The 57,671-nt window shown below is 42.6% G+C and carries 54 protein-coding genes (1 of these 54 running past the window's edge); 24 read left to right on the plus strand and 30 right to left on the minus strand.

Annotated elements, in window-relative coordinates; all coding sequences use genetic code 11:
• Positions 1–114 precede the first annotated feature (114 nt).
• Positions 115–903 carry a M48 family metallopeptidase gene (locus tag R7Q46_RS00005; RefSeq protein ID WP_017634168.1) on the minus strand — a complete coding sequence of 263 codons (789 nt, stop codon included), beginning with the start codon at positions 901–903 and terminating at the stop codon, positions 115–117.
• A 201-nt stretch (positions 904–1,104) separates the two neighbouring features.
• Here R7Q46_RS00005 and R7Q46_RS00010 point away from each other — a divergent pair, with 201 nt between their 5' ends.
• From R7Q46_RS00010 to cutA, 5 genes are all read left to right on the plus strand, one after another.
• The gene (locus R7Q46_RS00010; protein WP_005376340.1) at positions 1,105–1,539 is read left to right on the plus strand and encodes a hotdog fold thioesterase; all 435 of its coding nucleotides are present in this window, start codon (positions 1,105–1,107) and stop codon (positions 1,537–1,539) included.
• Between the two features lie 6 nt (positions 1,540–1,545).
• Complete coding sequence (locus R7Q46_RS00015; RefSeq protein ID WP_005376338.1) at positions 1,546–1,779, plus strand: DUF3389 domain-containing protein; 234 nt, start codon at positions 1,546–1,548, stop codon at positions 1,777–1,779.
• 79 nt (positions 1,780–1,858) lie between these two features.
• Positions 1,859–3,568, plus strand: coding sequence for an SgrR family transcriptional regulator (locus R7Q46_RS00020; RefSeq protein ID WP_033907082.1), 1,710 nt, complete (start codon positions 1,859–1,861; stop codon positions 3,566–3,568).
• Positions 3,552–3,803: a hypothetical protein gene (locus R7Q46_RS00025; RefSeq protein ID WP_005376334.1), complete on the plus strand. Its 252-nt coding sequence runs from the start codon at positions 3,552–3,554 to the stop codon at positions 3,801–3,803. The genes R7Q46_RS00020 and R7Q46_RS00025 overlap by 17 nt, the downstream gene beginning before the upstream one ends.
• A 14-nt stretch (positions 3,804–3,817) precedes the next feature.
• The gene (gene cutA / locus R7Q46_RS00030) at positions 3,818–4,150 is read left to right on the plus strand and encodes a divalent-cation tolerance protein CutA (RefSeq protein WP_005376332.1); all 333 of its coding nucleotides are present in this window, start codon (positions 3,818–3,820) and stop codon (positions 4,148–4,150) included.
• Here cutA and R7Q46_RS00035 read toward each other — a convergent pair.
• The gene (locus tag R7Q46_RS00035; RefSeq protein WP_005376330.1) at positions 4,112–4,708 is read right to left on the minus strand and encodes a DUF2238 domain-containing protein; all 597 of its coding nucleotides are present in this window, start codon (positions 4,706–4,708) and stop codon (positions 4,112–4,114) included. The genes cutA and R7Q46_RS00035 overlap by 39 nt on opposite strands.
• A 242-nt stretch (positions 4,709–4,950) precedes the next feature.
• Here R7Q46_RS00035 and R7Q46_RS00040 point away from each other — a divergent pair, with 242 nt between their 5' ends.
• Entirely contained in the window at positions 4,951–5,790 is an 840-nt protein-coding gene (locus R7Q46_RS00040; RefSeq protein ID WP_005376329.1) for an isopenicillin N synthase family dioxygenase, read from the plus strand.
• Between the two features lie 83 nt (positions 5,791–5,873).
• Positions 5,874–6,494, plus strand: a complete 621-nt coding sequence (locus tag R7Q46_RS00045; protein ID WP_005376328.1) for a DNA-J related domain-containing protein — start codon at positions 5,874–5,876, stop codon at positions 6,492–6,494.
• Between the two features lie 79 nt (positions 6,495–6,573).
• Here the strand turns inward: R7Q46_RS00045 and R7Q46_RS00050 are convergent, their stop codons facing one another.
• The 4 genes from R7Q46_RS00050 to tesA all read right to left on the minus strand — a co-directional run bounded on the left by R7Q46_RS00050 (position 6,574) and on the right by tesA (position 12,276).
• On the minus strand, positions 6,574–8,229 hold the full coding sequence (locus tag R7Q46_RS00050; protein WP_213866349.1) for an ABC-ATPase domain-containing protein: 1,656 nt from the start codon (positions 8,227–8,229) through the stop codon (positions 6,574–6,576).
• A gap of 71 nt (positions 8,230–8,300) precedes the next feature.
• Complete coding sequence (locus R7Q46_RS00055; RefSeq protein ID WP_137282644.1) at positions 8,301–10,211, minus strand: EAL domain-containing protein; 1,911 nt, start codon at positions 10,209–10,211, stop codon at positions 8,301–8,303.
• Between the two features lie 180 nt (positions 10,212–10,391).
• Positions 10,392–11,591 (minus strand): enoyl-ACP reductase FabV, encoded by a 1,200-nt coding sequence (gene fabV, locus R7Q46_RS00060; RefSeq protein ID WP_262647643.1) that lies wholly within the window; start codon positions 11,589–11,591, stop codon positions 10,392–10,394.
• A gap of 82 nt (positions 11,592–11,673) precedes the next feature.
• Positions 11,674–12,276 (minus strand): multifunctional acyl-CoA thioesterase I/protease I/lysophospholipase L1, encoded by a 603-nt coding sequence (tesA, locus tag R7Q46_RS00065; RefSeq protein ID WP_262647642.1) that lies wholly within the window; start codon positions 12,274–12,276, stop codon positions 11,674–11,676.
• Here tesA and R7Q46_RS00070 point away from each other — a divergent pair.
• The 3 genes from R7Q46_RS00070 (at position 12,275) to R7Q46_RS00080 (ending at position 17,215) form a co-directional block, all read left to right on the plus strand.
• Positions 12,275–12,967, plus strand: coding sequence for an ABC transporter ATP-binding protein (locus R7Q46_RS00070; RefSeq protein WP_005376323.1), 693 nt, complete (start codon positions 12,275–12,277; stop codon positions 12,965–12,967). The two genes, tesA and R7Q46_RS00070, sit on opposite strands and share 2 nt — an antisense overlap.
• A complete protein-coding gene (locus R7Q46_RS00075; protein WP_318077189.1) occupies positions 12,967–15,423 on the plus strand; it encodes an ABC transporter permease in 2,457 nt (818 codons plus the stop codon). The genes R7Q46_RS00070 and R7Q46_RS00075 overlap by 1 nt, the downstream gene beginning before the upstream one ends.
• Before the next feature lie 352 nt (positions 15,424–15,775).
• Complete coding sequence (locus R7Q46_RS00080) at positions 15,776–17,215, plus strand: FAD-dependent oxidoreductase (protein WP_064376835.1); 1,440 nt, start codon at positions 15,776–15,778, stop codon at positions 17,213–17,215.
• 28 nt (positions 17,216–17,243) lie between these two features.
• Here R7Q46_RS00080 and R7Q46_RS00085 read toward each other — a convergent pair whose 3' ends face one another.
• The 3 genes from R7Q46_RS00085 to R7Q46_RS00095 are packed head-to-tail and all read right to left on the minus strand — an operon-like array spanning position 17,244 to position 19,614.
• Entirely contained in the window at positions 17,244–18,179 is a 936-nt protein-coding gene (locus R7Q46_RS00085; protein WP_005376316.1) for a biotin-dependent carboxyltransferase family protein, read from the minus strand.
• Positions 18,176–18,859: a 5-oxoprolinase subunit B family protein gene (locus tag R7Q46_RS00090; protein ID WP_064354778.1), complete on the minus strand. Its 684-nt coding sequence runs from the start codon at positions 18,857–18,859 to the stop codon at positions 18,176–18,178. The genes R7Q46_RS00085 and R7Q46_RS00090 overlap by 4 nt, the downstream gene beginning before the upstream one ends.
• Positions 18,859–19,614: a 5-oxoprolinase subunit PxpA gene (locus R7Q46_RS00095; RefSeq protein WP_005386314.1), complete on the minus strand. Its 756-nt coding sequence runs from the start codon at positions 19,612–19,614 to the stop codon at positions 18,859–18,861. Before R7Q46_RS00095 ends, R7Q46_RS00090 begins: the two co-directional genes overlap by 1 nt.
• A 319-nt stretch (positions 19,615–19,933) precedes the next feature.
• On the opposite strand from R7Q46_RS00095, the gene R7Q46_RS00100 reads away from it, so the two are divergent.
• Positions 19,934–21,892 carry a diguanylate cyclase domain-containing protein gene (locus R7Q46_RS00100; RefSeq protein WP_318077190.1) on the plus strand — a complete coding sequence of 653 codons (1,959 nt, stop codon included), beginning with the start codon at positions 19,934–19,936 and terminating at the stop codon, positions 21,890–21,892.
• Between the two features lie 54 nt (positions 21,893–21,946).
• Positions 21,947–22,963 (plus strand): UDP-glucose 4-epimerase GalE, encoded by a 1,017-nt coding sequence (galE, locus tag R7Q46_RS00105; protein ID WP_005376309.1) that lies wholly within the window; start codon positions 21,947–21,949, stop codon positions 22,961–22,963.
• A gap of 335 nt (positions 22,964–23,298) precedes the next feature.
• On the opposite strand, the gene R7Q46_RS00110 is transcribed toward galE, so the two are convergent.
• Positions 23,299–25,437, minus strand: coding sequence for a TonB-dependent hemoglobin/transferrin/lactoferrin family receptor (locus R7Q46_RS00110; RefSeq protein ID WP_005376305.1), 2,139 nt, complete (start codon positions 25,435–25,437; stop codon positions 23,299–23,301).
• A 231-nt stretch (positions 25,438–25,668) separates the two neighbouring features.
• Between R7Q46_RS00110 and R7Q46_RS00115 the strand changes: the two genes are divergently transcribed.
• Entirely contained in the window at positions 25,669–26,556 is an 888-nt protein-coding gene (locus R7Q46_RS00115) for a LysR family transcriptional regulator (protein ID WP_064376837.1), read from the plus strand.
• Between the two features lie 77 nt (positions 26,557–26,633).
• On the opposite strand, the gene R7Q46_RS00120 is transcribed toward R7Q46_RS00115, so the two are convergent.
• A complete protein-coding gene (locus R7Q46_RS00120; RefSeq protein ID WP_053307692.1) occupies positions 26,634–29,267 on the minus strand; it encodes a bifunctional acetate--CoA ligase family protein/GNAT family N-acetyltransferase in 2,634 nt (877 codons plus the stop codon).
• Positions 29,268–29,503: 236 nt separating this feature from the next.
• On the opposite strand from R7Q46_RS00120, the gene R7Q46_RS00125 reads away from it, so the two are divergent.
• The 4 genes from R7Q46_RS00125 (at position 29,504) to yciH (ending at position 32,040) form a co-directional block, all read left to right on the plus strand.
• Positions 29,504–30,073 (plus strand): SPOR domain-containing protein, encoded by a 570-nt coding sequence (locus R7Q46_RS00125; RefSeq protein ID WP_005390018.1) that lies wholly within the window; start codon positions 29,504–29,506, stop codon positions 30,071–30,073.
• 149 nt (positions 30,074–30,222) lie between these two features.
• Positions 30,223–31,212, plus strand: a complete 990-nt coding sequence (locus R7Q46_RS00130) for a D-alanine--D-alanine ligase (RefSeq protein ID WP_033907069.1) — start codon at positions 30,223–30,225, stop codon at positions 31,210–31,212.
• Between the two features lie 128 nt (positions 31,213–31,340).
• A complete protein-coding gene (locus tag R7Q46_RS00135) occupies positions 31,341–31,727 on the plus strand; it encodes a DUF3319 domain-containing protein (protein WP_005376294.1) in 387 nt (128 codons plus the stop codon).
• 1 nt (position 31,728) lies between these two features.
• Positions 31,729–32,040 carry a stress response translation initiation inhibitor YciH gene (gene yciH / locus R7Q46_RS00140; RefSeq protein ID WP_005376292.1) on the plus strand — a complete coding sequence of 104 codons (312 nt, stop codon included), beginning with the start codon at positions 31,729–31,731 and terminating at the stop codon, positions 32,038–32,040.
• A 745-nt stretch (positions 32,041–32,785) separates the two neighbouring features.
• On the opposite strand, the gene R7Q46_RS00145 is transcribed toward yciH, so the two are convergent.
• Positions 32,786–33,136: a hypothetical protein gene (locus tag R7Q46_RS00145; RefSeq protein ID WP_064376838.1), complete on the minus strand. Its 351-nt coding sequence runs from the start codon at positions 33,134–33,136 to the stop codon at positions 32,786–32,788.
• Positions 33,137–33,217: 81 nt separating this feature from the next.
• Here R7Q46_RS00145 and R7Q46_RS00150 point away from each other — a divergent pair, with 81 nt between their 5' ends.
• Positions 33,218–34,057 carry a LysR family transcriptional regulator gene (locus R7Q46_RS00150; protein WP_025998628.1) on the plus strand — a complete coding sequence of 280 codons (840 nt, stop codon included), beginning with the start codon at positions 33,218–33,220 and terminating at the stop codon, positions 34,055–34,057.
• Between the two features lie 296 nt (positions 34,058–34,353).
• Positions 34,354–34,566: a hypothetical protein gene (locus tag R7Q46_RS00155; protein ID WP_005376260.1), complete on the plus strand. Its 213-nt coding sequence runs from the start codon at positions 34,354–34,356 to the stop codon at positions 34,564–34,566.
• Between the two features lie 91 nt (positions 34,567–34,657).
• On the opposite strand, the gene R7Q46_RS00160 is transcribed toward R7Q46_RS00155, so the two are convergent.
• The 10 genes from R7Q46_RS00160 to R7Q46_RS00205 form a co-directional block, all read right to left on the minus strand.
• Positions 34,658–35,047 carry a universal stress protein gene (locus R7Q46_RS00160; RefSeq protein WP_017634770.1) on the minus strand — a complete coding sequence of 130 codons (390 nt, stop codon included), beginning with the start codon at positions 35,045–35,047 and terminating at the stop codon, positions 34,658–34,660.
• 875 nt (positions 35,048–35,922) lie between these two features.
• Positions 35,923–36,084, minus strand: coding sequence for a YoaH family protein (locus R7Q46_RS00165; RefSeq protein ID WP_005376257.1), 162 nt, complete (start codon positions 36,082–36,084; stop codon positions 35,923–35,925).
• Between the two features lie 41 nt (positions 36,085–36,125).
• Positions 36,126–37,247, minus strand: a complete 1,122-nt coding sequence (locus R7Q46_RS00170; protein ID WP_005388052.1) for a conjugal transfer protein TraF — start codon at positions 37,245–37,247, stop codon at positions 36,126–36,128.
• Positions 37,248–37,307: 60 nt separating this feature from the next.
• The gene (locus R7Q46_RS00175) at positions 37,308–38,189 is read right to left on the minus strand and encodes a DUF2861 family protein (protein WP_005388048.1); all 882 of its coding nucleotides are present in this window, start codon (positions 38,187–38,189) and stop codon (positions 37,308–37,310) included.
• Between the two features lie 6 nt (positions 38,190–38,195).
• Positions 38,196–38,858, minus strand: a complete 663-nt coding sequence (vxrB, locus tag R7Q46_RS00180; RefSeq protein ID WP_005376251.1) for a response regulator transcription factor VxrB — start codon at positions 38,856–38,858, stop codon at positions 38,196–38,198.
• On the minus strand, positions 38,833–40,287 hold the full coding sequence (vxrA, locus tag R7Q46_RS00185) for a sensor histidine kinase VxrA (protein ID WP_025767766.1): 1,455 nt from the start codon (positions 40,285–40,287) through the stop codon (positions 38,833–38,835). Before vxrA ends, vxrB begins: the two co-directional genes overlap by 26 nt.
• Positions 40,288–40,442: 155 nt before the next feature.
• A complete protein-coding gene (gene pntB, locus R7Q46_RS00190) occupies positions 40,443–41,819 on the minus strand; it encodes a Re/Si-specific NAD(P)(+) transhydrogenase subunit beta (protein ID WP_138940292.1) in 1,377 nt (458 codons plus the stop codon).
• Between the two features lie 8 nt (positions 41,820–41,827).
• On the minus strand, positions 41,828–43,384 hold the full coding sequence (locus R7Q46_RS00195) for a Re/Si-specific NAD(P)(+) transhydrogenase subunit alpha (protein ID WP_318077191.1): 1,557 nt from the start codon (positions 43,382–43,384) through the stop codon (positions 41,828–41,830).
• 434 nt (positions 43,385–43,818) lie between these two features.
• The gene (locus R7Q46_RS00200) at positions 43,819–44,100 is read right to left on the minus strand and encodes an HlyU family transcriptional regulator (protein ID WP_005376244.1); all 282 of its coding nucleotides are present in this window, start codon (positions 44,098–44,100) and stop codon (positions 43,819–43,821) included.
• Positions 44,101–44,141: 41 nt separating this feature from the next.
• Positions 44,142–44,510 (minus strand): late competence development ComFB family protein, encoded by a 369-nt coding sequence (locus tag R7Q46_RS00205; RefSeq protein WP_005376241.1) that lies wholly within the window; start codon positions 44,508–44,510, stop codon positions 44,142–44,144.
• A gap of 253 nt (positions 44,511–44,763) precedes the next feature.
• Here R7Q46_RS00205 and R7Q46_RS00210 point away from each other — a divergent pair, with 253 nt between their 5' ends.
• Positions 44,764–46,002, plus strand: coding sequence for a sensor domain-containing diguanylate cyclase (locus R7Q46_RS00210; RefSeq protein ID WP_025998618.1), 1,239 nt, complete (start codon positions 44,764–44,766; stop codon positions 46,000–46,002).
• A 251-nt stretch (positions 46,003–46,253) separates the two neighbouring features.
• Here the strand turns inward: R7Q46_RS00210 and R7Q46_RS00215 are convergent, their stop codons facing one another.
• On the minus strand, positions 46,254–47,213 hold the full coding sequence (locus R7Q46_RS00215; protein WP_258474456.1) for a diguanylate cyclase: 960 nt from the start codon (positions 47,211–47,213) through the stop codon (positions 46,254–46,256).
• A 257-nt stretch (positions 47,214–47,470) separates the two neighbouring features.
• Here R7Q46_RS00215 and R7Q46_RS00220 point away from each other — a divergent pair, with 257 nt between their 5' ends.
• Positions 47,471–47,908 (plus strand): DUF3069 domain-containing protein, encoded by a 438-nt coding sequence (locus tag R7Q46_RS00220; protein ID WP_005376232.1) that lies wholly within the window; start codon positions 47,471–47,473, stop codon positions 47,906–47,908.
• 76 nt (positions 47,909–47,984) lie between these two features.
• Here the strand turns inward: R7Q46_RS00220 and modC are convergent, their stop codons facing one another.
• The 4 genes from modC to R7Q46_RS00240 all read right to left on the minus strand — a co-directional run bounded on the left by modC (position 47,985) and on the right by R7Q46_RS00240 (position 52,081).
• Entirely contained in the window at positions 47,985–49,091 is a 1,107-nt protein-coding gene (gene modC, locus R7Q46_RS00225) for a molybdenum ABC transporter ATP-binding protein ModC (protein WP_318077192.1), read from the minus strand.
• Positions 49,088–49,777 (minus strand): molybdate ABC transporter permease subunit, encoded by a 690-nt coding sequence (modB, locus tag R7Q46_RS00230; RefSeq protein WP_225495875.1) that lies wholly within the window; start codon positions 49,775–49,777, stop codon positions 49,088–49,090. Before modB ends, modC begins: the two co-directional genes overlap by 4 nt.
• A gap of 27 nt (positions 49,778–49,804) precedes the next feature.
• Positions 49,805–50,560 (minus strand): molybdate ABC transporter substrate-binding protein, encoded by a 756-nt coding sequence (modA, locus tag R7Q46_RS00235; RefSeq protein WP_318077193.1) that lies wholly within the window; start codon positions 50,558–50,560, stop codon positions 49,805–49,807.
• Between the two features lie 69 nt (positions 50,561–50,629).
• Entirely contained in the window at positions 50,630–52,081 is a 1,452-nt protein-coding gene (locus R7Q46_RS00240; RefSeq protein ID WP_213899945.1) for a cobyric acid synthase, read from the minus strand.
• A gap of 155 nt (positions 52,082–52,236) precedes the next feature.
• Between R7Q46_RS00240 and R7Q46_RS00245 the strand changes: the two genes are divergently transcribed.
• Both R7Q46_RS00245 and R7Q46_RS00250 read left to right on the plus strand, forming a co-directional pair.
• Complete coding sequence (locus R7Q46_RS00245; protein WP_005388037.1) at positions 52,237–52,611, plus strand: YgiW/YdeI family stress tolerance OB fold protein; 375 nt, start codon at positions 52,237–52,239, stop codon at positions 52,609–52,611.
• Positions 52,612–52,766: 155 nt separating this feature from the next.
• On the plus strand, positions 52,767–53,303 hold the full coding sequence (locus R7Q46_RS00250) for a hypothetical protein (RefSeq protein WP_017634623.1): 537 nt from the start codon (positions 52,767–52,769) through the stop codon (positions 53,301–53,303).
• Between the two features lie 123 nt (positions 53,304–53,426).
• On the opposite strand, the gene R7Q46_RS00255 is transcribed toward R7Q46_RS00250, so the two are convergent.
• The 3 genes from R7Q46_RS00255 to R7Q46_RS00265 form a co-directional block, all read right to left on the minus strand.
• A complete protein-coding gene (locus R7Q46_RS00255; RefSeq protein WP_047101086.1) occupies positions 53,427–54,110 on the minus strand; it encodes an ATP-dependent zinc protease in 684 nt (227 codons plus the stop codon).
• A gap of 11 nt (positions 54,111–54,121) precedes the next feature.
• Positions 54,122–55,309 carry an aromatic amino acid transaminase gene (locus R7Q46_RS00260; RefSeq protein ID WP_005376216.1) on the minus strand — a complete coding sequence of 396 codons (1,188 nt, stop codon included), beginning with the start codon at positions 55,307–55,309 and terminating at the stop codon, positions 54,122–54,124.
• A 155-nt stretch (positions 55,310–55,464) separates the two neighbouring features.
• Positions 55,465–56,322 (minus strand): AraC family transcriptional regulator, encoded by an 858-nt coding sequence (locus R7Q46_RS00265; RefSeq protein WP_017634626.1) that lies wholly within the window; start codon positions 56,320–56,322, stop codon positions 55,465–55,467.
• A 120-nt stretch (positions 56,323–56,442) separates the two neighbouring features.
• Between R7Q46_RS00265 and R7Q46_RS00270 the strand changes: the two genes are divergently transcribed.
• On the plus strand, positions 56,443–57,671 hold the 5' portion of the coding sequence (locus R7Q46_RS00270) for an MATE family efflux transporter (protein WP_213871120.1). Its footprint extends 157 nt past the window's final position; only the first 1,229 of its 1,386 coding nucleotides appear in the window; the start codon lies at positions 56,443–56,445; its stop codon lies off the right edge, out of view.

Here is a 57,671-nt window from a genome sequence, read left to right on the forward strand (position 1 = left end):
ATTGGCGCTGGACTAAACAAAGGCCCCCTTTTAGGGGGCTCACACAAAGCCACCTTCTTTAGAAGGTGGTAATTTACTTGGCAAGCTTAAGTAGTAGACGATAGTAGCAATGAATTAGCCACATCTTGGTGCTTTCGCGTTATACGCAGGCAGCTTATTTATGGTTGCTTGTAAATCTTTAATGCGCGTACTGTGCGATGGGTGGGTTGAGAAGAATTCAGGTGGTTGAGAACCACCTGATGCAGCACTCATATTTTTCCATAAATCGACACTTTGACGTGGGTCGAAACCTGCTTTTGCCATGAATTCCAGCCCGACAATATCAGCCTCGGATTCCTGAGTACGACCGTATGGCAAGATAACACCGTATTGAACACCGACACCAAGTGCCGCCATCGTCATTTGTTGATACTGTTTGTACTCGGAAGCGCCAATGGCAACGTTTGCTAGAGACAACCCTGCATTTGCTAACTGACTTTGTGAAAGACGTTCATTACTGTGGTCAGCGAGGACGTGAGCGACTTCGTGACCAATAACTGTTGCCAACTGATCTTGGTTTTTCGCGACATCTAAAAGCCCGGTATACACGCCGATCTTCCCACCTGGTAGAGCAAACGCATTGACTTGTTCACTATCAAAAACAACGACTTCCCAGTCTTTAAATCCAGATTGAGCGGGAATGGTGTCAGTGATGTGTTTGGCAACGCATTGAACGTAGGCATTCGTTTTGCGATCTTTGCTGATTGGGATATCTTTCTTCATTTGTTCGAAAGATTTAGCGCCAAGCGATGACATTTCCTGATCTGAAAACATCAGGATCTGGTTGCGACCCGTCGGTGATGCGCTACACGCTGTTAAACCCGCGATAGTTAAAAGAGCAGAGGCTTTCATCCATACCTTCATAACAGGCTCCATTTAATTTTTTGTTTTGAAGCAATAGTATATACCCAAATAGTAACATGATGCATGGATCAAGTTATTCATCTGATTAATAAAGAAGGTGAGATGTTACGTCTTGAAGTTATGCCCAAGTAGCGTCTATGCTAGCTTCCTAGCACATCGTTACAACCTAACAAACCAGTTTGTGAAACTAAGAGTAAAACAATGAGTATATGGAAAAAGCCCGTAAGCATAGAGATTCTGAATGCCACGTCAAAAAATACCCTGATCGAGCACCTACAAATTAAATATACAGATTTCACTGACGACTCCCTTACAGCAACCATGCCCGTATGCAGCTTTACTCATCAACCTTTAGGAATGCTTCACGGTGGTGCATCAGTCGTGCTCGCAGAAACATTAGGCTCATTGGCTGCAAACTTCTCTGTCGATGAGGGCAGCTACTGCGTCGGTTTAGATATTAACGCGAACCATGTGCGAGCCATGCGAAGTGGTCATGTGATTGGTACGGCAAAACCGCTTCATCTGGGTATTTCAACGCAAGTGTGGCAAATCGATATCACTGATGAGCGAGGCCGTTTAGTGTGTACCAGTCGCTTGACCATCGCTGTGAAACAACACAAAACAAAGTCGGTATAAACTAAGATGGTGATTGAGTTTTCATTAGGAAAAATCATTGCAACCCAGCGTGAAATAGTGATTAAGCTCTCCGGCAGTGCAATGGTAACCTTGCAAGCGCAAACCGATGCAATTCAGTTGCTGGGTAGAGGAGCGAACGTTGTTTTATCTCATGGAGCAGAGTGCAAATGGTCTATCAAGCTGGACAACGAGGAACAACTGGCTGAACTTTCGCGAGAAATTGGTATCGATATTCAATAATTTATAGTGTGATGTTTGCACTTTTTGGAAAAAATGAGGAAACTTAGCTTATCGACAACAAGATAAGAATTTCCTCTTTATGAGTAGCCCTCGTTTACGTGTTCAGTTCGAAACACTGTTTGAAAAATTTTCCGGTCACGATACGGACGTTCAGCTCGAAGACATCACCGAAGCGTTGTTTTGTACACGTCGTAATGCTCGTATTGTTCTAAATAAACTTGAAGAAGAGGGCTGGATTGAGTGGCATCCGGCAGCGGGTCGAGGAAAACTTTCGAAACTCGTTTTTAAACGTAATCGAAGCGACGTCAGCGAAAACCTCGCCAGGCGTTATCTCGATGAAGGGAAAATCGGTCAGGCTCTAGATGCGCTTGATAACGATGCGGCACGATTGACGCAGGTTATCCAAGGTTATTTAGGGCTTCAGCATCGACAGGGCGAGCAGGTCGTGCGTTTGCCTTATTATCGACCATTGTCGATGTTAAACCCGCAGAAACCGATGCGGCGTTCTGAACAGCACATCGCCAGACAAATTTTTAGCGGACTCACTCGCCTTGATGAAAATGAACAACTTCAACCAGATTTAGCCCACACGTGGGAAGCAATTTCTGATACTCATTGGCGTTTTTATCTTCGTCGTGGAGTACGCTTTCATAACGGTGAACCGTTAACAACCAGTTGTGTTCTTGAAAGTGTGCTTGCGTTAAATAGCTTGAACTTGTTTTCTCACATAAAGCGGGTGTCTTCGCCACAAGAGTGGACCGTTGATATTGAGCTCATCCGTCCTGATCGCTACCTGCCTCTGGCTCTGAGTGAGTCGCAAGCAAAAATTTTGCTACCGAGTGCTTTGCGTTCTGAAAGCTTCGATAGACAACCGATAGGGACTGGGCCGTTCCAAGTTAAAATGAATGATGATAAGCGTCTTATTTTGACTGCTTTTGATGGCTACTTTGGTTTTCGCCCTTTACTTGACCAAGTGGAGGTGTGGGTAATCGATGAAGCCTATTCTTCAATGGTTTATCCAAGCCTGTCAAAGCCGAAGATGGATAAACAAGGTTCATCCGATGAAGTAGAGCTGGACCCTGGATGTACATTCCTATTACTAAACAAAAACACCGGGATTGCAAAAGATCCACGTTGGGCAGAGTTCCTCTCGCAAACCCTCAACAGTCACCAGATTTACGCGCATGTTCCACAAGATAAAGTGATGGAACTGGGAGTATTGCAAGCCTTTGGCCTTAAGCCCGGTTGGATTGATCTCAGGCCAGCGGAAGCGGGCAGCGTACCACAGGCTAATAAGGTAATTTCCGTAGCGTATCAGAAAAAGCATCCGATGTTTCCAGTAGTTGCCAAGGCCATCAAGACACTCTTAAAACCGCACGGTATAGAGGTTGAGTTTATTCGTTATGATTCTCAACCGCCCGCACCGGAGGAAGTGGATATCTGGGTGAAAGCTATGGGCATTGCAACGAACCGAAATGACGCGTTGGCGGGCTGGCTCCTGGATTACAGTGATATTGAGAAGTTCAGTTCAGGTTACGATTTTAGTGAATGGGCTAAACTTGTCGATCAATGGCGTGCCGGCATGCACACAGACTTTCCTGCGCGTGAGCTAGGACGACAATTAGTAAAAAGCTGTCAGGTGATTCCTATGTTTCACTGCTGGCTAGGCGTGAATAAAGACCACAGCGGTGCGTTACAAAATGCAAAGTGTAATGCCTTAGGTTGGTTTGATTTTAATAATGTATGGGTCAAACCGGATATAGAAAGTAACCATGGCGAAACCGAATAAAAAACAACCGACGAAAACCGTCGATATCTTTTGCTCTAAATGTAAAACTCAACTATTTAAGTACCGTAAAGGCGGGAAAGGCGCACTGGTTAAATGCTTCAAAGAGCGCATTGTTGACGATTTCACACAAACCCCATGTATTTGCCCCGCTTGCGGACAAGAGTTTGCAAGAGACACTTTAGTAAGAGGAACCCCCGCTTACAAAATGATTGGCGGCAAAGTGACGATGAAATAATAAAGGGCTAGAAAATGAGTATGAAACATGACTATTGCATGGTTTTAAGTACAACCAGTAATGAAAAAAATCGAGATCAGATCATTAAAGGTTTGCTAGATGCTCAATTAGCCGCGTGTATTCAAACGATGCCTATTGAAAGTCACTATGTGTGGAAAGGGGAGATTTGTACTGACAACGAATGGTTGCTGGTGATCAAAACTCGTCGAGAACTTTATGAATTGGTGGAAGAGAAAATAGAAAACCTGCACGAATACGAGGTAGCTCAAATCGTACAGGTTCCAATTGTTGATGGGTTTAACCCTTATTTAGAATGGTTGAGAGAATCGACGTTGAGCCGACATTAAGAATAACGACAACACTGCACCAACGGTATCGCACAACATATCTTTCTGGGCGTCCCATATGTCACCTTGCGAGCCCAGAAAGGCAATTCCCTCATCGCCACCAGCCAACTCCGCATACCACCATTCGATAATCTCATAGCCAGCAGCAAGTGACATGATAGCAAACAAAGCAAACCAGCAAGAGAACGCTTTGTTGAACCGTTTTTTGTTTATCAAGTATTCAGCGATCGGATATGCGTAAAGGCCAATTGAAAAGTGCGCAACGCGATCAAAATTATTTCGCTCTGAACCAATCATGTCGTTAAACCAGTCAAACGGCACTTCGGAGAACGTATATTTCGCACCGATAGTGTGCAAACAGAGCCAGATGAACATTAAAAAGTAAGCCGTATTACTGAACTGATAGCGAATCGAAATCGCCCAAATAGCAACAAGAATACCAATCGCCGGGATAATCTCCGCAAACCAAACTGCGCGTGAGTTAGGTTCCAACGCAGAAAATAAAAACACGATGGCATAAAAAATCGTTAATCCTAAGAGTGTCGAGGTGCTTTTCATAGAGTTACTTGATCCTTCAATTTATCTTACAGTGGGACTCCATAGATTGTGTTAATGATTGCACTTAATTGAACGCTGTGCAATTGATATTTTAATGGGTTTTTTGATCACTGAAAATGTTGATTTATTGGCAAACTGCTCAACATTAAAACGTTTGCGCGTGCAGTTTTCATTAAAGTTTGATTTACAACATGCCCATCCATAGAATCCATGATTCAGTCTAATAAAAAAGAAGTAAAGCCATGAAACTGGAAACTGTCGATTATCTTGCTGACGATGCTGCTCAACAGTTCGTTACCTCTCTACGCGAAACGGGGTTCGGTGTGTTGAAAAACCACCCGATTCCACAAGAGCTTGTAGAGTCAATTTACAAAAACTGGCATGAGTTTTTCTGTTCAGATCAAAAGAATGATTTTCACTTTAACGTAGACACCCAAGATGGCTATTTCCCACCTTCAGTGTCTGAAGTGGCGAAAGGGCACAAAGTGAAAGACATCAAAGAGTACTTTCATGTTTACCCTTGGGGGCAGATCCCAGAGCAGCTTAAAGCTGAAATCTTAGAGTACTACGAGCGTGCCAATGCATTTGCTCAAGAGCTATTAGGTTGGGTTGAAGCGTACGCACCTAAGGACGTTCAAGAGAAGTTCTCTATCGCGTTGTCAGAAATGATCAATAACAGCGACAAAACATTACTACGCGTGCTTCACTACCCACCGATGACAGGCGAAGAAGAGCCCGGCGCTATTCGCGCTGCTGCGCATGAAGACATTAACCTGTTAACGGTTTTGCCTGCTGCTAATGAACCTGGACTGCAAGTAAAGAGTAAAGAGGGTGATTGGATCGATGTACCATGTGACTTCGGGAACTTAATCATCAACATTGGTGATATGCTTCAAGAAGCGTCAGGTGGTTATTTCCCTTCAACGACTCACCGTGTAATCAACCCTACGGGTGGCCGTCAAGAAAAGTCACGTATCTCATTACCGTTGTTCCTGCATCCAAAGCCGGAAGTGGTGTTATCTGAGCGCTACACTGCACATAGCTACCTTATGGAACGTTTACGTGAGCTAGGGGTTATTTAACCTTTACGTGATCTCCTTACAAAGGCCGATGGTGAATGACTATCGGCCTGAATGGGGCCCTAAACTCGTGTCAGAGAGGATGAATGGAAGGACAACGTACTGTCAATAGTATTGAGCCTCATGCAATAGAAAATCCGCTGCTTTGGCCAATGTTAGAAATCCTGAGAAAACAGCCCTCTAATTGGAAAGTGCACACCTTGGCAAGCTCGTTGGGTGAACAAGGTTATATTTCAAAGCTGGACGACTCTCCCGATAAGGATTTATTCAAAAGAAACTTCCTGATCATGAATGCATTATATCAACTGCAAGACACTCTGTATCCGGATAGCTGGCTTCAAGTCGAAGCCATGGATATTCAGCTCATGTCTTCGATGGAAGCTTTGAGGCATAAGATCGATATTCATGATCCTTTGCGTGAGTATTACTTAGATTGGCGCAATTACGAAGCGGACGAAGATGAAGTGCGTCGACTGTTGAATGAATTTTGGACAACTTATCAAAAGTTCATCGGTGGTTCGTCAGTAGCCAGCGTAGATAAGACAAAGGCACTGTCACTATTTGAACTTAACACTGACGCTACGCCTGCGGAAATTAGAAAACAATGGCGAAAACTCGCGCTTCGTTGGCATCCTGATCGAGAAAATGGCGATGCAGAAAGATTTAGAGTTCTTTGTGAAGCGTGGAATGTACTGAGAAACGAATGATTCGCTAAGAATAAAGATAAAGGAAGGCAGCTAACTATAGCTGCCTTTTGATTGAACTGTCTCTGTCAGCGTATCAAAACTAGCATGATGACTTAAACTGAGATTTTCGCATGCGGTTGAGGGCAGCCATAACGTCTAGTGTGCGTGGTTTGGCTAAGTCGCCTTGCTTAGGAAGAGCGGCATGCCACTCACCAGACAGCATTTCTTCAATCTCCTTCGCCGGATGATTACACCAACCTGGGAGTTGAGCAATTTGGAACCATAACCAGCCAATTGTGTTGACTTCATCGGCTGACTCTATCTGTTCCAAAGCGCTAAGATCAGTAAACTCTTTACCAAATCGAAGTGACTCTTTGCCTTTCGCATTCACACGGAACTTGCCGTCAGTGAGAATATTCATCAACGCAACGCGGTTCAGTGCTCGAGGTGGGAAGGTCTGTAAACGTTCTTCTGACTCGTTATGGCGTTGAGTAGGGTGCTGAGCGATAACTTCTTTCGCTTTTTCAGTCACATCAACGGCTTGGTAGTCGTGCATTTGAATGACGGTATCGGCAACGTCTAAGTAGTCGCCCGACCCACCCATAACGATAATGGTAGAGATATCAAGATCATCTCGTAATTGACCAATGCGGTCGACGAGAGGAGTAATTGGCTCATCACCTTTTGCCACCAATGCCTGCATACGCTCATCTCTAATCATGAAGTTGGTAGCAGAAGTATCTTCATCAATCAATAATGTGCTTGAACCCGCTTCAATAGACTCTTGAAGCCAAGCGGCTTGCGACGTTGAGCCTGATGCGTCTTGAGTAGAAAAGTCCGCCGTATCTTTACCCATTGGTAAATGGTTGATGTAGTTCGACAGGTTCAAGTGGTGTACGCATCGGCCATCTTCGGCACGAATCTTCATAGCCTTGTTATCGGCAACAATGTATTCGCGACCATCTCCTGGAATATGATCGTAAATTGAACGCTCTATTGCATTTAATAAGGTAGATTTACCGTGGAAGCCACCACCTACAATCAGTGTGATACCTTTTGGAATTCCTAATCCTGTGACATGGCCCTTGTTTGGCGCATGTAAAGTGACTTGTAGAGATTCAGGGGCTTTAAACTCAACGGCTTCTTTCATTGGAAGGTCGCAATTACCTGCAATTCGAGGAAGAATACTGCCGTTTGCGACAAACGCGACTAAGTTATTGGCCTCTAACTGTTCTCGCAGGGCATCTTGGTCTTCAACAACTTGGCAGTGCTTAATTAAAGCGGCTTTGTCGAGTTCACGCTCTAAAGTTGCTCGACGGATAAACTTAGGCAGGTGGAAAGTCAGTATGTTGTTGGCTTTTTTCCCCAATACTGAACGACCTTCGGCTGGTAAGTTAACTCGAAAACGCAGTTCAATACCTTCTTCAGTAAACAACACCGCGGTGCTATCCAGTACAGTTTGGCCTGTCAGTGAAATTGATACTGAGTTTTCTTGTTTAGCAAACTGTTCAAAACTACGCGCAATAAAATCACGTGCACCTCTTTGAAATGCAGGAGACTCGTCTCTTAGCCACTCAAGACCAGTCAAAGACCATGCGCGAGTCGCACGAAAACGTGACGCCGATGCATAAGGGTCACCCTGTACATGATCGATAAACAAAGTGAAATCAGTGAAGTCGTATTGACCTTTGATTTGCTGATAAGCTCGGTAGTTCTGCTTTTCAATTTTCTTAAGCGTGGCAGTCAACTGATCCATGAAGATATTGGCCTTTTAATAGAAGCGGGCGGCGATTATAGAAACCACCGCCCTCATAGTAAAGAGAATGCTTAGGAAGAGTAGGCGTATTGCCCGCCAGAAAGGCGCTGATTAAACAAACTTTGCTCAAATTCATTACAAGGCATAGGTTTACCATAAAGAAAACCTTGTCCGATATCACAGCCCTCACCAATGAGAAACTGTTCTTGTTGAGGAGATTCAATGCCTTCGATCACGACTTGGAGCTCCAGTTTTTTCGCAATGTGTATGATAGAACAAATTATCGCGCGGTCATCGTCCGACTTTTCCATTTGCTGGACGAAGCTTTTATCAATTTTGATGGCATCAAATGGATATTTCTTTAAATAGCTGAACGAGGCATATCCTGTACCAAAATCGTCAAGTGACAACGTCACGCCTAGTTTGTGCAGTTTATTTAATGTAGTGCGTGCTACGACCTCATCGGCAATTAAAGCGCTCTCGGTCACCTCGAGCTCGAGAAAGTGTGCTGGCAAGTGAAAAGACTCGAGTAAGTGTTGCACTTGTTCCGCAAAATTTACGTTTTGTAATTGAATGGGAGAAACGTTGACGGCCATTTTGAAGTTATCAATTAACTCAGACCATTGTTTTGCTTTGTCTATCGCGGTTCGAAGAACAAAAGAGCCAACTTCAAAGATAAGCCCGTTTTGTTCAGCCATATGTATTAATGCTTCGTTGGATACGTCGCCAAGTATTGGATGCCTCCAGCGTAGTAACGCTTCTGCGCCAATCCACTTGTGGGTTTGAGGGTGTACTTTGGGTTGAAAGTAGAGCATTAGGTCGTCGTTTCTTACCGCTTGCAATAAGTAGCTTTCCAGTTGATTGTGGTTGTTGAGTTCATTTGAATGGCTTTCACAAAAATAACTATACGCTTCGCCAGATTCTTTACACAAAAGCATGGCATAACATGCGTTCTGGAGTAGTTGTTTAGCATTGCTGGTTCGGTGAGCTTGTACAACACCAATGTAAGAGTTTAGGTGAACCTCTGTGTCTTTTACATAAAAACTTCCCATACCAATATCGGTAATATCATTCAGTAGCTGATGCAATTTTATATCGATGTCTGTGCCCCAAACGAGCAATACGAGGTCATTGGAGCTAGGCCTCCCCGTAACAAAATGTCTGGACTCCCGCTTACCAAGACGATACCGAAACTCTTTCAATATTTCGTCGAAAGCTTCAAAGCCATAACGGGTTTGGATACTGCGTGCATTGCTAAAACCAATGTTTATTACGATTAATGATTGCTGACTGTGATCTAACGTTCTGAGTGTGTCGCTGACTATATTTTCGAGTGCTGCTCGGTTTAGGAATCCAGTTCCTTGATCGTGTGTTTTTTGGTAGCTCACCTGCTTTTCAGCGGCTCTGCGACGATCAATCTCTTGCGTTAGGGAATAACTTAACTGCGCCAAATCTGTAGTGCGATTCTCAACTCTATTTTTGAGTTCGTTGTTAAGACGCTGAAGTTTGTGTTGCTGATGCACGATGGAAAGCTGCGCTTCGATTGAATCTTTAAAAGTCCCAAGCAATTGCCGGTAAGTGTCGCAGTATTCATTCTCCTTAGAATCAAGCATGCAAATAGTTCCAAACGTCTCTCCATTTGGCCAGAATAGCGGTAAGCCGCAATAAGAGATCATACCTAGTTTGATATCAGGATTATTTTGCCACTCTTCATCTTCAAGCGCGTTTGGGACAATAAGTTCACTTTTGTGTTTTATGACATGCTCACAATACAAACCGTTGCCAAGCAACTCAGTATCGCCAGTACGATAAGGATTACCTATAGTTTCGCTGGATGTATTTACTTCTATGCGATCTGGATGGATACGCATAATTAATGTGGTGGGTACGTGCGTTATTTGAGCCAGTAAGTTGACGATTTCCTGCCAACTTCTTCGCATAGACTCAGGGATTTCGTAGTCTAATGTTTGCAATCTCCCCATATAGGTCATCCTTTACGTGGTTTCACTTCCTGTGAATTAAAAATGCAGACTGCTCTATTTTGTTCTCGCTTTTTAATTAAGTATAGGGTGGCTAGGGCTCGAAACAAAAAAAAGTCCTGAAAAGTGTTCAGGACTAGGAATAGTTGTCACATATCTCATCCTTGAAACAGGTAACAAGCATCAAGGCTTAAGCGACATTAACGATTCAATAGAAATGTCTTGCGAATAGTCGACATATTCAAAGTTAAAGCCATTGAGCTTCATAAACTCATCTTTAAAACCTTGGTAATCACCAATCTCTTTAAAGTTTTCAGCATTCATCTGTTCTAAAAGAGCGTGGACTTCTTGTTGAACTTGCGGTTCAAGTTCCAAGTCATCTATTCGAATCAAGCGTTCGCCGTCAACTGGCACTTTCTCTTGATCGTATAACTTCGTAGTAAACAGTCGCTGCATTTGTTCAATACAGCGTTCGTGAGTACCTTTTTCCTTCATCACTCGATAAAGCGCTAACAGGTAGGGACTTAGCGCAGGGATGAATACACTGGCTTTCGTCACCAACGCCTTACACACGGTTGCGTAAGCACCGCCGTCAAAGTTGGCGAGTTTGAGGTTTAATGAATGACTGGTTTGGTGTAAATCGATTTTCGCTCGACCTAACGTACCATCGAGATAAATTGGGTGCGTAATGTCAGGGCCCATGTAAGAAAAGGCGATGGTTTTGCAGCCGTTTGCGATAGAGTCGTTATTGATGAGTGTGTCAATCCAGCTTTCCCAGTCTTCGCCGCCCATTACTTTAATGGTGGCATTGGCTTCCTCTTCTGTTGCAGGCGTTAAGGTGGTTTCTATCCACTTATCGTTCTCCAGCATGATAGAAGCGCCAGTGACAGGTTCACCAATAGGTTTAATGACACTGCGCCAAAACTCATCAGATTCAGGTTTAGGTCGAACACCGGTTGCCAAGCTATAGATGACTAAGTCAACTTCACCCTCAAAGTACGTTTCAATGGCTTCAATCACTTGATTGCGCACCGAACCAGAGAATGCATCACCAACAATATTTATTGCGGTACGCCCGGCTTGATTTGCTTCTTGCTTAAAAAAGACGTTGTTATACCAACCCGCACTCCCAACCCCTTTCTCTGAAGGGCCACGCTCAAATGAGACGCCAATGGTATCGGCGTTAGCGCCACCGAACGTTAAGGCGATTCGTGCCGCTAGGCCGAAACCAGAGGAGGCTCCAATAATCAAAACCCGTTTTGGGCCTTTTTTGATCTGTGGGGCGCGTTTTACGTATTCAATTTGCTCTTTAATAGATGCATGACACCCTTTGGGGTGCGCAGAGCGAGCAACAACACCTTGAATTAACGGTTCTATTCGCATGTTGTTATCTATCCTCGATGAGTGGAATTGAAAATAGATTAACGTAAAGTTACGTAAAACTTATTGAGCTAGACCATTAAAATTAGAGATGTTTAATTAATTCTTGAGCAACGAAATCAGCGATCCAAGGTTGTGCATCTGGTTTTGGGTGAAGGCCATCATCCATCATCCACTCTGGTTTGGTGACAACATGCTCTAAGAAGAATGGCATCAAGGCAACTTGTTGATGCTGTGCAAGCTTAGGGTAGATATCGTAAAACATATCGCTATAGCGCTTACCATAATTAGGTGGAACCTGAATTTGCATCATGACAACGTCCGCACCAGAATCTTTTATCATGGTAATCATTTTTGAAAGATTCGACGTAATAAGTTTAGGAGGGAAACCTCTTAGGCCATCGTTGGCACCTAACTCAATAAGTACCATGTCAGGGCTATGCTGAGTTAGCAACTGAGGTAACCGTGCTAAGCCATTGCCGGTTGTATCGCCAGAAATGCTGGCATTAATAACTGTTACATCTTGACCATGTTCTGACAACGCATCAGGGAGTAAGCTAGGCCAACTCTCTTCGATCGGCATCTGATAGCCTGCACTCAAGCTATCACCCAAGACAAGTAGTTTTTCGCTCGCATGTGCAGTAGCGGAAAAACAAAAAAATAGAACTAAGGAAAGTATACGAATCATGCAAACACCTGTACTTAATGCACCTATTGTTCAAGCCAATTTGGTTTCTAAACAAGTCTCTACTAATCAAGAACAATTAACAATCCTCAAAGACGTAAATGTTGACATCCGAAAAGGAGAAAAAATCGCCATCGTCGGAACTTCCGGTGCAGGTAAGTCAACATTGATGACGTTGCTAGCTGGTCTTGATACGCCGACATCAGGCGAAATTACTTTATTAGGTCATGAATTATCAAAACTGGACGATGAAGCACGTGCGAAAATTCGGGCTGACTCTTTAGGTTTCGTTTTCCAAAGTTTCCTGTTAATCCCGAGTTTGAGTGCATTACGTAATGTCACACTTCCTTGTCTTTTACGTGGTGAAGCCGAAGATGAAGCAAGAGCAGCGGAATTATTAGCTGCTGTTGGATTGGAAAAACGTGTCGACCATTTACCAAGCCAGTTATCTGGTGGTGAACAACAGCGAGTTGCGCTAGCGCGTGCATTTATGACACAGCCTGAGCTGTTGTTCGCAGACGAGCCTACCGGCAATCTTGACCATCAAACCGCAGACAAAGTGATTGAGCTGCTATTCGATCTTAATGAACAGCACGGGACAACTCTGATTTTAGTAACACACGATGGTCATCTAGCAAGCCGATGTGACCGTATCTATCGTATGGAGGCGGGTGAGCTTAAGGAGGAGATATAATGTCTGCAGTATCATCAAGTGAAGCAACATCCACAGAGCAAAACAGTACAACACAGCACTCGTCGAATAAAAGTTTGATACGCTGGAGTTTCGGCGAAATAAGGCAGGGGAATCTTTGGCCTATTAGCGTTGCTCTTATTCTCGTGATTGCGAGTATCTTTGCGCTTTCTGCATTAGCAGAACGAATGGAGCAGGTGATCGTCAAGCAGGGGAAGGACGCATTAACGGCAGATGCGGTGTTTGTGTCTGCTAATCCCATTCCGGACACGTTGTTAGCCTCGACTGAAAGCCTTGACCGTTCGATGATGACGCGATTTGCCACTATGGCATTTAGCGATAATGGTATGCAGCTTATTTCTGTAAGGGCGGTGGATGATAATTACCCTTTAATGGGAGAGCTCGTTCTTGAAAATAATCCAGCCGGTCGCGTTAAAGAGAACCAACTCTGGCTTGATGAGCGGATTATGACTCAACTAAGCGTAAAGTCAGGTGACAGTGTCACGATAGGCGATGCCGAGTTTACTGTATCAGGCGCAGTATTGATGGAACCAGGCTTGAGCTTTAATCCATTTCAACAAATGCCTTCTGCATACATTCATCAAAGTGACGTAGATAAAACAGGAGCAATTCAAGTTGGGAGCCGAGTTCAATACCGTCTGTTTTTACAAGCCGATGATAAAACACTAAAGAGCTTACAAGATGATACGCGGCTTTCTCCGAGCGATCGCTGGCGCACGCAAGATACTGCCAGTCGTAGTAATGAGGTTTTTGAACGTACGACGCAGTATCTGTCTTTGACCGTAGCAATTGTCATCATTATGGCGGCGACAACATTGGTTCTTACTTGTCAAAATTACGTGAACAGCCGGACACAAACTATTGCGATGTTGAAAAGTCTTGGTGCGAGCCGCCGATGGATTGAAAAGTGGTTATTTATTCAAGTCACAATCCTTCTCATTAGTGCCAGTGTCGTCGGCCTACTGCTAGGGAGCGGGCTGGAGTATTTATTACGCATTCCACTCAAAGACTTATTACCCGATCCACTCCCTAGTTACGGCGTCACACCATTTTTGGTGGCATTTATCTCAGCAGTCTTGATTACGGTGCCCGCTCTCGGTATACCATTGTTAGGCTTGATTAAAACTCCCGCGTTAGAAGTGCTACAGCAGGGCAAAGCGCAACGTTCTTGGAAGCGAATGTTACTTGTTCTAGTTCCCGTTGTTCCATTGCTTTTACTGTATGCAGACAACACCTTAGTTTGGATCGTGCTCACTGGTATAGCGGTACTGTTTGTGGTACTCGCAGCAGTTAGCGTCATACTCACAAAACTGTTTGCACGTGTTTCAACCCATCCTGCAATGAAGCTTGCGTTGAGTCGTATCAACCGGACGCCAGTAACCAGCGGTCTACAGTTTGGTGCTTTGGCATTATCTTTGATGTTGCTGTCTATCATTTGGCTTGTGCGCAGCGATATTCTCGCGGATTGGGAGAGAACCTTACCTGCAGACGCGCCAAATGTGTTCGCTTTGAACATTGGTGATTATGAGCTCGATAACTACCTAGAAACCCTAGATAAAAATGGAGTTACGCGGTCACAAGCTTATCCAATAATTCGTGGACGACTAACAGAGATTAACGGTCAAAACGTCAAAGAGATTGATTACGAAGGAGAAGGTTCTGACGCGATACGTCGAGAGCTAAACCTGACATGGGGAGATACCCTACCAGAATATAATGATGTGCTTTCGGGTGAATGGACAAACAAAGGGAGTGTATCTGTAGAAGCGGATGTAGCAAATGACTTAGGCATAAAACTCGGTGATACGCTGCGCTTTGTAATAAACAGCCAGAATTACGATGCAGTAGTAGATACCATCCGTTATGTCGAATGGCGTGACATGAAGCCTAACTTTTATTTTATTTTCTCATCTGACGTGATGGCTAATTTACCTGGTTCTTACCTCATCAGTTATAGGATTGAAGAAGGAAATGAAGCGTTGTTGACGTCAATGTCACGTGCTCACCCAACGGTCTCTGTTTTAGATATCCGAACTATGGGCGAGAAAATTCAGGCTTTGATTCAGCAAATCGTATCAGCAATCACCATCCTTGCTCTTTTAGGCGTTGTTGCTGGTCTGCTGCTCATCTTTACGCTACTGAGGTTAAGCTTGTCCCAACGACAACAAGAGATTCGTTTGTATCGCACATTAGGTTCAAGTAAGAAACGGATCAACACAACCCTGTGGGCCGAGTACGGAATTATGGCGTTGATTGCTAGTGGTGTTGCGGTATTCGCTGCGGAAGTTTGTGTGGCCGCAGTCATGACATATGGATTCGATCTCAATGCACAAATTCACCCCGAATTGTGGATAGCTTTACCGCTTGCAACATTTGTTACGTTGGCACTTGTAGTGATGAGTTTGTTGAAAAGATTGTTAACTCCAGTAAACACTTAATCGCAGCGAGTGTTATCAAGTTTGGAACACTCCATGACACTTTTATTTTAGTTATCCACAAAAACAGTGGATAACTTTTGGGATAACTAAATGGGGTAAAAAGTGGGGTGTTTCTGCAGGCTTTGCGCCATGGGTCTTACAGTGAAATTCTTATTCACATAGACACAAAAAAGTGTCTTCTTAACCATGTCGTCAAGTACTTTTTCGCAAATTTTTTCTACTTTAATGCACTTTACAGGCGCTGTTGGATATTTCGCAAACCCATGAACTTTTTGTGATTTTAATCAAGTCCAAACACGAGTAGAATTCACCGTTAGTAAAGAATTTTCCTTATAAAATTTTTAGTGAAGCAATGAAGTCTGAGTTTCCAAGTTATAAAGATAAGCATATCGCTGTTGTTGGTGGCGGTGTAGCAGGTGCAACAGCAGCAATTCATTTTGCGGAGCTGGGTTTTAAAGTTTCCGTAATAGAGAAGGGCGTATCACTAGTAAATGGTCCACCCATTTGTCATTTGCATGCTGGTGGTAATTTATATCGAGAGATTTCCCAGCAACAATGCTTAGACTTGTTAGCACAATCTATCGATACTGTTCGCCTGTATCCGCTTTCACTGAATATTCGTCCGACAATCATCGCGGTTCCTCATTCCGATGGTGGAGACCCATCCACACTAATTCCGCGATTAGAGGTTGTGAAAAGTGCTTATCAGACGCTCGTTGATAAAGATGAGAGTAATAAAGTGCTCGGCGAGCCAAGCGAATACTACAAACTGTATTCAAAAGCGGAGCTAGAAGCTCTCGCGCAACGTACTCAACCAAGTCATCCTACAAACTTCGATGAGTGGTGCATTCCTTTTGCTCAACATGCTGATCTTGAAGCGCTAAAGTATCCGGTTGTCGCAGTTCAAGAATATGGTTGGAGTGTTTTTCGCCTCGCCGCAATTGCCAACTTAACACTAGATACGCTTCCTAATGCTTCGGTCTTCACACAAGCAACGTTTAAGCAAGCCGATTGGATGGGGGAACACTGGCAACTTGGCTATGAACGTGAAGGTATCGATTACCTGATGACATGCGACTACTTGGTTAACGCGTGTGGCTTTGAAACAGGCTCAATTGACAACACAGTTGGTGCCAAGCGAGACAGGTTGGTGGAGTTTAAAGCCGCTTACGTTACGAGGTGGGCAGACTGTCAACAACAATGGCCAGAAGTTATTTTTCATGGCCCGCGTGGAACCGATAAAGGAATGGCTCAATTGACGCCTTATGGCGATGGTTACTTTCAACTTCATGGTATGACAAAAGGAATCACGCTGTTTGAAGATGGTTTAGTGGAGAGCACGAACTCATCTGCTCAACCTGAACTGCCTATGCCTTTACTCTCGAAGATCCGTTACGGCTGGAGAGAAGAAGTGTTAGAAGAGCGAACGAACAACGCCATCAAACACATGGCGCAGTTTATTCCCGACTATCACTCTGCTGTAAAAGGAGGAAAAGCATTGTTTGGCGCTCAGCAAATTCCCGGAACAGACCCAGTACTCAGAGCGGCAGATGTGACTTTTGAAGATAACCACTACGCGAGAATAGAGGTGGTAAAAGCGTCATCGACACTACTCGCAGCGCAAAAAATGCTTCAATTCTGGTTTGACATCGATCCTAACCAAAATGTGGAAACACAGCATCCGGTCGCTGTAAAGTGGTCTGAACAAGAGGTCGAGCAGTACGCGATTAAACTCACTCAAGAGCGAGGCTATCCACAAGCTTTAGCAGTGCGTTATGGTATGCCTGCATAATCGGCTGTGTTTGGGCTCAGTGGTTGTATTAATACCCAAAAAACTGAGCCCATTGGCACCATACTTCTTGCAAGCCTAGCCTATCTCCTTTCACAAAATTGACTTTTTGTCCGGGCTTCGCCTGTGCCAGTCTAGGTAAGTCAATACGGGCTACGCAGCCAAATTTAGGATACCCGCCAATAGTCTGGTGATCGTTGAGCAGCACAATAGGGTTACCATCGCTAGGTACTTGAATTGAACCTAATGCAATTCCCTCTGATAGGACGCCTTCGTAAGGTGGACGAATGTTATTGCCCTCAAGACGGTAGCCCATGCGATTCGAATTGGGGGAGATGATGAATGCTTTGTTGTAAAATGCTTGGCGAGCGTCTTCATCAAAGTCCTCGTTCTGATAGCCTTCAATCACTCTCAGCTTAATGGGTAAGTTGTAATCTGGCTTAAAGCGAAACGTCATTTGCCTTGGTTTACGTTTCGGTAAGTTATGAGGGACAAAGGGAAGAATATCGCCAGCTTTCAAAGCGCCACCATTTGAATCATAACCACCTAGAGATTCTCGCAAGACGGTCGATGCGCTTCCTAAGTGCTGAGCAACATTGAATCCACCTTTAACCGCTAGGTAGGAGCGAAGTCCATTCCTTGCGACTCCGAACTGAAGCTTCTGTCCTTTTTTCAACGTAAAGTCAGACCAATTTGAAATAGGTTCACCATCTATTTTTGCATTTAAATCACCGCCACATATAGCAAGGTGGCAGTTATGCAAGGCAATAAAACAAGCGTTACCCAAAGTAATTTCAATCGCAACGCAATTGACTACGTTACCAAGCAAATGGTTGGCCCAACTGTAAGCATAGTCGTCGACCGGGCCACCTTGAGTCACACCGACATGCGCCAAGCCAAAACGACCAAAGTCTTGAACTAAAGAGAGCGGTCCTGGCTTTTCCACCAGTAATCCACCGTAACTCATAGTACGCCTCCTAAATCGATAAACTCTTGTTTTGAAATAGCATTAAAGGTGACCTTGTCACCCACTTCAAACGGTATAAAAGGAGGAGAGTCGGAGAAGAGCGCAAGCGGGCTTTTACCAATAATGTTCCATCCGCCAGGACTATCTGATGGATAGACGGCCGTTTTAGAGTCTGCGATTCCGACACTTCCGGCCGGCACGTGAGTTCTTGGTGTGGCAAGCCTTGCCATGTGCAATTGAGTATCAACGTCAGAGAGAAATGCAAAGCCTGGAGCAAAGCCAATTGCAGAAACCGCGTACTCGGTTTTCGTATGCAGGGTAATAAGATCGTCTAATGACAGACCTCGCTTTTTAAAACGAGATAGATCTAACGCGGTTTCTTCAGAGTAATATACAGGGATAGTAATGTGATTCGGCTGGGAAAGCTTAAGTGATTGAGTATCAAACTGGCTCACGATTTGTTGCAGCTCATTGACTAAGTTCTTTTCGTTGATTCGAAAAGGTAAGTAATCAATGAGAATAGTTTGATAGGAGGGGACAACGTTCATAACAATTGAAGCGAAAGTTTCTCTTATGCTGCGAGCAAGCTCTCCGACTGCATTTTCAGAAATACTCTCATCAAACTTAATGAAAATACTGCACTCGGAGATCAAAGAGATATTAAATTTCTCTTTATGCATTAATTTCCTCCAGCGTATAGGCTTTGGCGGATCTTTTGGATCAGCGCGATCGACTCTTCATTGTCACCATGAACACAAATTGTATCGGCTTCCAATAATATGTAACCGCCTGAAGCGGTTTTGACACGCCCAGAGTCAGCTAAGGTCCGGACTTGCTCAAGTATCGCGTGCTCGCTTTTTAACACGGCATTGGGCTGTGTTCTAGGAGTCAGTAAGCCGTCATCTTGGTATAAACGATCTGCAAATGCTTCAAATAGCAAGGGAACATCATAATCGTCTGCGATTTCTAAGTATTTTTCGTTTTCCTGTGAAGCTAGGATCATTAACGGTACTTTGAACAGTGCTGCCGCCTTTACTACCGCTCTAAATATCGCATCACTTTTCATCATGTCGTTGTATAGAGCACCATGAGGCTTTATGTAACTGATGTCTGTGTATTGCGCCCGGCATAATGCTTGTAAAGCACCAACCTGATATATAACCATGTTCGTAATTTCATCACCCGTCATGCTTATGCTTCGTCTGCCAAAGCCTTGTAGGTCGGCGTAACCTGGGTGTGCGCCAATATCAACATCGTTGTCATTCGCTAGGGTGATGGTGTCGTGCATGACATTAGGGTCGGAGGCATGAAAACCACACGCGATGTTCGCCATATCAACATGGGGCATCACGTCTTCATCTGCGCCCATACTCCAAGAGCCAAAGCTCTCGCCCATATCACAGTTCAATGTAAGTTGCTGTTTATTCAATGTCATACGTTTTATTTCTACACAAGCAATGGGTTTACGATGCAGGAAAATGCATCTAGGTTCAGTGACTCACTTCATTCTTCTATCATGAAAACGAGGCTTTTTGAGCAGATAGGTGACGAAAAAGATCACGTTAGTCCATAAAGATGTTGCCGTTATTTGAGTTGATCCGAATTTTGAGGTATTTCGTTTCTTTTCCATCCAATTTTTGAGAATTTAAGGTTATTTTGCATTAGCATCGTGTTAATCTTGTCGCCCTTCATGGGTGATAGATTGCATAATGGTTCTTCTGTCATTTTTGTGGTTGTCTGCGACAGGAATATATATGTCATTACGAGCGAAGCTTATTTGGCCTCTTCTGGTCTTTTTAACGGCTATCTTTGTTATCTCAAAAGGTTACACCTCGTATACTGTATACCAATCGTCTAAGCATGAACTGGTCGAGCAGACAAGAAAGTTGATTAACAACGTTTCTTTCTCAATTAAAGATGCGCTGACGACAAAGGACAAGCAAAAAGCTCAAACTATTCTCGCCAACTTTTTAAACCAGCCAAATGTAACGCGGGTCAAACTTTATGACCAAGATGACCAACCATTCGCTGTTATGGAGATAAGTGGGGCACTGGCACCCGTTCCAAGTCAAACCGAAAGAAGTAGGTTGCACGCTCTAGGGTATGCCTTATCAACCAAATTTCTTTATGTTCTAGAGCCGATTATCCATGATGGCTATGTCATTGGTAGCATGAGAGTTACGCTTTCTCATCGCCCAATTGTAGAAGCCATACAATCTTTACTTCAAGATGGCGCTTTACTTCTTCTGTTTCTGATCGCTGGTGGCACTGTTTTTTACATAAGTATCGAGAGGCTTGTTCTCAAGCCCGTGATGGAACTCAACCGCGTAATAGAGAATGTGACACACGGACGAAACACGGAAAATCAAGCTCGCTATTACGCCAAGGATGAAATTGGAGACCTCGCGAGCTATTTCAATCAAATGATGAATAGGTTAACAGTACGTGAGAAGCAGCGGCAACATTCGCTAGACACACTAGAACAAAAGCGCGCATTTTCAGAAGAGGTTATCGAATCTGTTCAGCATGCATTAGTTATTACAGACAATTCCGGACGTGTTATTCATTGTAATACGGCGACCCAGCAAATATTTCAAAAAAAATTAGATGAACTTAAATATGCCAATATTCGTGATCTAATTAAAACTAAAACACCGAATGAGCTGAGTCAGATCCTGAGTCGAGGCCTAGAGTGCGATGATATTCACCTCAAAAATGCAGATAATGAACAGCAGTTGAGCCTAACCAGTCGTCGCCTCTCGACACATGAATACTTACTGTTTTCGATTCAAGATATCACCGAAATTGAAGAAGCCATAAACCGGCAACGTGTTGCGGGACGTGTTTTTGAAAGCAGCCAAGATGGTCTCATTGTTCTTAATCATCGCGGTGTCATTACGATGGCAAACCCTGCCGTCACTAAGTTAGTCGGCTTAGAGGTGGATCAGCTTATTGGGAAGTCATTCATCCAAACGCTAAAGTGGCGCAAGTTACAGGAAATGATGCCTAGTATCATCGAGTCGATAGAAAATTATGGCGTTTGGCAAGGTGAAGTTATCGAGAAGAACCATATTGGTCAGTTTGTACCGATGTTTGCTCGAGTCAATCGTATCGTTAAGTGTGAAGACTATGGTTTCTATGATCTGGTTATTGTTCTTACCGACCTTTCCGGCGCAAAAGAGATGGAACGATTAGAGCATTTAGCTCATCACGATGCTTTAACGGGGTTAGCCAATCGATCTAAGTTCCATTTAGAGTTGGAACAACTAGTACAACGCTCTGGATACTTGCGTGACGAATTTGCAGTTTTGTACCTCGATCTGGATGGATTTAAAGAAGTTAACGATACCTACGGTCATGATGCAGGTGATGAAGTTTTGAAAAAAGTTTCCGAGCGTCTAACATCTGCGACGAGACATAGTGATTTAATCGCAAGACTTTCTGGTGATGAATTTGTCATGTTGGTTAATCCCGCCAATCAAAAAGTGGTCACCCGAATAGCAGAACAGTTGCTCGAGAGCATATGTGCTCCAATTGAGTACAAAGGTCACTTACTCAAAGTTGGCGTTAGTATCGGCGTAAAATTAGTCGGCGTAAATGAGCGCGATGCTACTCGAGTTTTAAAAAGTGCGGATACGGCAATGTATCAAGCAAAGAAAGCCGGGAAAGGCCAAGCAATATTAATGGGATGCGAATTACAAGAGACAGTTTAAATCGTAACGTCAAAGCTTTAAACTAACTCAATTCGCGTCAGAAGGAATAATAAAATGAAAGTACTCGTTACGGGTGGTATGGGCTATATCGGTAGTCATACGTGTATTCAAATGATCGAAGCTGGCATGACGCCAGTGATTCTAGACAACCTGTACAACAGTAAATCTACGGTATTAGATCGAATTGAAAAGGTATGTGGTGTAAAGCCAACCTTCATTAAAGCCGATATCAGAGATAAATTGGCGATGGTAGAAGCACTAAAGTCGCACAATATTGAAGCTGTTATCCATTTTGCAGGTTTAAAGGCCGTCGGTGAGTCTGTAGCAAAACCTTTAGAGTATTACGACAACAACGTTAATGGCACTTTAGTATTGGTTGATGCAATGCGTGAAGCCGGAGTTAAATCGTTGGTATTTAGTTCATCAGCGACTGTATACGGTGATCCTGCTTCTGTACCCATCACAGAGGACTTTCCAACTAGCGCAACTAACCCATATGGGCGCAGCAAATTAATGGTAGAAGAGTGTTTAACCGACTTCCAAAACGCGAACCCTGACTGGAGCATTACACTTCTTCGTTACTTTAACCCGGTAGGTTCACATCCAACAGGCGAGCTAGGTGAAGATCCTCAAGGTATTCCCAACAACTTAATGCCGTTTGTTTCTCAAGTTGCGGTAGGGCGCAGAGAGTTCCTTTCTGTGTTTGGTAGTGATTATCCGACCAAAGATGGCACAGGCGTACGTGATTATATTCATGTAATGGACTTATCCGATGGTCACGTTGCTGCATTAGAAAAAGTAGGTAGCAAAGCTGGCCTTCATATCTATAACCTCGGTACTGGTAACGGCTACAGTGTACTGGACATGGTGAAAGCATTTGAAGCCGCAAGTGGTAAAGATGTCCCATACCAACTTGTTGAGCGTCGTCCAGGTGATATTGCAGAGTGTTGGGCGGATCCATCAAAAGCGATGAATGAGTTAGGTTGGAAAGCAACTCGCACTCTAGAAGAAATGACTGGCGATACATGGCGCTGGCAGTCTACTAACCCTCAAGGTTATCCAGATGCCTAATCTTTAATTTACATAATAGTAACAAAAAGGCGCATGATTGCGTCTTTTTTGATCCAAATCGGAAAAAATCGTAAATTACTGGTTAAAAGGTAGCAAGTATATATAGAGCTGTTAAACTATGCCCGACTCTTAATTTGGGTTATAAATTTTCTCATAGCTATTGGGGTAGTTCATGGAACTCGGTCTGATCATCACTTTCATCATTGCAGCAGCAGTAATGGTGAAAAAAGAGATGGCAAAACAGTAAACTTTCATTTTTCATACTTTTCTTTACATTTTTGAAATGAAAGCCATAAAAAAAGCCAGCATTACGCTGGCTTTTGTGTTTTTAAGGTTTAGAACTCGTATTTAACACTAATGTTATAATTACGCTCAGCTTGCGTTTTGTCTCGACTTAACTCAGTCTTACCGCGAACATCGTTCCAAAGATGGTATTCTTCATTCGTTAGATTCATAACACCAGCACGAATGGTTATATCTTTCATTGGTTTGTAGTACGCCGTTAAGTCAACGACTGTCGCAGACGGCAAAGCAACTTGGTCTTTGATTCCGCCTTTATCACCATCAGAGTTGATATCACTGTTCGATTTCTTAGCCGTGTAGTTTACTTTTAGGCTTGTCCCCCAAAGTGCATTTGGTGAATCGTAATTTACAGCAGCTACGGCATTCCATGGGTTTACACTGTTCAAAGGATTACCATCACCATCTTCACCTTCTGTGTATGCTGCAACAAAGCGAGTTGTCACGCCTGATGGAAGACCAGCAATGGCATGCCAATCAAGACGGTTAGAGAGCTCAACCCCTTTAATGTTTGCTTCACTAATATTGATATTTGTGAATTCAGTTAAACCACCATTGTTTGATGACGTTTGCTCAATAAAGTCACTGTAATCACTGTAGTAGAACGCTACTTCAGTTGCCGACGCTGCAGTGTTATGACGGTAACCAAGCTCATAAGACAAACTCTTTTCAGATCCCAAATTTGGGTTAGGGCGGTTGGTATAGCCATGAGCCGGATTATCGTAGGTGTAGTAAAGCTCGTCGAACGATGGCGCTCGGAACCCTTGGCTCACTTGCGCGAAGATCGTGCCTGGTTGCGATATAGAGTAAGTTGCTCCTAAACGACCAGTTAATGCAGAGTCGCTAAACTTCTCGAATGACTCTTCAGAAGTATTTGAAGGATTAGTAGAAAAGTAATCGTAACGCACACCTGGAGTCAGAATTAGCTTGTCATTAAGAAGTGAAATTTCATCTTGCAAGAATAAACCAAAGCTTTCTTCTTTTGCATCCGGTGTGTATACGTAAACAGTATCTGGCGTGCCAGGATCGGAATTAAACTCGCGATTGGTATTACTGATGTCACTATGTTTGTACGATATTCCGTAAACAATATAGTGATTTTGAATCTCTTTATCTAACTGAGTTTCGAATTCAAATTTGTCTTCAGTATATTCGTAATCTTTTTTCTGTTGGTTGTCACCACTAGGCGGTACGTAAGGTGGGTAACCTGGGCTGGCTTCGATAAAGCGATTAGACACGCCGTTTTCTTCTTTACCAATCCATGTAAGCTTGGACGTGATCGTATCCGAGATAGCTGCATCTGCAAACCAAATGTGCTTGAGCCCAATGCGATTTTGCTTGGTTGTGTCTTCAGCGTTGAAGTTTTTGTAACTTTTATGTGCGATCTCTGAGTCAGTCTCGTTGTAAATAACTTCTCCCAAGAACTCCAAGCGATGAGCGTCATTCAATTGAGATTGAAGTTTTACCAATAGATCGTTTTTGTAATAATCTTGGTTGTCCACAGAATAGTTATCGTAAGGCGCCTTAGAGAAATTTTGTAGCTCTGCACCATCACGGCGTGTAAAGGCTATAAGTGCTTCTGTATTACCGAAACGCTTTGCTAAAGCTACATGCTCACTAAAAGAGTTATCTTCCGATGAATAAGAGAGTTTAGCTTGACCACCAAAGTCTTTACCATCTTTGAGGAAATCCTTCGGATCTTTTGTTTCGAATGCGACAACACCGCCAATTGCATCACTACCATGTAGGCTAGAAGCTGCTCCTTTAACAATTTCGACACTCTTTAGCATATCGGGGTCGACAGTAACGGCACTAGAATTGATAAACGAATATGGTCCACCGCTGAATACACCTGGTTGAGATGCACCGTCTACTAAGATTTTAACTCGTTTACCTTCCATCCCGCGAATGTTAATACTTTGGACGCCTTGGCGTTGAGTGCCATTAACAGTAACACCTGGCGTATACTCGAATAGATCATTCAAGTCCTTTACCATGTTTTCTTCGATGTCTTTCTCTGATACAACAGCAACAGAAGCAGCAACAGTGTTTATGGTTTGGTTGGTACGGGTGGCCGACACAACGACTTCTTCAAACTTAGAAGCTTCTTCCGCATAAGCAGTATGGGAAAGGGCAACTAAAATGGAGGCTGACAAAATTGATTTTTTATACATTGGCTTCAATACCTTAGATCCATAATAGGTAACAACACGCGGATATTAATGGATCTAAATGGTAATTACTATCATTACCATTGTCATTTATTGATTTGTATTGAATCTTCTTCTTAGGCTATGAGCATTCCTAGTCTTTAGTTATCAATATGTTATATTATTTGTCGTTAGTTCTTGATAAGTTCATCCAAATACAACGAATGTGATGAATGTCACATTAAGAGAGGCCATGTGCAGAGTCCAATTACGTTAGAAGCACTCCATATTCTAGATGCTATTGATCGAAGAGGGAGTTTTGCTGCTGCTGCGAATGAGTTAGACAGAGCCCCGTCATCGCTGAGCTATCAAATCCAGAAACTCGAGCAAGACTTAGACATTATTATCTTCGATCGCTCTGGTCACAAAGCCCATTTTACTGAAGCAGGTAAGCTTATTCTTGAAAGAGGAAGAGCCATTTTACAAGCCAGTGAAAAGTTAGTGAACGATGCAACGTTATTGGCGAATGGCTGGGAACTGGATATTACCATTGCCTTCGATGGCATTATTCCTATATCCAACTTTTTCCCGATGGTTGATGCGCTGGCCGAGGTCAGCTCAACTCGAGTCAGGCTGCAAGAGGAGATTCTGGCTGGTAGCTGGGAGTCGTTGAATACGGGGAGAGCTGATTTACTGATTTGCCCATCACTGGATACGCTTCCTCAAGAAGTTAAGTCAGAAAAAATTGGTAAAATGAGTATGTATTGGGTAGCTTCCGCTGATCACTATGTTCACAAGCGTAGTGGTAAGTTTGATGAAGCAGCGCGAGAAAAGTATCGGATTATTGCTATTGCAGATACCGCACGTGAGCAACCCGCGCTCTCAATTAATGTCATTCAAAAACAGCCTCGCTTGACCGTCACCAACTTTACGGCAAAAGTAGAAGCGCTCACTGCAGGTTTAGGCATTGGTACATTACCAAGCCAAATTGCGCAACCTCTTATTGATAGTGGTGTATTGAAACGAATCGAAGGCACTGAAGAACAGCCGATGGATATTATTTTGGCATGGCGCCGGAACACTATGGGTGAAGCAAAATCCTGGTGTATTCAGTACCTAAAAAAGAATTGGAAACTAAAGTAACAACGTAACTTTTACTTCTTAAATTCCCATTGATTATCGAATGTAAGAAGTAAAAGTCATCGCTAATGCTGAGCTTTTCAATTTAAAGGGAGCACCATATCTGCCGTACCGTCTGCAAACTGGACATCGATCTCAAACCCCAAGTTCTGAGCCAACATCAACATTCCTCTATTTGTTGGCATGGTCATTCCAGACATTTGCTTTGTGCCTTTAACTTTGCAATAGCTGATTATTTTCTGCATCAGCACTTTGCCTAAACCTTTTCCTTTCAAATCTGAACGAACCAAAATAGCAAACTCAGCGTCACTATTGTCTGGTGTAATCAATGCGCGAGCTACCCCTATGATAGACGGTCCGTCAGTATTAAACGCTACCGCAACAAACGCCATTTCGCGGTCGTAGTCGATTTGAGTAAAGTTTGCCAAAGCCTCATGGTTGAACTCTCCAACTTCAGAAAAGAAACGTTTATAGAGATCTTCTTTCGATACGCTATTAATGAATTGAGCATGCAGCGGTTCATCCTCAGGCAAGATAGGGCGAAGCAGGATAGGTTGGCCATCTCGAAGCGTTACAGTTTCGACAAACTCTGCCGGGAAAGGGCGAATCGCTAGCCGTTTTTGGGCGTCTCCTTCGTACTTGCACAGTGTGACATCTGCATCAAGGATAGTTAAATCGCTTCCGGACACCAGTACTGGATGGATATCCAGTTTTTGTATTTCTGGTAACTCAACTGCCATTTGGGAGATACGAACCAAGAACTTCGACAACTCAGTAATATCGAGCGCATCTTTGTGTTTCTGCAGGCGAATCTTTCCAGACTTTAGGGCAACAACGACAAGGTAGCGCGCAAGCGTCATGTTCAAAGGAGGAAGTGCAGCGACGGCATCTTGGGCGATATTCCACTCAGAGCCGCCTTGACCAAGCAAGATCACTGGTCCAAAGACTTTATCTACTGCAATACTAATCCGTAGCTCTTCAGCGCTGCCGAGCTTTGCCATCCCTTGTACCAACAGCCCATGTACATTGGCGGAAGGGTAGCTGAGCTTTACGGTATCTAAAATGGATAGCGCTGCGTTGGAAACTTCTCGACTGTTTCTTAAATTTAGAGCGACACCGTGAACATCCGATTTATGAGGAATGTCTGGAGAACGCAATTTAACCGCAACAGGATATCCAATATTTTCTGCCATATGAACGGCTTCAATGTCGTCAGATGCAATCCACGTAGGCAAAACGTTAAACCCGAACAGCTTAAATAATGGGCTGGTTTGATGCGTATCCAAGGTGACTGTGTTTTTATCCAGTAGTCGTTCGTTTACCCATTCTTTTGCTGAACTCACACTTCCAGAATGTAATGGCTCTGCCGTCGTTGGCGTTTCCATTAGTTGTTTCTGGTTTCGTCTGTATTCGACCAAGTGCATGTATGCTACAACCGCACTTTCAGGTGTTCTATAGGTTGGAATGCCTGCTTGAGTAAAGGCCAGTCGCGCTTCTCTCGACGTTTGTTCTCCTGACCAGTTGGTCAAGATATTAAAATGCTTATGCCGAGGGTGAGATTTGATGGCATTAATAACGACTTGAGCAGTTTCAAGAGGATCAGAAACAGCAGAAGGACTATGCATAATCAATATCGCATCTGCACAGTCGTTATTCATCAGTGCGTTAATGGTATCAATATAGCGTTTTTGGGTTGCGTCACCAGACAGATCAATTGGATTTCGAGCACGCCAGTTGGATGGAAGTACTGCTTGTAATTGCTCAATGGAAGCGTCATCAAGTGTTGCGAGTTGGCCACCACGTTCAATCAAAGTATCAACGGACATAACAGCAGGGCCGCCGCCATTGGTGATGATCGCTAAACGCTCTCCACGAAGTGGCACAGAATGCGTGAGTGTTTCTACCGCGGCAAAAAGCTCATGCGTATTGCTGACTCGTAACATACCAGTTCTGCGAATAGCAGAATCGTAAATTACGTCAAGTGTATCTCCGTCTTGCTGCTCAAAAGTATTCATCTCTTTAGAGCGGCCCGCTTTTAGCACCAATATACGTCGGTTACGTGAAGCGGCGCGCGCAGCAGACATAAATCGGCGAGCGTCTTGGATATTATCAACATAAAGCAGAATAGCTTCAGTGTTTCCATCCATACTCAAATAGTCGAGCAAATCTGCAAAATCGATATCTTGTCCGCGCCCAATCGAAATGAACGAAGAAAAACCAATGTTCTTATCATTTGCCCAGTCTAAAACCGTGGTACAAACCGCCGCGGATTGTGAGATGAAAGCAATTTTTCCGGGTTTAGCTGCAACAGGGGAAAACGTGCAGTTAAAATTGTGCCAAGGAAGGATGATACCTAAGCTGTTTGGGCCTAAGACTCGAATGTTCAATGATGAGATATCTAAAGGATTAGGGTCATCAGAGATAACAATCGCAAACGGTGTGCCTCTCTCATCTAGCTCTTTAAGCAATTGCTCGTTACGTGAAACGTTCGTACACAAAATTGCAATATCTGGCGTATAGGGCAGGGAAGCTACATCAGGGTAAGCGATCACGCCAGATACGGCTTTATATCGCGGCGTTACTGGCATAATCGCGCCACCAAATCCACTTTGTAGAAGGTTGCGCATCACAACATGTCCTGCTCGCAATGCTTTTTGAGATGCCCCAATAACGGCCACAGAGTTGGGTTTAAAGAGTTTATGTAGTTTATTCATGCTGACTCCTGGCCGTTTGTAAGTCACGTTGGCTTCTCGGTTTCATATCAATCATAAACGAATAATTTACTGATAAAACATCTTCAGACCAGACATTGCAGAAAATGTGTACGATGCTTATGGAGTTTGTGTTATTCATCACATCAAAATCACAGATTATTGTATTTGATGCTTGATAAACGGCCCTGCTATCGGCATGATTTATCGTAATATTTATCCAGAGCATTTGTTACTTCATGAAAAAAATCGCAATCATCGGCTTGTCAGTTCTGCTTTCTGCTTGTGCATCTGAAACTTACATCACGGATGTGACCTCAGAAAGTTACCGAGAGGACTACAAATCAGATCGTATCTCTAAACCAATTATGGCGTCTGAAAACGCTGTAGTAGAAAAAGACGTACAACCAACTGTTGTGAAAATGACGGCAAAGCCTGAAGAAAAGAAAGTAGTCAAGCTAACGCCAAAAGAGCAGGCGAAGCCAGTTAAGATCGTACCACCAAGTAAAAAGCAAGCTGGCATTCAACGATTCGGCTATACCATTCAAGTCGCAGCTGTGGGTAGCCAAGCTAAAGTCGATCAGTTTGCAAATAAGCTGCCACAGAACGGTCAGCCAATTTGGGAAAACTACAAAGTTGTAAACGGTACTAAGTGGTTCTCAGTTTTATACGGAGACTACGCAACAAGCGCAGAAGCCAAGCAAGCGATTTCGACTTTGCCAGCTCAATTTCAGCAGTTAAGACCATTTGTTAAAAGCATTGATGCAATCAAAAACTCAGCTTACCCAACGCTTAACAAATTAAATTAACACATAAAATAAGGGAGCGAATAGCTCCCTTATTTATTTGCTCAAATCCTATTCGAACAACATTCCTCACATTAAAATTACTGTACGTCACACTTCAAAGGTTTATCATAATAAATAGTATCTTTTGTAGGTCACGGAAAGATGGATTCATGATTAAAAATATTCTTTTACTATGCGGCGGTGGCTCTTCTGAGCACGAGATTTCATTATTGTCTGCAAACTTTGTCGAACAACAACTAAATCTTATTGAAGACGTTCACGTTACACGCGTAGAAATAAAAAACGAAGGTTGGATGACCAACCAAGGTGAGTTGGTTTACTTGGATCTCAATACCAAGCAGTTGTGCTCAAGTGAATCTAATCAAACCATTGATTTCATCGTGCCTTGTATACATGGTTTTCCTGGCGAAACAGGCGACATTCAATCTCTGTTTGAAATCGCAGGTATTCCTTATCTTGGCTGCGGGCCAGAAGCGAGTAGCAATAGTTTCAATAAAATCACATCTAAGCTTTGGTACGACGCTATCGGCATACCCAATACGCCATACTTATTCTTAACGCGAAACGATGAAGAAGCTCACGTTCAAGCTCATAAAGCCTTTGAAAAGTGGGGAAAAGTTTTTGTTAAAGCCGCTCGCCAAGGTTCTTCCGTTGGCTGTTACAGTGTCACAGAAAAAGACAAGCTTTCTAATGCAGTAAATGATGCTTTTGGGTTTTCTGACCAAGTGTTGGTTGAGAAAGCAGTAAAACCTCGAGAACTTGAAGTTGCTGCATATGAGATGAATGGCCAACTACATATCACTAAGCCAGGCGAGGTCATCGCGCCTGATGGTGCTTTTTACTCGTACGATGAAAAGTACAGCAGTTCAAGTCACTCGCTCACAGAAGTTGAGGCGAAGAATCTAACTCAAATACAATTAGATTCCATCCAACACGCGTCAGAGACGGTATTTAAACAAATGAATCTTCGTCATTTATCTCGTATCGACTTTTTCCTAACGGAAGATGATGAGATTTACTTAAACGAAGTAAACACATTTCCAGGAATGACTCCGATCTCAATGTTCCCTAAAATGCTTCAAAACAACGGGCACAAATTTCATGAGTTCTTGGAAGATTGTATAAACAGTGCAAAGTGATTAACGTTATCGAGACGCGTTTTATGATACAAGTTGTTTTCTAGAGCAAGGATTATTCAAGCCGTATTTGAATATTGCTCAGTAGCAATTATGATTATATCAACGCATTAAACAGATGACTCAGTGGTATGGCGATTTCAAATTATAGAGGTTTTAACCTGCAGTCAGTCGGATCAGATGGCAGTGTTTGGAAGGTTAAAATCAAGAACCACGTTTTACAGGGCAGTTTGACGGCGGTAAAGAAAAGCATTGATTGGTGGTGTGACACCGCATCGATTATTGATCCCAAAGAGTTTGCTTCACTCGGACAAAGAGTGCAGCAAACTGGTGTTGCAAAATCAGAGGTCTTTAACGGCTATACTATTCAAAACGATACAGGCCAACCTAACTCTTGGTACTGTATGTTTAATGGTAAACTGATTAAGGGCAGTAAAGCCGCTATTCAACGCCATATCGAAGCTTATTTGGTTGCAAAGCAAAAAGCGATGCAAGCTCAACAACAAAAGAAACAATAGAATGACTCTGGTATATTCAACAGAAACCGGTCGAATTAAACCGGAAGAAGAAAAAGTATCTCGCCCTAAAGGCGATGGTGTTGTTCGGATTCAGCGCCAAACGAAAGGCCGTAAAGGTAAAGGCGTATGCATTGTTACAGGTTTAGACTTGGATGATGCACCTTTAAAGTTATTAGCGGCAGAACTCAAAAAAGTCTGTGGCTGTGGTGGCTCTGTAAAAGATGGCAATATCGAGATTCAAGGTGATGCTAGAGACAAGATCAAGGCACATCTTGAAAAGAAAGGCATGACAGTCAAATTAGCCGGTGGCTAATTTAATATTTCCAGTAAACAAAAATGGCGTCTAAAGAAATAGACGCCATTTTTTATAAGTTGCTAATTGAAGAGCAAGCAATCGTAGATTGATAGATTGATATTAGCTATTTTATGGTAAATAGATTATGGTTAAATTAGAAAAACAGCTTTCAGGGCATTATATGTACAAATATACGCTCATAGATTTTGCCAAGAAAGTAAGAGGGGTTATAAAGTTAACGTTCTAATTTATCTAGCCTTAGGGTAAGTACGTGTACAGAATACTAATCATTGTGAATTTAACATAACACATATAATGCGAACTTAAGAGTTAGAAGATTAGCATTGGTGAAGTCAGTTTAGTTACACCGTATTTGGCTTTTGCTTCCTTGCAAGCTTCATCAGCTGTCTTGTATGGGCCATGAACTTCGATTCCACCACAGCGACCACTTGAACTGTATCTTTGGTTACGTCCGACACCATGCACGTTGGTTTTGCATCTTGCTCATTCAATATGAGTCAACATGGATACGCGTTTGCTTAACCCTAACGTGTAAGTACTAGATTATCTTTATAGGAACAAGGAATCTAACAGATGTAAACTCTCTACTTTTCAATCTATACCTAGATCTTTCTTCATATGTTCACTCAACTCGTTAGTGGTTCTTACATTAATCTTATGTTTGCAATGATGGATTCTCAACTCTTCACCAAATAATTTTACTAGTGATTTGGTATACAAAGTACTAATATTATTTATTATTCTATACAATGTATCTTTCTGATAAACAGATCTTTTCGAATTTTGTATTGCAGTCTTCATATTTTAATATCCTTACACGTTTAACTTTATAATTTAAAAAATCAATTTCAACTTTTATTATTACTTTTTTCGATATGTAATGAGTCATTATCAATGATGCACAATCAACAATTAAATCACCCGAATCCAACTTAGTAATTTCACGAGACAAATTCTTTATTTTTAAATCTTTATTTTCTATATTTAATCCGATTGAGTTAATTTCTTCAGGATATCGGTTTAACTTAATATCCAATATGATTTTATTAAGATAGTAGTCTGCCTTTATTTCATGGCGGCTTTTAAATATCATTGTCCCCCTCCGATGAAGCAAGTTATACTTTCCCACCAGTTAAAAGACAACGTGACTCAGAGTTGCAAAAAGGTAACAATCATGGAATTGATGAACAATGAGTTGATCTGCTTTGCAGCCATTTGTAAACACCTCTCTCTTACAGAGGCATCAAAAGAACTTGGAAAGTCGAAAGCTCAAGTCAGCAGGCAGCTAGCAGCATTAGAAAAACAACTTGGTGTAACACTCGTCCACAGGACAACAAGGAAACTCGTTTTAACTGATCATGGCGAAAGCATTAGAGAGCTTGCTATCAAGACGTTAGAGAGTTTGCACGAGTTAAATTACAGAGCTAGCTCGTTGAGTGAATGCATTGATGGAAAGTTTAAAATCACAATGCCCAACTCTATAGCCTCTTCTATTTTTGGTTCTGTTCTTAAAGACTTACAAGAACGATATCCAAAAGTTGATTTTGAAATATCGTCAAGTAACAATGTAGAAAATTTATTAGAAAGCAATGTAGATTTAGCGATTAGGCTTAATAATGTTATTGATGACACTCTTATTGCACATAAAATTGGTGATTATAGTGATGTTTTGATATCTAGGGTAAGTAATGCCAACAACAAAACACTATTAATCTACAAACATCATTCGAATAAGGAATCAATTAAAAATCAATATACTGATGTTATCGAAGTTGATAACACCTCTATTTTAATAAACTTTGTTTCTGAGGGAGTTGGGGTTGGTGTCATTCCAAACTATCTTATTAAAAGTAACTATATAGACAAAAACATCCGAATATCGCAAACTTTTGATATAGAACGTTCCATGTATATTGCCTACCCTTATCAAAACCCTTTGCCAAGAAAGCTAGCTGAGATATCTACTTTTATTAGGTCTGAGTTATCACAAGTATTGAAGAGTGAGTCATTTTAGGGCGGTTGTTCAGATTTAGAATTTTGCGTTGTCTACTCAACTAGGCCTAACGCTAATCTTTGTAACATATTGTTTCGGCGGTATTTATTAACACCCCCATCTTTATGCTTGCTATCACAATGTGAGGTGCTCTGCCGTCTTGTTATCAAGGTTTTGCGTGGAATAAATCACGTGGGGTAAACGATAGATTGACTTACATTAAAATTTTCATCAAAAGCAACTTTATATAAAATTGATTTCATACCAATCTATGTGTATCTTCTACCCATATCCCCACAATAACCAAGGAGAATGCCATGGATAAGCTACTCGCGTCTGCATTAGAAATTAAGCAGCGAACTATGGTGACTGGCTTTTTTGCTAGAAATGGATTCAAAATCGCTATGACCGATTTTGATGATGTCACTTTTGAGCGAGAAGGCGTGCAAGTTAACGTACATTTTGATCTGCAGTCAAACGCGGAGTCTGCATCTGTTTTATCTCATGAGGCATCAATCATTCCTGGCTAAAAACTTTTATTCTCACCGATATACCAAGCCGAACGTTTATGTTCGGCTTTTTAGTGACAAAAAAATGATGAGTGCGAACAAGAGTTGTCGATCACTCATCTAAATAGACGATTAATAAATCAGCTTCAACCTCGTTCACAACCTTTGGTATCGATGAAAAAAAGCGACTCAATAAGTTGTGATGATGGCCACAGACAACTAAATCTATCCCCTCTTTTTTGACGATTCCCGATAGTTTTATATGAAGATCGCCGATTACTACCATAGTCTCGTTTACTGGGTATAAGCATTTATCAGCGAGCTCTTGCAGCCTTCTTTCCAATTCTTGCTCTTCCTTCGCTTCCATGACTATGCGATCAACATCTACGTAAACAAATGAGAGTTTGCTGCTTGAGTTATCTGCTTGCATTATTGCTTTTTCGATAACGGCTTGGCTAGATTGAGATAAGTCGACAGCAACCAAAACGTGCTTATAACCCATCATTCCTCCCTAGGTTAGTTTTTGTTCTCATATTAAGTCTAGTCCACATAGAGCGAACACAACATCAAAACTACTGCTACATGATAGTTAAAGGAGTTTAGTGTAAAACAGGCAAATAGTTTTCATTGCAACCTTGTTGCTTCCTCTCATCCAAAGATCAACGATGTTTTTCCAATTTCTTCTCTAATTATCGGACTATTTAACAGGAAGGATGCCAGAAAACATTACGTTGTAACACGCGTTACTACTCTTGATTTCTACTACTCTTGAGGTTTCATATTACCCACTTCAACGTCGCCTAGTTTAGTAAAACTACTTTAGATTAAGCATGCTCAATATGTAACGCTCCGCTCAAATCCAGGAGACGTATTTCGGCTAAAAAAAGCAGCTCAATAAGATGAATTTCGCTTCATCTATTACATATGTCTGCGAGTGCTTACTGTTCTTATATCGCTTATTTAATAACTCTAGTTGAATTATCGTTATAAGTTACGGTGTCTCTTTTTTCTTTTTTTAGCATAATCTTCTGCCTGAGAACGAGGCTCTCTTGGGCTTTGTAATTAAATTACAAAATCAATCGCGACCAATATGGTTGGCAGATTAAAATACCTAGGTAAACAATTGATATAATTGAGTTTAATTTATAAGTTCTTTAAAAAACGCCTAATTACCTGCACTATGCAAACCAAGGTTAACATAATGAGGTGAAATTTTACCAACTCACAATTTAGTCTTAAAGGTAATTGAACAAGATTAAAATCATATAGGTATAGTAAATTGTAGTTACAGCGTAACCAGGGTGGTATTTGGGAATGTAGAGGAATAGAAAATAGAAAGGCAAAAAAAACAGGGCGTATGCCCTGTCCATGAATTGATTAGTTTTGTTGCTGTTGTTTTTCTGCGTACTCAGATCGAATCCGTTCGGCAACAATTTTGATAGCTTCTGCAGTACTTGTGCCCTTCGCCATCAATTCTTGAATTCTCTCTACAGCTTGCTGTTGCTCTTGGTGAGATAGAGGGGGTAAATCGTCAAACATAAAAAGCTCCTCATTTTGAGGAGCTGACTATAACGATTCAACTAATAGGTAGCAAGGAAATTAATGGATGCACCCATAGCGTTCTCGTTTGTGTACTGAGCTGCGATATCCAATTCGAACAACTTAAGTGGGGACAACCCGATACCAGCAGTAATGGTTCCTTCGTCATTACTTCGAGCTAAGTTCTTCATATACCCTGCTCGTAATGCCATTTGACGCAAAATATCAAATTCAATACCAGCTCGAATCATTTGCGTATTATCATCAAAGGATGAAAAACGTTTTTCTTCGTTAAGATCGTAGTCAACACTCATCGTAAAGTAATCGGCAACAATCCCTGCCCCAACGGTGTATACAGGACGCATGCTATATTCGTATGATTTTATCGTATCGCTGCCATATTGGAATGATTTTGTTTTAACGTCTCTTCCGATCAAATTTTTCGCTGAAATACCGAGACGATATGGGCCAAAGAACCAAAGTGCGCCTGCGTCTAAGTTAAACATCGTTTCCGCGGTCTCATTTTCACGTAAGTCTTTAGTATCAAAATTCTGAAAACTCGTGGCGTATGAGTATGTGTATATACGTTGAAGTTTAGGAGTAACACCAAAAGAAAGGTGTTGATTCATGAAATTAGTGTATTTAGCAAGTGAAATACCTGCTTCAGCCACGCCAATAGAAACACCTTGTACATAGCTATCATCTAATGGATTAGTACCTGAGGTATCAACATTTGGTTGTACGAATGATTCAGTGTATAGCTTACCGTATGCAGTTGCAGATAAGAATTTGTTGGGAATACCAATGGCAACGACACCACCAAGATCAAAGTCTGTCTTTTTCCCATCGATAGCATCCATCGATTTTTTGATTTCATCGACGTCTGTCAACTTGCTGATGCGTTCGATCTCATCAACTAGATCATATTGATCATCGTAGCTGCCACCAAAACTTGGCACGATCATGCCTGCATCGTCATTTCGGCGATAAATCGCAGTAAGAGCGGGGTTGAAAAAAGGCGCAGTTAGATAAGTTGCTGATACGGTACCAACGCCACCCATCGCATCACTACGAGCCTCTATCGCATAAGTAGCAGCAGAGGCAGCATTAGCGAAAAGAATAGTAGCAACAGAAGTGGCAAGAATTTTATATTTGTTTTTCATACTACACTTGTGATTTTAGTTCGTCCTGAACCTTTATCGGCACAAGTAGTATTTCTTTAACTATTCTTCCTGGGAAAGATCATAGGTTCGGCTAATAGTTTGAGCCTGCTCAACAATTATATCGCCCTGCCAACGGCGACTATTGATACTTACCGCCAATACGTATCTATCGTTTGGGACACCCGCTAGCTCCAATGAATTTGGATAGTTAGACTCATAAGTCTTTTTCCACATTTGCTCGTACTGGCCATCAATGTAGTCATACAAACCAACTTCAAGTTGCGGTAATGGACAATGGGGATTACGAAGTGCGCTCTTTTCTACTTTCCAATTCTCTTTAGATGTCCAACGAACATATTGAGAAGAGTTTGAATCTCCAAGTATTACCCAAGTTCGATACTCTTGTTTATCAGTAGAAACAACGGTTAAGTGATATAAACCAGCTTCAAGCTTGCCTGTTAAGTTATAGCGTTTCGAGTAACTACGCTCGTTGGCAAGTTCTGTCCCGTTCGGCTGTTGTTCATAGCTGAATGAACTGTCCGCGGATATAGAATCATCCACCCATCGATTAAATGAAATATTTTCGATGTCAGTTGTAGCTCTTAGCTTGATCACCAATCTAAATGTATCTCGCCCAGGGCTTTGAATAGTCTGACGAATAACGTTCACACCACTTATCCAATCAGGCAGCGTTACACCAGTGAGAGCCTTGCCACAGTTTTTGGATAGTGACTGACCAAGAAGATCATTAAGGTGAGGAGTCAAATCTTTACTTGGTTCCGTTTGCCAGAGTTCAACAAGAGAGTTGAACATACCCGCAAGATCATCTTCAAGTAAGTGTTGATGTGCCTGTGTTAAAGGCGTGTTAGTTTGAAACCAGTCCATCGCATGGACTGGTTTCACTAACGCTAATGAGACAACTACAGGGAGTAGTATTTTCATTACGACTTATGCTTTCATCTTGTAGCCAACACCACGAAGTGTTTCAATTTCCAGTCCTGGCAGTTTTTGACGAAGCTGTAGTACATGTGTATCAACCGTACGTGTTGTCGGGAAGTGATTGTAACCCCAAACGTGGTCAAGTAGCTCATCACGAGTAAACACGCGACCTAAGTTTGACGCCAAAAATAGCAGCAAATCAAACTCTGTTCGAGTAAGCGTAATTAGCTCGTCTTTATAAGTCACTTCACGAGTCGAGCGGTCAATCTCTAAGTCTTTTGTAATCACTTTATCAGCGTTGCTTTGTTCTGCTGAATCCGGTGCTCGTAGCTGTGCACGGATTCTCGCAAAAAGCTCCGCCTCAGCAAAAGGCTTTGTTAAGTAGTCGTTCGCGCCGGAATCAAGGCCTGCAACTTTATCTTTTACGGTAACAAGTGCCGTTAACAAGATAACTGGTACGTCTTTAATCTGTTTCCATTCTGGGAGACATTGTACAGAGTCACCATCTGGGAGTTGGCGATCGAGAATTACCAAGTCAGCTTTTTTCCATTGTGGCTCTACGTCTGCAATACGCTCCACATGTAAACACTCATATCCTGCTTGTTCCAGGCTTACTAACAGGCCGTCAGCCAAGTTTTTATCGTCCTCAACGAGAAGCAGTGTCTGTTTCACAAGGTATCTCCAATATAAAAGTTGTAGGTGGTCCCATTAAGGACATTTTTCCGCCCATGCGGCCTACCATAGATTCAACGATTGTTAATCCAAGTCCTAACCCGCTCTTACTTACGAACGGTTTCTTCAAATTTGCCCAATCTTTAGCCGTTAGGCCTCCTGCATCTCGGACTTGGAATACTATTTTTTCTTCACTAGTTGAGACATCCAATTCAACCGGTGCGACACCGTACTTAAGCGCATTACGAAGCAAGTTATCGATACAAGTTCCTAACCAGTACACATTAACTTTAGCAGCCACATCTTCATTGATGTTAAAAAGCACGGCACTATCAAATTCTTCTTCGATCTTAAATTCTAACCAATCTGCAACGGATGGTACCCAGTCTGTTGCAAGCATTTGGTTATCAGATTGCAAATAATCTTTACTCGCTTCTGCCAATTGACGCAGGCGGCGCGTATCTTCACACAATCTGCGGAATTCGTCATACACACTTTCAGGCAAATGCTCGAACTCTCGACGAAAGCCCTCAACCGTTAGTGACAGAGATGCAATCGGTGTTCTGAGCTCATGCGTTAAAATTTGCAACACGAGCATTCTACTACGTAGTTCTTCTCGCTTGCTATTCCAACGGTACACCGCCCAACCAATCACCAAAAGAATATTGGCGATTACCAGTATGATCATACTGATCCGCAAAACTTGCGAGTGATCTTCTACATCCCAACAAATATTACCTCGTTTAACAAAGCAACTTTTGCTTTGAGACGCTAGAGCGTATGACAGACCCGCATTCGCTACGTTCTCTTGCCAGATATCTTTCTCGAAAACAAAGTAACGGTCACCACGTCTTAACCAAAGTTCGTTACCTTCAATAAACATGCTCGCGCCTGCAATCAAAGCATTAATGGCGTCGTCATCCATGTTTTTCAAGCTTTCTAGCAACTCATCCCCTTCCTCGTTATCACGCTCTTTTATATGCATGTACTGAGATAGTTTGGGTTTGAGTTCTGGATACTTATCCACATAACGTGCCGCATACGTCCCACCACCAGGGTGAATGAGACCACTACGCGAGAACCAACGAGGTGTCAGCTGCGTCCCTTTACAAATCGCCCTTGTAAATACTAAAGGCTCAGTAATTAAAGGACTTAATGGTAATTTGCCACGACAAGTATTCGCCAAGCTGTAAAGCTGTTGGATATCTTTTAACGGATAGTCAGACGTTTGCGGCAGAAGCGAATCTGGCGCAAGTAACTTGGTAGGATAATTTGATTGCAGAATACGAATATCGTACGACTTAAGAGCTACTTCATAGTTAAATAGCTCTGTAAACGTATCTATTCTTTCTGGTAGTGAATCGGAAAATGCAGGTGCCGAAAAAAGCGGCAATACAGTTGCAAAACCGAGCAAAAACTTTTTAATCAAACTGTTACCGTCACTTGTTACATTAGCCAAAACTATACATCAATCTACAAGCAATTGACATCTGCTAACAGAAGGATTTGCATTACTATAACATTGAAACGGAACAAAAAAGGGCCAGCGATTGCTGACCCTGTATAGTTTTAAATCAAGAATGGTTAAAGTGCTTTAAAAATAGACTCAACACTTTCTTTCGCATCACCAAATAGCATTGATGTATTTTCTTTGAAGAACAGTGGGTTCTGTACTCCTGCGTAACCAGTATTCATTGAGCGCTTGAATACCACTACGTTTTTCGCGTTCCATACCTCCAATACGGGCATACCAGCGATTGGGCTGTTCGGATCTTCCAGTGCGGCTGGGTTGACCGTATCGTTAGCACCGATAACCAATACGGTATCGGTTTCTGCAAAGTCATCATTGATTTCATCCATTTCAAGAACGATATCATACGGTACTTTTGCTTCAGCGAGTAACACATTCATATGCCCCGGTAGACGACCCGCTACTGGGTGAATCCCAAAGCGAACTTCAATACCTTGTGAACGAAGTACATCAGTAATTTCATGAACAGGGTATTGTGCCTGAGCTACTGCCATGCCATATCCTGGAGTGATGATTACTGATTTTGAGTTCTTCAACATCTCTGCAACTTCTTCAGCCGTTGTTTCACGATATTCGCCCTGCTCTTCGTCACCTGAAATCACTATCTCTTGACCAAAACCACCGGCAATAACACTGATAAACGAACGGTTCATTGCTTTACACATGATGTAAGAAAGAATCGCACCTGATGAACCTACCAAAGCACCTGTTACAATCAATAGATCATTTGCTAGCATGAAACCTGCTGCCGCTGCTGCCCAACCTGAGTATGAGTTCAACATAGAGACAACAACTGGCATATCTGCACCACCGATTGAAGCGACTAAATGGTAGCCGAATGCGAACGCGATCAAAGTCATCAAAATAAGAGCGAACATGCTGCCATCTGCTTTTACGAAGTAGATCATAAGAAGCGTAGAAATAACAACCGCTGCGAGGTTCATTTTGTGCTTATGAGGCAGGTTAAGTGGCGACGAAGAAATCACACCACGCAGCTTACCAAATGCGACAATTGAACCGGTGAAAGTTACGGCACCGATGAACACACCCAAGAATACTTCTACAAGGTGGATAACATGCTCAGCATGTGTTGCTGCTTCTGGCGCATCTAGGTAACTGTTGTAGCCAACTAAAACCGCAGCTAAACCTACAAAGCTGTGTAGAATCGCAACCAGTTCTGGCATCTCGGTCATTTCTACTTTCTTCGCATAGAAAATACCGATCGCACCACCTATCGCCATCGCGATAATGATCCAACCAAAACCTTGCGCATCTGGGCTAAAGATCGTCGCTATTAGCGCGATCGTCATACCAGCGATACCGTAGTAGTTACCATTACGAGCAGACTCTTGCTTTGAAAGCCCCGCCAAACTCATGATGAAAAATAATGCAGCAACAATGTAAGCTGCTTGTACTAATCCTGCAGACATTGTGACTCCTATTTATCTTTGCGGAACATTTCAAGCATACGCTTGGTGACGGTGAAACCACCGAAGATATTGATACTCGCGATCAATACGGCAATAAAAGATAGGAATGAAACGACGCCATTACCTTGTCCAATTTGCAGTAATGCACCAACGACAATAATGCCAGAGATAGCATTCGTTACTGACATTAGTGGAGTATGAAGTGCATGGGTAACATTCCATACTACGTAGTATCCGACAACACACGCTAGAACAAATACAGTAAAGTGAGAAAGAAACGCTGCCGGAGCAACCGATGCTACCCATGCAAAGGCTCCAACAGCCGCTGCCACACCAATAATTTTCTTCGTTGGAGACGTAGGTTCTTCTACTTTAGGCTCTGGCTTCACAGGCTGTTCTTGTTTCACTTGCGGCTGAGCTGAAACCTGAATTGGTGGCGCTGGCCAAGTAACTTCACCTTCTTTCACCACGGTAACGCCACGGATAACAACATCTTCAAAATCAATATTGATGTTGCCATCTTTCTCTTTACACAGCAGTTTTAGAAGGTTAACAAGGTTTGTCGCGTAAAGCTGAGAAGATTGTGTTGGCAAACGACCAACCATGTCAGTGTAACCAACAATTTTTACGCCGTTATCCGTCATGATAACTTGGTCTTTCACTGTATATTCACAGTTACCGCCATTAGCAGCTGCCAAGTCGACAATTACACTGCCCGCTTTCATGCTGTCGACCATTTCTTTGGTGATCAACTTCGGCGCAGGTTTACCAGGGATGAGCGCGGTCGTAATAATGATATCAACATCTTTAGCTTGCTCTGCGTATAACTCTGCCGCTTTTTTGTTGAAGTCATCAGACATTTCTTTTGCGTAGCCATCCCCAGAGCCTGACTCTTCTTGAAAGTCAACGGTCAGGAACTCAGCGCCCATCGATTCAACTTGCTCTTTTACTTCTGGGCGGACGTCAAACGCACGGACAATGGCACCTAAGCTACCTGCAGCACCGATAGCCGCCAAGCCAGCGACGCCAGCACCCGCAACCAATACTTTCGCTGGAGGTACTTTACCGGCAGCCGTAATTTGACCTGTAAAGAAACGACCAAACTCATGAGCTGCCTCAACCACTGCGCGATAACCAGCGATATTAGCCATCGAAGATAGCGCATCTAAGGCTTGTGCACGTGAGATACGAGGAACGGAATCCATGGCAAGAACGTTAATGTTCTTACTTGAAAGTTGTTCCATCAACTCAGCATTTTGAGCCGGCCAAATAAAGCTAACCAGTGTTGCTCCATCTTGCAGTAACGCAATTTCGTCAATGCCTTGCTCATCATCCACAATTGGCGCATTAACTTTTAAAATAAGGCCAGATGCCCAAACTTCTTCACTAGAAACGATTTTCGCACCAGCTGCTTCATAAGCGGCATCATCGAAACTCGCTAGCACCCCCGCTTGGGATTCAATCGCGACATCGAATCCCAATTTTGTTAACTGCTCAACCGACTTCGGCGATGCAGCCACTCGCGATTCACCCGCGAGTATCTCTTTAGGTACACCGATTTGCAAAACGCATACTCCTTGTATACATATCAATAAATTAGTCCCAAAACAGAGCGTCGCTCTACTCTAATTCTTTTTTATTTCTATCTGTTTACCACGCAAGACAATTGCAAACGAAAGATGATGTTTGGGGACACCCATTTGCACAATAACACCTTGACTAACAGCCCTGTTATTATTCTGTTTGTATCGAACGCGTCTCATTACTTCAAGTGTTTTGTAATTTAAATACTAAATTTCATTACATATAACGCTAAGTAATGAATTATTGTCGCTCTGTGCACGAAAAATAACAACGCAACACCGTACTAGACTGAGGTCTAACCAGGTAACGATTAAATACTGACTTAACAGAGATTTAAGCGTTAAAAAGAAAGAGCCACTAGCATATACACTAATGGCTCTTTTTAAGATGACTGGAATCAAATTGCAGTAAATTGCTAGTCGAAGATTTTATCGCCCATTTGATCAATAAACATTTGAGATTTCTTCAACATAAGGTCATTGGCATCTTGCTCTGAGCCAAGCAAATCGGAGCGAATAAACCGATGTGTTTTCACTTCATCATTGTCATGCTTTTCTATTCGACCAGCGATGCGATATTGTCCGCCCTCTGAAAGGCTCTCTGGGTAAATAAGGAAACCTTTATACTCAACTGGTTCGATATTTTTGGCTTCAACCGTTTTCTCACTACCACCAAACAAACGCGAAAAAAATCCCACGATTCCTCCTTGGGTCAGCTCACTAGTCAACTGAGTGACTCTTACTTAATATTAACGTTAAGGATCGGTTTTTCATACCAATCCAACTCTTTGTCATCATCATAACTAGTATGGGAAAAAATTACAGGCACATCATACTCTCGGTTCTTACGCCTGTCTTCTTTCACCATTTCTGCGGCGTTTTTCACCGCTATATCCGCGCTTTGCTTAAACTGGCTTAATTTTTGTTCAGGAAGTGAAGACAAAAAATCAATATCATGACGGATATAGACAGGCTTGAGCTGGATAAGCGCAAGGCAAGCAATATCGGCTAACTGTTCGTTGTCATACTGTTCTAAAAATTCAGGCAAACTGAGAACCTGGCCTACTAATGTTTCCATGTAGTTGTGCACATCTGAGCTTATCTGCATCTGTAAATCTCCTTTTTCCTATGAAATGAGTATAGCAACGACTTGTTTATAACAACTTATTGATTGCTCTTAATTTAATCAATCTCTCTCTTTTTGCGGTAATGTCTTCCAAAATACTTGGGAAAAGGAACAAATAGACGTATTCTTGCTAGTTCTCAAAGTTCGAAATTCAATAACGGATAAATATCCATATTGATAAAACGATTTACCTAACCAATTATATAGTCAACTATTTTCAGGCAGTTTGTAATAGATGTCCTCATCGTCAATGACTTCATCAGGCTTCAGATTCTTATTCCCTTTTTTGCTACTGGGCATAGTGAGTTCGGGCATGGACAGCATTATTCAGATGACTCAGGCAAACTGGGGCATTGCCGCAAACTTGCCGTACATACTATTAGGTTGTGCGCTACTCCTTTGTTATTCATTTAAGCAAGGCAGAGAGTCCATGGTGTGCTTGGCAATGTTACTAGCCTATTTCGTGATACAGCACCGCCTACAAGTCCCGCTTCAAAGTGGTACCGCTTTACTTGAGCTAACCATTTTAGCCACGTTACTTCCTGTCTCGTTTCTTACGGTATTTTTGTTTAGTAAAGAAGGTTTTGACTCTAGAGCCATGTTGACTTACATCTTGATGTTAGCAATGTTCGTTCTTTGGTCTTATCTAACGCTAGCATATTACGTTGAAGGAGGGTTTGAACAATGGACAAGCGGTATTTTATTTATTGTACCTACGGTCTCTAAACTGCCTTTAATTCTTGTTTTATATTGCGTGGGTATTGTCTGTTTTCTTGGAATCCTTGTTTTAAAGAAGAATGAAATTATCCATGCGATGACCTACTCTGCCATGGTATTGGCGTCTGCGACGTTCATTTTCTTTGATGTGCAGTACATATCAAGCACCATGTTTACGCTAACAGGGCTGCTTATCATTATTTATGCCGCTTCCGCTAGCCATCAACTGGCTTTCACCGATAGCCTAACGCTGATTCCGAGCAGACGTGCACTTGATCTCGATCTAAAACACATGGGTAAGAAGTTCACGATCGCAATGCTTGATGTTGACCATTTTAAAAAGTTTAACGACACCTACGGTCACGATACTGGTGATGACGTTCTAAAAATGGTCGCTTCGCGCCTCACTAAAACCCCAGGCGGCGCAAAAGTTTATCGATTTGGCGGAGAAGAATTTACCATCGTTTTTAAAGGCAAATACGCTGACGAATGTAAGAACTTTTTGGAAGAAGCTCGCAAATCGATTGCAGAATACGAGATGATATTACGCGATGAAGAATCTCGCCCTGAGAACCATAAACAAGGACAAAAACGTCGTGGTAGCAACAGTTCGAAAAGAAAGTCGGTTTTTGTTACCGCAAGTTTCGGAGTTGCTGATAGCCGGAATGGGCAAGCCCCTCTGGACGTTATTAAATCAGCGGACGAAGCACTTTACAAAGCGAAAAAGGCCGGACGTAACTGCATAAAGCTTCGTTAGGCCCTAACCAATCGTGAAAGTTAACAAGCTTGTCTGGGTTTAAAACAAAACCGAACTTCCCCATCAGCATAATAACTGCACTCATCGTTGCCACTATCCCGATGTCATCTATCTAATCAAAGGTATAAGGTATACGCCCGATTGCGACATTCCGTTCGCACTGTTTGCCTATCTTACTTTGAGTTAGCTTTAAAATAACCACCAAAAAGTGACAACGCAACAAAAAGAGTAGCATTCATAAGATTTTGTTTTTAAAAAGAATGAACTACAGTATGTGTGTTTCTTCCCAAAGACTTCGAGGTATATAGTGCTTTATCAACGGTTGCATACAAGTCTGATTGCACTTCTTTCCCTGTCGGTTGAAAAACAAAAACACCCTGTGACACTGTCACTCTATTTGACACACTAGAATACTCATGTGGGTAATCGAGAAAATACATAGCCTCTTGTATACGCTCGGCTTCTCTTTCTGCTGTTTGAGTGTCGGTACACCCTAGCAACACAACAAACTCTTCTCCACCATATCGACCTACATATTCCCCAGAGCGACAAAAAGTAGCCTTGAGTTGATTCGCAATCGCTTGCAAGCAACGGTCGCCTTCAATATGACCGTAATTATCATTAAACGGTTTAAAAAAATCGACGTCCAATAGAATCAAAGCCATTGGCATGTTGTGACGGCCATGCCATGCAACCATCGATTCCAACTTATGGTCGATATAACGGCGGTTATAGAGTTTGGTTAGGCCATCTTCATTCGCTTGCTGAGTCAAAAGTTGATTAACCTGCTCCAATTGAGCTGTCGCTTGCTTAAGCTCTCGTCTCATATGAGCAATACGCTGCATTGCGATAAGTTTAGAGTTCAGTACCAGTTTATCTACCGGCTTAATTAAATAGTCATCACCGCCCGCATCTATGGCTTTAGCAATCATTTCTGGCTCTTCGTGACTACTCAAGAAAATAATTGGGATCCAATCCGGAAACGTTTCTCTTATATGAAGAGAGACTTCAAAACCGTTCATATCTGGCATTGATATATCGAGTAACACCAGTTCCGGATCAAAGCTCTCATAGGTATTTAACGCCTCTAGTCCACTACCTACGGCTTTTACAATATGTCCAAGTTGCTTTAGACGAATAGCCAACTGCATCCTGTCTAGCTGAACATCGTCAACCAGAAGGATTCGCATCGATGTCCCTGTCGGTTGCATAACGCGTTCCATTTTTAATTATGTCTTTATTAAACATATACCATACTCATAGAGTTGTTGCATTCGACTCATAATTAAGTGCTATATTTTTGTTTGAATATCAAAGCAGTTAGACTGAACGTTACCCTATCTAATCATGGCCTGTGAGCAGAAGTTCAACAAACTCATTCACTTTGGTCATCTTGCGGACTAATGGGTATAGCTATTTGATGCATTTGGTATTAATATTCCCGCCTTTTTGTAATGAGAGACACACCATGTCAGAAGCAACTAACAGCGAAAGCAAAAAAATCGATCTAGCCAGCATTTCTCCAGAGCTACGTAAAGTTATCGAATTTGACGAAGTTCCAGAGCAAATGTTCGAAATGGTTACCTCTATCCATGAAGTGTCTGAAGAAGCGGTACGTGAATCATGGGACGAAATGCCAGCAAGTGCACAGAACATTCTAGACAACTTTGAACAGTTTCATGCTCTAGTTTCTGTAGGCCAAGCATTCGCTGGTATTAATGTTATGGAAGAGTTCCCTACTCTTAATCTGCCAGAAAACATGACAGATGAAGATAAAGAAGAATACCGTGCTCAACTACTTGATAATGTGCTTCACAACTGCGTGAAAGACATGGTTAAGCAACTGAAGAAAGCACGTCGTGACCCACTTCTTAAGCGTGAGTTCAAAGAAGTATTCGCGAAGTAATTCCGGCATTCTTCTAGTAAAAAAGGCCGCACTTTGCGGCCTTTTTTGATCATGAAGCGTAAATCAGTCTAAACGGTTAATGAGGCGCTAGTGCCATATCTTTTTGTGTCACACTGACACCTTTAATTTGTGCAAAAACACGGCTACCAACTTTTAGGTTGAGATCGTCAAGGGCCCACGGTGTGATCGTTGCCCACAAATAACATTTCTCGTCTAGCTTGAGTGATATATTAATACTCTGTTTGTCATCGGCTGCGTTAAACACTTCGATGGAATCGACAATAGCAGGCAGAATATTTCGAATCGACGTCGCCTTGGGCTGCTCGAGCGTGATAGAAACGTCATTGGCACGCACTTGCAAGCGTATTGGCGTGTCTGGTGTTCCGTCAATCTTTTGCACCCACAGGAATACATTAGGTGCAAGGTTGATACAAGTCAGTGCATAACGTTCATGATGTTCAGCAATCCGGCCTTCAAATAAGCTGCTTTGATCTGAGAAAGATTGCCATGGACGCATAGCATGAGAAGCCCACACTTCCTCAAGCTTACCTGAACTCGAAATTTTACCTTGGTCAATAATTGCAAGGTGCTGAGCAAGCCTTAAAATTTCCTGGAGACTGTGTGTGACATAGATAATAGGGATATTTACCTTCTCCGACAACTCCTCGAGAAAAGGCATTACCTCACGCTTTCTTGGCATATCGAGTGAGGCAAGTGGCTCATCCATCAAAAGCAAATTGGGCTTAGATAGCAATGCGCGCGCAATCGCAACACGTTGCTTTTCACCACCAGAAAGTGATATCGGAAAGCGCTTTAGTAACGGTTTGATAGACAAGAGTTCGGTGACTGCATCAAAATACTCGTCATCTTTTTCTTTAACGCCATACAACAAATTGCCTTGAACCGAATAGTGAGGAAACAAACGTGAATCCTGAAACACATAACCAATGCCACGCTTGTGCGTTGGTAGGTTTATTCCCTGTTCACTGTCAAACAAAACATGCTCACCAACCGCAACATACCCTTGCCTTGGAGTGACCAATCCGCTGATGATGTTAATCAACGTCGTTTTACCTGCACCAGATCGTCCAAACAAGGCACTAATTCCGTTACAGGGTAACTTAAGTTTGATGTCGAAGTCAGTCTCACCAAGCATTTGTTTAAATTGGACTTTAATCGTCATTGCTTCGCACCTAATCTACTTGCCGCTTTACGATTTAGCCATTCAGAGATCATTAATGTAGACAAGGCTAACGCGATAGAAATGATACACAGACGAGCCGCCTGCATTTCTGCACCTGGCGTTTCAATAAAGTTGTACATTGCCAGCGGAATCGTTTGGGTTTCATCCGGAATGTTAGAGACGAAACTGATCGTCGCCCCGAATTCGCCAAGACTACGAGCAAATGACAGCATCGTGCCCGTAATAATTCCGGGAATGGTCAGTGGTAACGTGACGGTGAGAAACACTTTTAAAGGAGAAGCGCCTAACGTAGAGGCTGCGTGCTCCAATTTAGGGTCGACGCTATCTAAGCTTAAGCGTACTGAACGAACCATCAAAGGCAAAGCCACGACAATACAAGCGACTACTGCCCCTTTCCAATTAAAGCTAAATACTACCCCTAAGTTTTCATAGAGCCACTTTCCAAGGAACCCTTGTCGTCCTAAAGAAATCAACAATAAATAGCCGATTACCACTGGCGGCAATACCAGTGGTAAATGAATTAAGCTATCGAGAATCGATTTACCAAAGAACGTTTTTCGAGAAAGTAGCCAAGCAAGAAAAACGCCGAGAGGAATCAGCCAAAGTACTGCGTACGCGCCTACTTTGAGGCTTAACATTAAGGCTTGGTATTCCAGTTCTGTCACGCTTCGTTCCTATAATTGAAGGCCGGTTTATTGCTGAAAGCCATATTGAGCAAAAACGCGTGCGACTTCGTCCGATTTTAGGTACTGGAAGAACTGCTCCGACTCAGTAGAATCATTCACAATTGCAGCCGGGTAAACAATAGCCGCATGCGTATCACTCGCAAATTCGCCGACAATTTTGACTTTATCAGTTAACTGAGCATCGGTTTTGTAGACCACACCTAAAGGCGCTTCTCCACGTTCAACCAACGCCAAAGCTAAGCGCACATTCTTTGCTGGTGCGACGTGAGTTTGAACCGCTTTCCATACACCCAGTGTAGTCAATGACTCTTTCGCGTACATACCAGCAGGTACTGACGTCGGATTGCCTAAAGCAAGACGATTTCCATGCAATGCCTTCTCCCATGCCTTTGCATCAGAAAAGTTAAATGAGGTTAATTCTGAAGACTGAGGAGCAATCAACACTAAGCTATTGCGCACTATATTTGTGACATTGTCACGATAAATAACGTCTTTATCGACCAAATAATCCATCCATTTCGTGTTCGCAGAAATGAATACATCCGCTGGTGCGCCATTGATAATTTGTCGAGCGATAGAAGAAGAACCACCATAAACGGGAGTGATAGAAACGTCATACTTTTCTTCAAAGTTTTGCGCGATCTCGTTAATCGCATTCGTCATAGAAGAGGCTGCATACACTTTTAGGTTCGTTGCTGCGTTTGCTGAAAATGAAATGCTTAATACTACCGTAAGGCAAGCATACTGTTTCCATGCTTTCATAGAGATACTCCAATACAAGGCAAGCGAAAGAACAGGTTATTTAAATATAAAGTTCAATCAGTTAATGGGCTATTTAAACAAAAAATCAAGGCGCACATGTTGTTCTATCGCATCTGCGATGCGATTAATGCCTTGCTCCTTTAACTCTTCAAAGTCTTGTTGTTTGATTTGGGTGCCGTTTACCCATTCTGATACCAGGCTTAAGACATCTGCCTCGTCAAAGAACCCGTGAAGGTAGGTTCCCATGATTTGGCCACACTCGCTGATCGCCCCCTCCGCTTCACCGGAACTGAATGTAAGAGGTTGCAGGCCCCGTACTTCACTTCGCCCTACGTGGATTTCATAACCCTTTACATTGGCTGTTTTGCCGTTAAGAGAAAGCTGTGCTTGTGTGTTTGTAAGCTGTTTGCTGTTAGTTAGCGTCGTAGTGATATCAAGCAAGCCAAGTCCTTCGCTTTGACCTGGTTGGCCTTCGACGCCGTTTGGATCATCAATCAAGTTTCCAAGCATCTGGTAGCCGCCACAGATACCAATCACTTTTCCACCAAGACGAATATGACGCAAGATATCTTTATCCCACCCCTGGCTTCTTAGATAATCCAGATCGTCTCTGACCGATTTGGTCCCAGGCAAAATAACCAGGTCGGCTTTATCTATTTTTTCGCCTTTACCTACATAACGTAGATTGATGTCTGGATTCAATCGCAGCACATCAAAATCAGTATGATTACTAATCCGGGTTAAAACAGGCACAACAACATTCAGTTTTACCTCAGAGTGCAACTCTTGCTGTGCAGTGATCGCGTCTTCTGCTTCTAAATTCAAACCATGAAGAAAAGGAAGTACACCAAGTACAGGTTTACCTGTTTTTTCTTCTAGCCAATCGAGGCCCGATTGCAATAAACGAATATCACCTCGAAAACGGTTGATAACAAATCCTTTTACTCGCGCTTGTTCAGATTCAGAAAGTAACGCAAGTGTTCCGTACAAATGTGCAAACACTCCACCACGATCAATATCAGCGACAATGATCACTGGTACATCAGCGGCCTCAGCAAAACCCATGTTTGCAATATCGCCTTCTCGTAAATTGATTTCAGCAGGACTCCCCGCGCCCTCGATAATGATCGAATCAAATTCTTGAGTCAGACGAGAGAAGGAATCTAACACCGTGTCCATCGCCACTTTCTTGTAATCATGAAAGCCAGCCGCATCCATATTGGAAATCGCCTTACCCTGCAAAATGATCTGAGCACCTGTATCACTGTTAGGTTTAATTAAAACCGGATTCATATGTACGGTTGGCTCAATATTACACGCCTGTGCCTGAACGGCCTGTGCTCGACCTATTTCACCGCCATCTTTGGTTACCGCACTATTTAATGCCATGTTTTGTGGCTTAAATGGGGCAACATTTATCCCTTTTCTTGCTAATACACGGCATAAACCTGCCACAAGGACACTTTTTCCGGCATCCGAAGTGGTGCCTTGAACCATTAAAGATGGGATCGCTGATTTCATGAACATTTGTAAGGAATAGAGGAAGATGAACAATCATAACGTCATCGTCCCCACTTACTCAAGCAAATGAATAGAATATGAATGTTGAAATCATCATTGGTTCAAACAAGCCCTGTTTTAATGAACCCATCAAAACAAACCGATGAGGATGTAACATGAAAAAGAATACAATTATCGCAACAATCGCCGCCTTAGCTATTGCTCCTTCTATCGCGTTCGCGAAAGATAACGCTCAAAACCAATCAAACTTGCAGTTTAACGGTCCTGTCACTGTGGAAAAATTGGATGCCTTGCTAAACGACTCCAATATGTTTACTGAAAAAGATGTGGTCGTTGAAGGTAACTTATTGCGTCAAGTTCGCTCGGATAAGTTTGTCTTTAGCGATGGTTCCGGTGAAGTGATGGTCGAACTCGATGACGATATTCAGCTAAATACTCCGATTGATCACACGACTAAAGTCCGTCTGTTTGGCGAATTTGAAGGCGGGAACAAACCAGAGATTGAAGTCGAACAACTCGTGGTCATGTAAAACAAAACCCCGATTGCTGTGCATATCAACATGATGTAGTGACGATTACAGCTAAATAGTGACGGCAAGCACTTAAAATGATAGCTTTATCAATCTTGGTCTGCTTTTTGCAGACCATTTTTTTGTTCATTTTAATCATCTTGCCCGGAGACACCATGCTAGGTAAAGCTCTAAAGGTTGCAGCCTTTGGTTTGTGTGCTATTTTGCCACTTTCCGCACATGCAAATAATTTCAACTACAACACGATGGAATTTCGCATGGGTACTAGCCCTGGTACATTTGGTGGCGAGTTCAATACCTACTTTACAGAGAATACCCATTTCATTGCTCGCGCAGACAGTGAGTTTAGCGGAGACTGGGACATTGCTGGTGGTATAGGCTTTAATGGGCCAGCAGGCCAATTTGCAGATATTTATGGCCAAATGTTGGTACACAACATTAAGGAGAACGGCAGTGATAAAGTGGGCGACGAGTGGCGCACGGAAGTGAATATTGGCACTCGTATTTGGTTTATGCAAAATGTTGAGCTACATGGCCGTATCGGCCAAATCATAGATAATGACGATTCGAACACCATTTACAATCTGGGCGCACGATTCCACTCAACTCAGCAACTATCGCTTGGTGCAGATTTCAAAAATAATGGTGTCTATGGCCAGCAAATTGTAATGTCTGCTCGTTTTGCATTTTAGTGGACATGACTACTAGGGCATCACAAGCAAGCATATGATTCAATAAAAATAGCCTCCGATTTTGGAGGCCATTTTTTGTTAATCACGAATTATTAGCTTGTAGCAGAAACCAGCTTTAATACATCAGTTTTTAGCGGTTTTTTTAGGTTTATCTTGCACATATTTTTTCGATACATCTACAACGGCGATATCTCTAAAAAAGCTTCGACCAAGCAAAATTGGAAACGTCATATGTCCGCGATCCGCTAACGTAAACTCTGTCTTTTCTTTGTGATCCCCAACGGTAATGTAGGCTTTTACCACCGCTCGTTTATCCACCTCTTCTGACGAAGACTGCTTAACTTTAGCCCAGCGCTCAACGGGTACTTTAAACTCTTTGGTGTCTTTGTCACCTAAATCTATCTTAAATTTAACCCAGTCTTTACCATCACGCTCAAACGGAACAATGTCAGTCGCACTAATTGATGATGTTGTCGCACCTGTATCGACTCTAGCCTTGAAAGTCTGGTCAATTTCAGGAACATAAACCCATTCTTCAGAACCAAGAATTAACATGCCATCGGGTGTTTTTGTGACCTTGACTGGCTTCTTAGGTTTTGGTTCCGGCTTTTTCTCAGGTTTCGCTTCTGGTTTGGGCTCCACCTCTGGCTTTGGATCTACCTCAGGTTTCACTTCTGGCTCGACTTTAACGGGCTCTTCGACCTTTGGCGACTCTGGCTCAACAGGTTCCTGCGTCGTTTGAGTTGACGTACAAGCAATTAAACTGCCGCTCATCATAAGCGGCAGAATCAGTTTCCAGTTTTTCATCCACACTCCAATTAAGCTTGAGATACTTTCTTAATTGCGTCCGCTACGTATGGAATATGAGTTTCGGTAAGTCCGGCAATGTTAATTCGACCATCGCCAACACCATAAATGCCATAATCTTCACGCAGTTGCGCCATTTGGTTTCCACTAAAGCCTAGCACAGTAAACATGCCTTTGTGACCCTCAATGAAATCAAATTGATCTGTATTATGGTTGTTTCTCAACTCGTTACACAAACTTTGACGAAGGCTAACCAAACGATGTTGCATTTCACTCAATTCTTGCTTCCAAACGGAAGTGAGCTTGTCATCTTGCAGAATGGTCTTGACTAAAGCTGCACCATGGTCGGGTGGCATCGTGTAAGTCGAGCGAGCTAGAGTGAGGAGTTTACCTTTTGCATTAGTTACATCATGCATGTTCTTACCAACCACAATCGCTGCACCAGTTCGTTCACGGTACAAACCAAAGTTCTTCGAACATGAAGTAGTAATCAACATCTCTTCAACGTTATCTGCCATAAAACGAAGACCTTTTGCGTCTTCTTCTAGGCCATCACCGAAGCCTTGGTAGGCAATGTCCACAAATGGGATGAAACCGTTCTTCTGCGACAATTCTGTAATGGCTTGCCAAGCAGATAAGTCAATATCCGCACCAGTTGGATTGTGGCAACAACCATGAAGAAGTACCACATCTGAAGGCCCAGCTTTCGCAAGATCATCCATCATTTTTGCGGTGTCTACTTGTTTCGTTTCCGAAGAGAAATAGTGGTAGAACTTAACTTTAAGGCCTGCTGCTTCCATTACTGGCTTGTGGTTTACGTAGCTTGGGTTGGAAATCCAAACCGTCGTATCTGGCTGTGCGATCTTCATCAGATCACCGAGCATACGCAGCGCACCACTTGCACCTGGCGTTTGAATTGCTGCAACACGATCCATTGCAGACGTTCCCGTCAGCAGCAAATCGATCATGCTTTTATTAAATTCTTCGCAACCCGCAAGACCAACGTAAGACTTGGTTTTTTGAGTTTCAACAACGACATCCTGCGCCATTTGAATGGCTTTCATAATCGGCGTTTCGCCTGCGCTGTTTTTGTATACGCCAATGCCAAGGTCAACCTTGTTTGGACGTTCATCGTTACGGTATGCAACGGATAGAGATAAAATAGGATCTAATACGGGAGTTGGGAGATTAGAAAACATGAAAGTCATAACCCTTTGAAATTCAAGTACCGAACCTCACGTTAACACCATCGCAAAAAATGACGAAATGATTTTTCACTTATTTCATCAATTAGAGAACAAAATTCTGGCTTACGGTGAGTTTTGTGCGCTCTATCGTTCAGAAAAAGAACGATTCACTCCTTGTCGTACCAATCCACTCTACCGTTTTTTCTAAACTCTCTTGGTGTCATGGTCGACCACGCTTTAAAACGTGTACTAAAGTTAGCGCTTGTCGGATATCCGACTATTTCTCCAATATGCTGAATTGGCCATTCTGTTGAACGAAGTAACCTAGCAGCATATTCCATGCGCATACGCGTTAAATGTGCCATTGGGCTTCGACCAAACTGCTTTTGAGTCAGTCGATGCAAATGAGGCTCCGAACATGGATATAGAGCCGCCACCTGCTCAACGCTCCAATCCTTATGGAGCTGACGTTGGACAAGGTCAAATACACGCCGAAGCCTCAATTGGCTGCGTGATATCGACTCTGAGGGCGGCATGTTTAACATCAGCTCTAACTGAGCCACACTATGCTCACCTACCGCACCACCATAATCGATTGGAAGGTGAATGCTGCGTAGTAGTGTTTGGATACATGCATACATCACTTCAGGTGTAGATGAAAGCTGGTAGCGAACATCGCATTCTAATATCGGCCACTCTCTATCAGGAGCAAGAAAAAGCCACGCGATCTGCCAAGGTTCTTCTTCTATACCAAAACCGTTTTCAACACCTGCGGGTACTGTAATCAACGAGCCCGGTTCCAAATCGTATCGATAAGTCCCACTCTCTAGCCACCCTTTACCACGCACCGTATAGAGCAGCATGTGTTTCTTTTGGTTTTTACGATAAACAGAGAAGAAGTCACGACAAGTGGCAATGCCGCACTGCACAATGCCTCTCTCCTCAAGTGCTAATACTCGACTGTGATCAATAAACTCTTGATAAGTTTTTTCTGAAATCGCGTAGCGTTCTTGTTTATCTTCCATGATTTATTGGCTCACATGTGCGTTAGTAGAGAGTTTTACAAAGGTTTTGGATTCCTTTGAAAAATACACCGCCAAATCATGAGGATAAACTACTCGCATTAATCTTTAAGGAGAAATGCGATGCTCTTAACACGCGAATACATCGATAAAGCATTTTGGCAAAAGCTGATTACGATTGGCCTACCTGTTTCACTTCAGTCCATGCTTTTTGCTTTGCTCGGCGTCGTGGATATTTTCATGGTAAGCCTACTCGGAGAATCTGCAACGGCAGCAGTTGGAGTTGGAAATCGTATCTTTTTCTTCAACCTAGCGGTTGTCTTTGGCCTGTGCGGTGCAGTTACCGTACTTGCTTCTCAATACTACGGCTCAGGAAACCTAGCCGGAATTCGCAGAACGTTGGCGCAATCTTGGTTTATTTCCATTTTGGTGACGCTGCCGTTTATCGTTCTTTATGCGATTTTTGATGAAGAGATCGTCTCTTTTATGTCAGACAATCCTGAATACGTCACTTATGCACGTGATTATCTTGTGGTTACGGGCTTTAGTCTCATTGCTACGGCGATAGTAGTACCGATTGAAGCGGTATTGCGCTCCGTGGGCCAAACCAAACTGGCAACCAACGTTAGTATCTCCGCCATTGTCGTTAACGTCGCGCTTAATTATGTTTTGATTTTTGGTTTATTTGGTTTCCCTCAATGGGGCGTATTTGGTGCAGCCGTAGGTAGTTTTGTTTCTCGATTTTTCCAAACCGCCGTCTTGATTTATTTTTTCTACAAACGATATGCTTACCTAATTCCGACTAAGTTCGATTGGGTACAAGGCCGCCTAAAACAGTATCGAAAAAAGTACTTTAAGGTTTCTTTACCCATGTTGGTCCACGATGCGCTTTGGACTGGTGGATTGATCGTTTACAGCATCATCTATGGTCAATTGGGCGTTTCAGAACTGGCGATCATCTCATTCTTATCACCGATTGAAGGGGTACTGATTTCAACCTTTATGGGATTTGCGGTCGCTGCATCCGTTCTTCTTGGGAATGATATTGGTGCAAAACATTATGACCGAGTCGAGAAAACGGCGTGGTGGTATGTGTTAACCAGCGCAATCTTAGCCACCTTGCTGTTTTTCCTAGTGTGGTTGAGCTCGCCCATGATTCATCACCTATTGGTACTGAGCCCGTTAACCGATGCAGACATGGCACTTAACGTATGTTTAGTCATGGCGCTAGGTATGATTTTGAGGGTGTTTAACATGGTTGGGATTGGCGGCGTACTAAAGAGTGGCGCTGATATTCGCTATAGCATTTTCATCGACACGTTCGGTCAGTGGGCTATTGGCATCCCCCTTAC

Source organism: Vibrio sp. 811, from assembly GCF_033339195.1.

Coding starts and splice junctions, on each gene's coding strand:
- R7Q46_RS00005 (WP_017634168.1), bottom strand. CDS start 903: ATGAAGGTATGGATGAAAGCCTCTGCTCTTTTAACTATCGCGGGTTTA.
- R7Q46_RS00010 (WP_005376340.1), top strand. CDS start 1,105: ATGAGTATATGGAAAAAGCCCGTAAGCATAGAGATTCTGAATGCCACG.
- R7Q46_RS00015 (WP_005376338.1), top strand. CDS start 1,546: ATGGTGATTGAGTTTTCATTAGGAAAAATCATTGCAACCCAGCGTGAA.
- R7Q46_RS00020 (WP_033907082.1), top strand. CDS start 1,859: ATGAGTAGCCCTCGTTTACGTGTTCAGTTCGAAACACTGTTTGAAAAA.
- R7Q46_RS00025 (WP_005376334.1), top strand. CDS start 3,552: ATGGCGAAACCGAATAAAAAACAACCGACGAAAACCGTCGATATCTTT.
- cutA (WP_005376332.1), top strand. CDS start 3,818: ATGAGTATGAAACATGACTATTGCATGGTTTTAAGTACAACCAGTAAT.
- R7Q46_RS00035 (WP_005376330.1), bottom strand. CDS start 4,708: ATGAAAAGCACCTCGACACTCTTAGGATTAACGATTTTTTATGCCATC.
- R7Q46_RS00040 (WP_005376329.1), top strand. CDS start 4,951: ATGAAACTGGAAACTGTCGATTATCTTGCTGACGATGCTGCTCAACAG.
- R7Q46_RS00045 (WP_005376328.1), top strand. CDS start 5,874: ATGGAAGGACAACGTACTGTCAATAGTATTGAGCCTCATGCAATAGAA.
- R7Q46_RS00050 (WP_213866349.1), bottom strand. CDS start 8,229: ATGGATCAGTTGACTGCCACGCTTAAGAAAATTGAAAAGCAGAACTAC.
- R7Q46_RS00055 (WP_137282644.1), bottom strand. CDS start 10,211: ATGGGGAGATTGCAAACATTAGACTACGAAATCCCTGAGTCTATGCGA.
- fabV (WP_262647643.1), bottom strand. CDS start 11,591: ATGCGAATAGAACCGTTAATTCAAGGTGTTGTTGCTCGCTCTGCGCAC.
- R7Q46_RS00070 (WP_005376323.1), top strand. CDS start 12,275: ATGCAAACACCTGTACTTAATGCACCTATTGTTCAAGCCAATTTGGTT.
- tesA (WP_262647642.1), bottom strand. CDS start 12,276: ATGATTCGTATACTTTCCTTAGTTCTATTTTTTTGTTTTTCCGCTACT.
- R7Q46_RS00075 (WP_318077189.1), top strand. CDS start 12,967: ATGTCTGCAGTATCATCAAGTGAAGCAACATCCACAGAGCAAAACAGT.
- R7Q46_RS00080 (WP_064376835.1), top strand. CDS start 15,776: ATGAAGTCTGAGTTTCCAAGTTATAAAGATAAGCATATCGCTGTTGTT.
- R7Q46_RS00085 (WP_005376316.1), bottom strand. CDS start 18,179: ATGAGTTACGGTGGATTACTGGTGGAAAAGCCAGGACCGCTCTCTTTA.
- R7Q46_RS00090 (WP_064354778.1), bottom strand. CDS start 18,859: ATGCATAAAGAGAAATTTAATATCTCTTTGATCTCCGAGTGCAGTATT.
- R7Q46_RS00095 (WP_005386314.1), bottom strand. CDS start 19,614: ATGACATTGAATAAACAGCAACTTACATTGAACTGTGATATGGGCGAG.
- R7Q46_RS00100 (WP_318077190.1), top strand. CDS start 19,934: ATGTCATTACGAGCGAAGCTTATTTGGCCTCTTCTGGTCTTTTTAACG.
- galE (WP_005376309.1), top strand. CDS start 21,947: ATGAAAGTACTCGTTACGGGTGGTATGGGCTATATCGGTAGTCATACG.
- R7Q46_RS00110 (WP_005376305.1), bottom strand. CDS start 25,437: ATGTATAAAAAATCAATTTTGTCAGCCTCCATTTTAGTTGCCCTTTCC.
- R7Q46_RS00120 (WP_053307692.1), bottom strand. CDS start 29,267: ATGAATAAACTACATAAACTCTTTAAACCCAACTCTGTGGCCGTTATT.
- R7Q46_RS00125 (WP_005390018.1), top strand. CDS start 29,504: ATGAAAAAAATCGCAATCATCGGCTTGTCAGTTCTGCTTTCTGCTTGT.
- R7Q46_RS00130 (WP_033907069.1), top strand. CDS start 30,223: ATGATTAAAAATATTCTTTTACTATGCGGCGGTGGCTCTTCTGAGCAC.
- R7Q46_RS00135 (WP_005376294.1), top strand. CDS start 31,341: ATGGCGATTTCAAATTATAGAGGTTTTAACCTGCAGTCAGTCGGATCA.
- yciH (WP_005376292.1), top strand. CDS start 31,729: ATGACTCTGGTATATTCAACAGAAACCGGTCGAATTAAACCGGAAGAA.
- R7Q46_RS00145 (WP_064376838.1), bottom strand. CDS start 33,136: ATGATATTTAAAAGCCGCCATGAAATAAAGGCAGACTACTATCTTAAT.
- R7Q46_RS00150 (WP_025998628.1), top strand. CDS start 33,218: ATGGAATTGATGAACAATGAGTTGATCTGCTTTGCAGCCATTTGTAAA.
- R7Q46_RS00155 (WP_005376260.1), top strand. CDS start 34,354: ATGGATAAGCTACTCGCGTCTGCATTAGAAATTAAGCAGCGAACTATG.
- R7Q46_RS00160 (WP_017634770.1), bottom strand. CDS start 35,047: ATGGGTTATAAGCACGTTTTGGTTGCTGTCGACTTATCTCAATCTAGC.
- R7Q46_RS00165 (WP_005376257.1), bottom strand. CDS start 36,084: ATGTTTGACGATTTACCCCCTCTATCTCACCAAGAGCAACAGCAAGCT.
- R7Q46_RS00170 (WP_005388052.1), bottom strand. CDS start 37,247: ATGAAAAACAAATATAAAATTCTTGCCACTTCTGTTGCTACTATTCTT.
- R7Q46_RS00175 (WP_005388048.1), bottom strand. CDS start 38,189: ATGAAAATACTACTCCCTGTAGTTGTCTCATTAGCGTTAGTGAAACCA.
- pntB (WP_138940292.1), bottom strand. CDS start 41,819: ATGTCTGCAGGATTAGTACAAGCAGCTTACATTGTTGCTGCATTATTT.
- R7Q46_RS00205 (WP_005376241.1), bottom strand. CDS start 44,510: ATGCAGATAAGCTCAGATGTGCACAACTACATGGAAACATTAGTAGGC.
- R7Q46_RS00210 (WP_025998618.1), top strand. CDS start 44,764: ATGTCCTCATCGTCAATGACTTCATCAGGCTTCAGATTCTTATTCCCT.
- R7Q46_RS00215 (WP_258474456.1), bottom strand. CDS start 47,213: ATGCAACCGACAGGGACATCGATGCGAATCCTTCTGGTTGACGATGTT.
- R7Q46_RS00220 (WP_005376232.1), top strand. CDS start 47,471: ATGTCAGAAGCAACTAACAGCGAAAGCAAAAAAATCGATCTAGCCAGC.
- modC (WP_318077192.1), bottom strand. CDS start 49,091: ATGACGATTAAAGTCCAATTTAAACAAATGCTTGGTGAGACTGACTTC.
- modA (WP_318077193.1), bottom strand. CDS start 50,560: ATGAAAGCATGGAAACAGTATGCTTGCCTTACGGTAGTATTAAGCATT.
- R7Q46_RS00240 (WP_213899945.1), bottom strand. CDS start 52,081: ATGAAATCAGCGATCCCATCTTTAATGGTTCAAGGCACCACTTCGGAT.
- R7Q46_RS00245 (WP_005388037.1), top strand. CDS start 52,237: ATGAAAAAGAATACAATTATCGCAACAATCGCCGCCTTAGCTATTGCT.
- R7Q46_RS00250 (WP_017634623.1), top strand. CDS start 52,767: ATGCTAGGTAAAGCTCTAAAGGTTGCAGCCTTTGGTTTGTGTGCTATT.
- R7Q46_RS00255 (WP_047101086.1), bottom strand. CDS start 54,110: ATGAAAAACTGGAAACTGATTCTGCCGCTTATGATGAGCGGCAGTTTA.
- R7Q46_RS00260 (WP_005376216.1), bottom strand. CDS start 55,309: ATGTTTTCTAATCTCCCAACTCCCGTATTAGATCCTATTTTATCTCTA.
- R7Q46_RS00265 (WP_017634626.1), bottom strand. CDS start 56,322: ATGGAAGATAAACAAGAACGCTACGCGATTTCAGAAAAAACTTATCAA.